Genomic DNA, 52,764 nt, shown 5'->3' with positions numbered 1-52,764 from the left:
GAAGCAGCAGCAGCGTTAGAATTGGCGGTAAAGGCTAGAGGTGATTTTGTCCCAGCTTGGGATTATCTGAGTGTAGTTTATAGGGGATTACAGCAACTGGATAGGGCGCTGGATGCTATCAATCAGGCGATTAAGCTGGAGCCTGGTAATCCTAATTTGTATAATGTGAAGTATTTGGTGTTGTCTGATTTAAAGAGGTATGCAGAGGCTGAGTTGGCGATAAATCAGGCGATTAAACTCAGTCCCCGTGCTGCTTTTTACAACAATCGCGGTATTGTTTACGTTAACCTGCAGAAATGGGATTTAGCATTGGCTGATTTCACCCAGGCTATTGGGATTAATCGTAATGAGGATCTAGCTTACTACAATCGCGGTAATGTTTACGCTGACCTGCAGAAATGGGATTTAGCATTGGCTGATTATAACCAAGCTATTGGGATTAATCCTAATGATGCTGGTGCTTACACCAATCGCGGTGGTGTTTACTATAACCTGCAGAAATGGGATTTAGCTTTGGCTGATTACACCCAAGCTATTGCGATTAATCCTAATGATGCTGATGCTTACTACAATCGCGGTATTGTTTACGCTGACCTGCAGAAATGGGATTTAGCTTTGGCTGATTACACCCAAGCTATTGGGATTAATCCTAATTTAGCTCTAGCTTACACCAATCGCGGTAATGTTTACTATAACCTAGGAGACATCAACAAAGCCAGGGAAAACTTGCAAAGAGCAGCGGAATTATACCTCACTCAAGGTCGTACCGCTGAATATGAACAAGTAATTACGATTATTACGCTTTTAAACTGACTGTAGGTGCAAGATCCCCGACTTCTCACATCATCACAGATAATCTAGGATAATTTAGCTAGAAGTCGGGGATCTGTGTGTCTGTGGGAGGGGATGGTAAGGCGATGTTAAAGGCGATGTTAAATGCGATGTTAAATGCGATCGCCACCAAGGGAAGCGTTACAAACCCCCGTCTCAAAGCCATAGAAAATAAACCTTTGCGTACCTTTGCGTACCTTTGCGCCCCTTTGCGTTTAACAACAGATATAGTCGCCACCTAAAAGGGGTTAAAATTTACGTTTGATGCTACACGGGGAGCCAGGGGTTAAAAACCCCCGTCTCAAAGCTAAAGTCAGATAAATCTGACTAGAAAATCATCTATTTGATTATCTGGACAAGAGGCGATAGCGAAGCGCTGCTACAAGGCGATCGCGTCAGCGCCGTTAAATCACCAATTCCTCAAAAAAATTAACTATCACCAAATTCTTGTTGAAAAATAACCTCAATTTGTTCTTGCAGAAGTGGAACTTTATTTTGCACAATGTCCCAAATTGTTTCATTTTCTAGACTGAAATAAGTATGAGCTAAAATATCTCTTAAGCCTGCTATTTTCCGCCACTCAACCGTAGGATAACGATTTCTAGTTTCCGTTGGTACTTGCTTAATTGCCTCCCCGATAATTTGCAGATTTCGCAGCACAGCATCAAACCTCAACTCATCTTCAAAAAACTGGTTATAGCTGATACCTTCGGTATAACGCAAAACCTTGTAACAACTGTTCAAAATATCCTCAAAATACAGTCTGACACTACGAGACATAGATGGCCTCTGTTTCAATGACATCTCTAATTTGAGGCTTTAACATCTTCTTGCTAACTAGATCTACGGGACATCCCAAACTATCCTCCAGAAAAAACTTTAAGTCCATGTAACAATCAAAGGTCACCTTACCGTCAAACTCCACTAATAAATCAATATCACTTTTAGCCGTGGCCTCATCCCTCGCTACCGAACCAAATAAAGCCAGAGATTTTACACCATAACCCCGAATTTCTGCCCCATGAGCTTTTAAAAAAGCGATTAAATTTTCTCGGTTCATTTTTTTAATCCTCCAGGATTTTTCGCTGATTAGCTCCAATAGATAAAAATATGAGCAATCTAAATCGCCCAAAGGTAGAGAAACCACTTGGCGTTAAACAGTATAATCAATCATGGTCTGCAAAGCATTTTGTAAGTCTTTGGTCAACTGACTGACAGCTTGACGAGTAGCAGGGCGATCGCCTTGAGATTTTTGCCAGCGTTCAGTAACAGAAATTGGTTCACCGACAGTAATCGTCGCTTTCCTTAAACCTAAACTAGGTCTACCGGGGAGAGTAGACTCCTGAATCCGAGAGAGCAGATCAAACATTAATAAAGCTGTTTCCGCTAACCTTTCGGGGGTTGGTTTTTCCTGAATATAATTAGCTGTCACACCTACAAAAGTTTCTACTATCCTCATGTGTTGCATTTTCAAATCTGCTTCACAGGCCACCCAGTCTGCTAACCCACGTTGGAAGGGTGCTAAAGCGTCAATATCTGCTAGATCATCCCGGTAGATATAATTCCAACCCGCTTCTTCTAAACGACGACAGCGATCAATAAAATTACCTTGTGGTGTTACGCCAAAATATTCTTCCGCCACCTGTAAGGCTATATCCATTAAATGATGTAATCTACTAATTATCATCTGGTTACGGGTGGTAGATTGATCCACAGAGTTAGTTTTAGGTATGTCTCGATGATAGAAACGGCGGTAAAACTCTTCCATCTGGGTAATTAAATACTCAGCCAAACAACAAACACGTTGATAGTAAACTTCTAGCTGGTGATTAGTTCCTTGCTCAACTACCCCCAAACCGCTATCAGCTTCTAACTTACTTAATAGCCAATTCAGTCTTGACCAAGGTGGCTGGACGTAGCTATACTGAATAGCTACCGGGACAATAAACACAGTCTGATCACCCTGGGCTTTTTCCAGGTCTTCTACACACCAGAAACCTAATTGGGCTACACCGGGTTCTAAGGGGCTAACAATTCCACTATGACCATTATTACCTCCTTCTGGTGCAACGGCGATGGGCATTTGCCCATGACTAAATAAATCCCGTGCTGTTTGAATGGCTTTTCTATCTAATCGGCGACCACGACGAATGGGGACACCACCCACCCTAGAAAATAACCATCCTAACCAATCCCCAGCCCATATAGTCATACCCCGGTCATAGAGAAAATAGCTATGGAGGGGCGATCGCAGTTGAATATCCTGCTGGCGTGCAACCCGGGGTAAAATGTAGGAAAGTAGATAGAGCATACACAGAGGGTCTTCTACCTCCGGGTGACGAAATGCAATCAAAAAGCGAATTTTCCCAGCCTGGAATTGTTGATAAAGTTTAGCTAAGGTCTCCACATTCTCACCTTCCACTTGCACAATTCCCGCAGGTAACCAAGGTCTAGTACGAAAACGTAGCACAATAGGCAATAACCACCGGAAAATCTGTAGTATAAATGGGTTAAAGTGATGGGGAATGAATTTGAGTGGTGGTTGGGTAGAACGAATTGACTTAGGCAAAGTGACCCTCCAGATTATTATGTAGTTGGTATGTAAAGGATTATGTAAAGGATTAAGTAATTTGAATATGAATACACCCGAAGATGGGCGAAAGTACGCGCCAGCTACACAAAGGAATCGTGAACCTATTCTAGAGGTACTGTTACAGGTGTTACCCCCAACTGGTACTGTTTTAGAAGTCGCTAGTGGCACGGGTGAACACGCTGTATATTTTGCGCCCCGTCTTACCCCCCGCCGATGGTTACCTACTGAACAAAATCCTTTATTACGTGCTAGTATTAAGGCTTGGGCTAAAGAATATCCATCAGATAATCTTTACCCACCCTTAGAACTTGATGCTAGTATGGCGAGTTGGACAGTAGAGAAAGATGCTGCACCAGACTTACCCATTGTAGCTATAGTTAATATTAATATGATTCATATTTCGCCCTGGTCAACTTGTCTAGGACTAATGGCTGGTGCATGTCGCATTTTGCCCCCAGGGGGAATACTCTATTTATATGGACCGTTTAAACAAAATGGAGAGCATACAGCACCTAGTAACGCTGCTTTTGATGAATCTTTGAGGGCGCAGAACCCAGCTTGGGGGGTGCGTAATTTACAGGATGTGATTGCAGCAGCTACCAGGGAAAATATGAACTTAAAAGCAACTTACCAAATGCCGGCTAACAATCTCTCTGTAGTATTTGAACGCTCTTGACCATGGAGATTAGCAGACTCGAACTGCTGACATCCTGCTTGCAAAGCAGGCGCTCTACCAACTGAGCTAAACCCCCATCAACTATAAACAGCTTTGAGAAACAGTTTTTGCTGATTTTTAATTATTATATCATTACTCAATAGATTATGCAAGAAAAAAATCAGGTAGTGGCGGCGCTGTATAAATTTGTCAGCTTACCGGACTTTGCCGAGAAACAAGAACCCCTACTGTCTTACTGCCAATCACAAGGTATTAAGGGGACTATTTTATTAGCAGCAGAGGGCATTAACGGGACTATTGCCGGCTCGCGTCAAGGAGTTGACTCTGTTTTGGCGTTTTTGCGTTCTGACCCTCGTTTAGCAGACTTAGAACACAAAGAGTCATATACTGAAACACAGCCCTTTGAACGCCTGAAGGTGCGGTTAAAGGCGGAAATTGTGACTATGGGTTTACCAGAAGTTGACCCAAATCAGCAGGTGGGTACTTATGTCAGTCCTCAAGAATGGAATGATTTGATTTGTGACCCGGAGGTGATTGTCATTGACACCCGTAATGATTATGAAGTGAATATCGGTACTTTTAAAACAGCACAAAATCCCCAAACTAAATCTTTCCGAGAGTTCCCGGAATATGTGAGTAATAACCTTGACCCCAATCAACACAAGAAAGTCGCTTTGTTTTGTACAGGGGGGATTCGTTGTGAAAAAGCCTCAGCTTTTATGCTCTCCCAAGGTTTTACGGAGGTCTATCACCTCAAGGGTGGTATTCTCAAGTATTTGGAATCAGTACCAGCAGAGGAAAGTTTGTGGGAGGGTGAATGTTTTGTTTTTGATGAACGGGTTGCGGTTCGTCATGGATTGGAGTTAGGTAGTCATGAGTTATGCTTTTGTTGCGGATATCCTATTTCTGAGCAAGATAAGGCTTCTCCTCAATATGAAGAAGGTATTTCTTGTCCTCACTGCTTTGATAGTCTGACTGCGGAAAAAAGGCTGCGTCAACAGGAGAAGTGGAAACAGTATAGATTACAGCACCTTTTTTCTGCATGAGCCATACCAGGGCGGGCTTTCCTGCCCACAGAATGAGATTTATAATATTTGGATTCTTTTATATTCCAACTTTTGCCGAATCAGTTTGAGAATCTCAAGACCCAATATTACAGGCTTTTGCGATCACTCTTGCACAATTTCATCTTCTTGTTGTTTACTTTCCTCCAGAATTTGCTCTAGTCTGGCTTGAATTTCCTTGTGTGTTTGCACACCTTCAAAGGCATAACGATTATAACCATTACGCTCGATGATTTCTTCTAAATAGCGTATCCGGTCTTGAGATGCGGGGTGTGTACTCAAATAGGCGGGGATAGTTCGTCCTTTTTCCTGTTGTTTGATAGTAGCAAAGAAATTGCGTAAACCATCAGCAGCATAACCCGCACCAGCTAATACACGAGTACCAACAACGTCGGCTTGAGTTTCTTGTTGACGGCTATAATCTAGGATTGCTAAGGTAGAGATCAAATTACCAAAAGGGATAATTTGCCCAATATTTCCCAGGAGATTGGCGTTAGTTATCCGATCAAATCCATGAGATAAAACTGCGTGACCAACTTCGTGTCCTAATAGTCCGGCTAATTCTGCTTCTGAATTGAGCGCCATAATCGCCCCGGTATTGACAAATACCTTACCACCGGGTAGAGCAAAGGCATTGAGAGAATCATCTAAGATGACATTAAATTCATAATCAAAATCATTGCGCCCCATTAAGTTGGCAATGTTATTACCAATGCGGCTAACGTATTCTACAATGGTGGGGTCTTCTATCAAGGTTGATTGCTGCTTATAAGCTGCTGCAACCTGCGCCCCCATAGCTGACTCACCTTGCAGGAGCAAAGGAGCTAATTTGACAGCTTGGAGATTGGCATTACCAGTTAAAATCCCAATTGCAGCACCGACAATGCCCTGCGATACCACTTGTTGATTTAGTTGACTACGAAAGCGGTTAAAATTATTTTCAGCAATACTGGTAAATTCCTCGGCTTGGGGATGATCGGGGTAAGTCATCGCAAATTGACGCGCAGTAATAGAGGCTTCTAACCATTGTTCAGCTTCTTGCTGGGTTTTAATCAGGGCTTGATTTAGTTCTGCCGATTGGGGGAAAATACTGATGGCACGCTCTAAAACAGGTAGTATATCTTTCTTATCACCATATTTTTTCGTGGCTTCTGCATAGAGTGTATATGCAGGGGTGAATTCTGGATGTCTTTCTAGAAGCATTTGTAAAGGGACAAAGATTTTACTGGTAAGTCCCTGTTGCATTCCCTCGGTGGCGTTGCGCCAATATACTCTCCCAGCGCCCGAAAGTTGTTCTGGGTCAGTAATTGGCTCAGGAAGCTTACTTGTGGCTGTTTTCTGAGGAAATGGGGTTTTGACTTGGCGGTAAAGTTTTTCGGCTCCTGCGGTATCTCCTGCTAGGTATAATTGATCTGCTTTCACCAGAGTTTGCAAGCGGTTAGCTACATTGGGAGTTTGTGCTGCAGAAATGATGGGTATTGCTAGGTGAAGACATAAGAATAAAACTATACCACAGGCTACCCATAGCAAGGGCATTTTTTTCATGCTTTTTTCCCCGATAATGGTAAACTAACCAAGACAGATGTATTTTAGGCGATCGCACTCGGTTTCTTTTATCTGTGCAACACAGTAATTTCACTATAATATTTTCCCCAAATATTATCCAGGGTTTCTGAAAAGTTTATAAAAATTTATACTAAAATCACTAAAATAGCGATCGCCCCTCCCATAAACCGCTTTTCCCTTGGGTTGAGATATAGTCAAAGTGTAGTCATTGTTTTCAAGCAGGTTGATCAATAGCGATCGCCTTTAGTGGTGACTAAAGGCAATTCAAAACAGGATAATTATTTCTTATGGGCTAAAGTTAAGCCATCGGCGATGGGAAGTAAACTCAAATTAATCCGCTGGTCTTGGTGTAGTTTTTCATTAAGGGCGCGAATGTTGGTAGTGCGATTGTCTTGAATTTCTGGGTCGGCTACACTACCAGACCAAAGTACATTATCAATCAAAATTAATCCCCCTGGTCTGACTAGTTGGAGCGATCGCTCATAATAACCGTCATAATTACTTTTGTCAGCATCAATAAAGGCAAAGTCAAAGGTTTCTGCTGCACCTGCTGCTAATAATTGGTCTAATGTCTCCATTGCTGGGGCAATGTGTAAATCAATTTTATCTGCAACCCCTGCTTTTTGCCAATAACGACGGGCGATCGATGTAAACTCTGCACTCACATCACAGGCTACTACCCGACCATCGGCAGGTAATGCCAAAGACACCACCAGGGAACTATAACCCGTAAATACTCCTATATCTAAGGTTTTTTTTGCCCCGATTAATTGCACCAGCAAGGCCATAAACTGTCCCTGTTCCGGTGCAATCTGCATCACAGCCATCGGATGCTGGGCTGTTTCTGCCCTCAGTTGGGAGAGGATTTCCGGTTCCCGTAAAGATACGGATAATAAGTAGTTATATAGTGATGGTTCTATTCCCAGTGTTTTATTTGCCATACTTCAGTGAAATTAACATCCAGATGATTGATTTTACTTCTTGAGAGTGAGAAAAGCTAATTTGTCTTTCCACCTCAAGAATGATAAATTTCTATATTTTCATAGTTAACTTAAAAGCAGATGAACAGGAGCAATCCTGACATTCCAAGAGAGTTGTGTACTTGTTTTCAGTGGTCAGATTAAGAGCGTGTGTCAGGTGTGAGGATCACAATGTCAGCTAAACCTAGTTTAGCTGACATCCTGGGTAAAACTGCCTGAACTTGAACATTATCAGTTGGGAGCTAAAGCATAAATTTTAACCTTGGATTGAGGTATTAATCCGAGGTTTGCTTTTAGGAATCTGTGAATTGTTTTTTCTTGATTAATTTACACATAAAATTATCCTATGCCAGAAGAAATATTACAACCACCACAGCAACAAAAACCACCCGGTAAAGAGTCAGAAATGAAGCCCCGTCCCAAAGCTGATGATCCGCACTATCAAGAGTCAACGGCTAATTACTTGTAAAAAACAACAACTACAACCTATGACATCCCCAAAACCATTGCTAGGTACAGACTTAGTAGATTGTGCTAGAGCAAATGCCAAGCAAGGAATAGAAATTGCTGCTTATCAATGTGGGTATGGCGATGATATTAATAGTTTTAGCCAGGCCCTGAGAGAATCTTGTCAGACAATGAATTTAAAGGTGAGAGAACTCAATGAATTAATTACTAATCAAGACAAAATTATAGAATTAGGCACTGGGGAAATTGTCGCCCCTGAAACATCCTCACAGTTATAACCCTAAAATTACTCGCGCCAAATTAAAGTAAATCAAAACACCCAGGACATCAACGGCTGTAGTAATAAACGGTGCTGACATCAACGCGGGGTCTAGGCGGAAGGAGCGGAATAAAAATGGCAGTGCAGAACCTGAGACAGAAGCAATCACAGAAATAGCCACCAAACTGCTACCTACAGTAAATGCGACCTCTGGGCGGTCTTGCAAAAAATAAGCCCAGACTGTGGCGATACCACCTAACATTAGTCCCAAAAAAGCCCCGGCGATCGCTTCTCTGCCAATTACCTGCCATGCTCCCAGGGATCTGATTTCATCGGTACTCATGCCGCGAATTACCACTGTAGAAGATTGAGCGCCCACATTACCACCAGTACCTGTGAGCAAAGGGATAAAGGCCGTCAGTATTACCACTTGTTCTAAGATATCTTCCTGGGACTTAATAATTGTGCCAGTGATTGTATTAGTGATGAGTAAGACAAACAACCATAGTACCCGCTTCCGGGCAACTTGTACCAAACTCATTTGAAAATAGTTATCACCATCGGACTGCACACCACCGCCCAGGGCGTAGATATCTTCAGTAGTCTCCTGTTCGAGAATATCAATCACATCATCAACCGTGATAATACCTACTAAACGCTGTTCTTTATCCACCACAGGTAGAGCTAAAAAATCATATCTTTGAATTAATCTAGCGACTTCTTCTTGGTCTGTATCAGTGTAAACAAACACAACTTCACGGGTCATAATTTCGCCAATGGTTTGCTCTGGCTGAGATACTACCAACTCTCGTAAAGAAACAATACCCGTCAAACGCCTGACGCTATCGGTAACGTAAAGGTAGTAAATCGTTTCACTCAGATGAGCCAAACGGCGAATGCGTTCTATGGCTTGAGATACCGTCAGACGTTCTTTGATATAAATTAACTCTGGGGTCATGATCCGCCCAGCTGTACCCGCTTCATAACCTAAGAGTTGGGCTGTAGCTTGACGTTCTGCTGGGCTGAGTTGTTCTAGCAAGCGGTTGACAACTTTGGCTGGTAACTCGTCAAATAATCTGGCGCGGTCATCCGGGGACATTTTATCTACAATGTCACGGACATCCTGGCTTTTAAGTTCCTCAATTAAATGTTCTTGAACACTATAGTCGAGATATTCATACACCTCAATAGCCTCAGTTTTAGGAAGCAAGCGAAAAACCAAAGCTTGCATTGCTTCTGGTAAACCTTCAATGGCCTCAGCAATATCCGCAGGTTGTACGGGTCTGAGAATAGATTTTGCTGCTTGTAAGTCCCCCAATTCTAGGAACATTCGTAGCTCATTTCGCACCAGGTCTTGCAATTCGCTACGGCTGACATTTGGAGTGGTGAAGTTGAAATTATTTGTTTCAGTCAAAATCTACTTTCCTCATGCAGTTGCAACAGGTTTACTACTTTTAGTTTAGGGGAATAATGAGTTTTATTGACGTAAATTTAACTCAGGCACTCTGTGGTACATCGCCGGTCAATTATTAATCTGCTTATGGCTAATTTCCGCCATTCCTACACTTTCCCTGAGAGTTTTTTGGGCAATTTTTGTGATATATACTGTTATGGCAATAGTGGCAAGTAACCCAATTATTTGCATGACCCATTGCCAGATTTGCGCTTGTGGATGACTGGGCTGATTGGGAGTATTGACCATGGCTAAATCACCGGCTAAGGAACCTATATAAACGTACATAACTGTACCGGGAATTATGCCCAAGGAACCTAAGATATAGTCTTTTAGAGAAACTTGTGTAACTCCAAAGGCGTAATTTAACAAGTTGAATGGGAAGATGGGAGATAAACGCGTGAGTAAGACAATTTTCCATCCCTCTTTAGCGACTGCTAAGTTAATGGCTGTAAATTTAGGATATTTATCAAGCTGTCGAGACACCCAATCACGGCATAAATAACGTCCGATCATAAAGGCTACAATTGCTCCGATCACTGCTGCAATTAAGACATATACAGACCCCCAAAACAGACCAAATAAGCAACCACCTTTGATAGTTAAGACAGAACCTGGTATAAATAATATAGTTGCTAAGTTGTAAATTATCATATAAGCTATGGGTGCTAAAATACCAAGACTTTGCACCCCTGAGATGGCATCATTGAAAACTTGTTTAACTGGGAAATATCGCGCCAAAATAATTAGGCTAGCAACTAGAAAACTAATTATTAATAATTTAAGTCTTCTATGTAATTGGTTTTTTGTATCCATAAAATATTTCTTTAATCCTAAGGTACTAAAACACAAAGGGAGTTTAATAAAAGATGAATGGTATCCAAATATTAAGATGTTTAATTTTTGGATATATTAATATAGGATATTTATCAAGTTTTTATCGCCGATACCAGCGGCGAATGCGTTTCGGTGATATACCCAGAAGGTAAGCAGTAATCACTATTTGATTCAGGATTGTAGTGTAAAATACTCCTTTTTGCAACCATCTCCGCGCAGAAGTAATAACTGGTACAGGGATGATGATAATTTTGCCGATGCTTTGTAAACGACGGATGAGTTCAAAATCCTCCATGATAGGTAAATCTGGAAAATGACCAACTTGATCGAATACTTCTGCTGTTAAAAATATTGCCTGGTCACCATAGGGCATTTGACAAAAACGCGATCGCCAATTTACTCCTTTTTCTACCCATCTCAAAGTCCACAGGGTGGCATTAATCTGTAAAGCAAAGGCTCCCGCTACCATCTGCGGCTGTTGTACCGCTGTGCGAATCATACCATCAAATCCAGGGGGTAAGCGTGTATCGGCGTGGAGAAACAGGAGGATGTCCCCACTTGCAGCCATAGCACCTGTATTCATTTGAGTAGCACGACCAGGAGCAGAGGCGATGACCTTGACGTTTAAAGACTCAGCTATGGTAACAGTGTCATCTTGTGAGCCACCATCTACCACGATTAATTCTACATTAGTGCTGGGTTGAGTACAAGCGATCGCCTCTCGAATATTTCCTGCTTCATTATAGGTGGGGATAATAATTGAAATTTTGTTATACACTGCTTTTGTGAAGTCTCACAAGAGGTTATTTTAGAGGATATTTAGAATAATACTTGGAATTGAAATACCCCCTTCCGTGTATGAGAGGAAGAGGGTTAGGGTTATCTTATCTACTTAATTACGAATTACCTTGGCGTAGCGCTTCCGCAGGAAAAAGGAAATATGAGCGATTATTTCAGTATCCGCCTTCTTCTTCGTATTCTGGCTGTCTTTCTTTGATTTTCTTGGGAATATTCACTGGCTTTGGTGCATCCTCCCAAGCATCGCCTTCTACATCATCATCATCGTCGTATTCGTTGGTGTAAGCTTGGGTTTCATATCTAGGTTTAGGTGGCTCTTGATATCTATCCCTAGGAGTAACTTCACTCCAGTTATCTTCCTCGTCTTCTTCGGATGGAATAGATTCGTACTGTTGGGCCCGCATGACTTGACGACGGGGGATTTCTTCTTCCACATAGTCTTGGGTCCATTCCTCCTGTTCCACAGGTTCAGGAGCGCGGACTCTGGTTTTAGGTGGTTGTAATGGTACTCCACTAGGTAGCTGATTTGTTGGTGAAACCGTGCGGGGAATATAGCCATATTCCTCTTCTGCTTCTCTTTCCCAGGGGGCTTTACCGATACCTAAGCGCTCTAGTACGCCCACTGTTAACTGGTTAACTCGCTCTTCGGCTCCTTCAAATACAATCAACCTACTCGGTCCGGTGCTGACGACTTCATCCATCGATAACTCGTAGGTGCTGAGAAATTGGTCAGGAATTTGGGGGACTCCTAAAGAGGCGACGACTATGGAAAGAATCCGACCAGTTTCGCCATTGAACTTGAAACCCCGCACTCTCCCTAATACTTCACCCGTCTCTGTGATTACTTCCCAGTTAATCAGGTTGCTTAAACTCTCAATCTCAATATCTTCGATCGCATCTTCGTTATCAACTAGAATTACATCACCAATTTGGTTGATAGTGTTGAGGTACATATAGCGTGGCAGACCCGAAATAGAGATCAGGCTGTCTCGCAAACCAAGAGCCACAACCTCTCTTTGATCAATATCAACCCAAAGTTGATTGACGATACCGAGCCGTTTGCCGTTATCGCGAGTAATCACCTGGGTGTTTAATATGTCGGAACGCCTAATTATCTGTTCAGAGGTCATTCTATACCGAGTCCTGATCTCGAATCCGGTTTATCTATACACTATTATTAACAAAATCTCAAGCAGATGCATTGGATGATTTTAATTTAATCCCCAATACTTGAGTGTAAGCTCCTCGTGCTTGAGTAACGCCAATAGTCCGTTCGGCCGATTCTATCATCGGACGGCGTAAACTCACAACTATAAATTGGGCTTGTTGGGCTTGTTGTTTAATCATTTTAGCTAATCGCTCGACGTTGGCACCATCTAAAAACATATCTACTTCGTCAAAAGCATAAAATGGGGAGGGGCGGTAACGTTGTAGAGCAAAGATGAAACTTAAGGCTGTGAGGGATTTTTCCCCCCCGGACATGGACGCAAGGCGCTGTACTGGTTTACCTTTGGGGTGGGCGACTAGATTTAGCCCACTGTTAAAAATATCTTCGGGATCTTCTAGTTGCAAATAGCCGTCACCTTCGGAAAGAACGGCAAAAATAGATTGAAAGTTGGTGTTGACCGCATCAAAGGCTTCTTTAAATGCTAGCTGTCGCAATGTGGTAAAGTTTTCAATCCTTAGGAGTAATTCTGTGCGTTCGCCTTCTAGGGTCTGTAGTTTTTCCGTTAGTTCTTCTAGGCGGTTCTGGGTGCGTTCGTATTCCTCTAAGGCCAACATATTCACTGGTTCCATGGCCTGTAAGCGTTTGCTTAGGCTGCGCAGTTCTTTTTGCAGTTCCTCTAAATCTACCTGGTCTGGTACTTCTGGTAAGGGATTGGGCAATTCTGCGCCGGTTTCTCGTAATTGGTTTTGCAATGCTTTCAACTCTTCGATCCGTTTGTGTTGGCTTTCTTGGAGTTTTTCTATTTCCCATTGCAGTTGTTGTTGATGTAAAAGTTGCGATCGCAATTCTTGTTCTATTTTGTCCCGTTTTTGTTTCTCTAAACCTAAATTTTCGCTGATTTGCTGTAAATTGGCCTGGTTTTGATTAATTTCACTGCTGAGGTTAACTGATTGACTATTCAGGGAATTTAGTTGATTTTCTTGGCTGGTTTGTTGTTGCTGATATTGCTGTATTTTAGCTTCAGCTTCTTGGATGCGTTCTTGCGATCGCTGTTGTTGAGTTTGACAATTTTTTAATTTTTCTTCGGCTTCCCTTAATTCTCTCTCTTTTTGTTGTAGTTGTTGCTCTTGGTTTTTAATAGTTATTTGCATTTCTTGCCATTCTCTGGGGGTTTGAGATGCTTCTAATTCCCCTAACTCTTGTCGCAATTGTTGTAACTCATTTTCTTTTATTGGTAATTCCCGATCTAACACTGATAAACGGGATTGGGCGAGGCTGATTTTTTCGGTATTTTGGGTCAGTTGCGATCGCGTCCCATGCAATTGCTCTGTTAAATTCTTGACTTCTTTTTGCAGTTGTTCCCATTGTAACTGCTGTTCTCGCCGGGTTTGTTTTGCTTCTGCGAGTTCCTGGGTATATTGTTTAGTTTGAGCCGATAAAGTAGTTATGGACTCAGTACAACGTAATAAAATTCGCTCAATCTCTCCCAAGCGCCCCTTTAAAGCTATAGCTTCCTCAGATTCCGCTGACTCAGTTTTCCCAAACCGCAATACAGAACGCTGACTATTACTCCCCCCTGTCATAGCGCCGCTAGTTTCTAACAATTCCCCATCTAAGGTGACAATCCGATACAAACCCATATTTTGCCGGGCTGTTTGGATACTCGTAAATACTACTGTATTACCGAATACATAACTAAACACATCTTGATAACGGCGATCGCATTCAATTAAATTCATGGCATAATTGACAAACCCGTGGGCATAACGCAAGGTGGCATCCTGAGTAAATTTACTAGGTTTTACCTTATTTAAAGGTAAAAAAGTTGCCCTTCCTGCCCGTTTTTGCTTGAGTAATTCAATTCCCGCCGCGGCTACGCTGTCATCTTCTACGACAATATGACCCAAACGCCCACCAGCGGCAATTTCCAAGGCTAACTGATAGCGGGGGTCTACCTTACCCAACTGTACCACCAAACCGCACAACCCCGGCAGTCCCGACTGTAAAATTACCTTACTGGCTTGGGTTCCCTGTACCTCCTGTTGGGCTTGGGCTTGGGCTTCAATTTTATCTAACTGGCGTTGTTTTTCCCGTTGTTCTTGTAAAAGTCGCTTTTGGGTTTCCTGTTGGATTTGTAACTCTTGTTCTGTAGCTGCGAGAGTTGCGGTTAAATTGGCTATGGGTTCACCCCCTCCCTGAAACTCCATTTCCCAGCGACTACATTCAGCTTGTTTACCACTTAACTCCGGTTCCCAACTATTAACCAGCTGAGTTTGTTCAGTAATTAGCTGCTGTAACTGCTCATAGCGTTCCCTGAGTTGTGCTTGTTCAGTGCGTTGGGGTTCCAGGATTTGCAGTAAAGATTCAATTTGACGATTAAAAGCTGTTTGTTGCTGTACCCAAGCTTCCGAAGCTGAAGCGATCGCCGCAGCTGCTGACCTGGAAGCATCTAAAACCCCTTGGGCTTGATTTCGTGCTTCCACACAACCCAGAATAGATTCTCTGGCTAAAACCTCAGTTTGGGCTAAACTTGTTAGTGACTGCTGATATTGTGCCACATCCTGGTGAGTTTGGCTCAATTCTTGGGTTGTTTGGGTTATGGCTGCGGTTAATTCCTGTTGTCGGCGCTGGAGTTGTTTAAATTCCGCCTCTTGGGTGGCTAAAGTAGTTTGGAGCGCCAAGAGTTCCTCCTCACCCAAAGCTTTGACATAAGCATTGAGTTGTTCTAGTTCCTCCGTCTGGAGAGTAATGGCAGAATTGAGGTTATTTAACTGAGTAGTAAATTCAATATAACTGCGATCGCCGCCTTGAATTTGCGCCACCAAATTTTCTTGCTGTGCTTGAAGAGAGCGCCAAGATAAAACCGCCTCCCAGGACTGCTTACACTGAAACTCACTGCGGAGTACTTGATACTTTTGCGCCTTAGCACGGGCTTGAGATAGGCGATCGCGCTGTATAGTTAACTCAGTCTGAATAATCCGACAACTATCTTCCTTGTCCTTCACCTCATCCAGAGTTTTCTTAGCTTGGACAATTTTACGGTCAAAAGCCGCCACCCCAGCCAACTCATCAATAATTTCTCGACGTTCCCTAGCATTCATAGAGATAATACTAGTAACATCCCCTTGTAACACCACATTGTAACCCTCTGGATAAATCCGCAGGTTATTCAACTCCTCATGTAGCTCCGTCAGAGTACAAGGTTCACCATTAATATAATAGTTAGAGGTATAACTCCCCTGCTGACTTACCCGCAACCTGCGGGTTACAGTCCACTCAGTGACAGCACCCTCCCCAATCTGGGTTTGTGTCCCCGATACATCCCCCGACAAATCAAAGGTTACCGTCACACTGGCCTCAATTCCAGCGCGTCCTTTAGGCTTTTGAGCATTATTCACCAAATCTGGTAACCTATCCGCTCGCATTCCCTTAGAACTAGAAAGCCCTAAACAAAACAGCAACGCATCCAGGATATTAGATTTACCCGAACCATTCGGCCCAGAAATGACCGTAAACCCCGGTAATAGAGGAACCGAGGTAGTACCACCGAAGGATTTAAAGTTAGTGAGTTCCACGCGCTTGACGTGTACCATAGATGCTGCTTAACTGGGCTAATGTAGCATAAGTGTATCAATTAATTAAGATTTGGCAATAGGGACAAGACCATTTTTTAGCATCCTCTAGGGGAGAACCAGATTTAGGTTAGGTATGAGTTGACATTAAGCTGTTTCAGAGTGGAAATCGTTCAGATATTTAGCAGTCTTAAAATCATCAATTTCACCCTGGTTGTCTCCTAAAAAATAGCGAGCTAACCCCCGGTTGTAGTAAGCTTGAGCATAATTAGGGTCAATCTGAATAGCTTGGGTATAGTCATCAATTGCACTCTGGTAGTCTCCTAAGTTAGAGCGAGCTAACCCCCGGTTGTTGTAAGCATTAGCATAATTAGGGTCAATGTGAATAGCTTGGGTATAGTCATCAATTGCACCCTGGTTGTCTCCTAAGTCAGAGCGATCTACCCCCCGGTTGAAGTAAAATTGAGCATTTTGCACAGTTTCATCAACTGGGGAAACTGTCAAACTTTCTAAATAGCCCCGTAAACCCCCACAATAGAGCAACTCATTGATTTTTACCCTGGCTTTCTCCCCGGTCACAGTGGTCATATTAGTGGGTAAAAACCCTGCTAGGACTAAATGATATTGACTTTGTGCCTCATTGACTTCCTCTTCAATTAAAATACAAACCAAAACAGCATTTTTGTTAATTTCTTCTTGACTAATTGACCATTCAATCTGATTAAATTGACCCTGACGAGCTTTTACCTGAATACCAATAGATGAATCAGCAGTTAGGGTAAAGTCTACACCACCATCACCACCCTGATATTTTTCATAGTCAACATCCGTGAGCAGATGACTTAAACGGGTTTTAACTACCTCCTCCCCTAGCTTTCCCTTCATGTTGTTAACAAACACCTGACGAACAGAACGGGACTGATTTCTATGCCTATCAGCCATGTCCCAGCAAAACCGCCGTAATTGCTGCAAGGAGTCACCGGTGATCACGGTTAACTCACTGTGCTGTCCTGGTTGGTCACACTGGAGTAAATTACCGGATTTCAGTCGGTTGATGAAGTCTGTCTGTTGGGCTTGTAATATAGTTTTCCAGTCCATTAGTAAAAATTCGCCTTCATCTGACAAGGAATATTAACATCTTGAGGAGATATGCAGACGCGGGAAAAATCACAACCATCAAAAACCCAAGGGTGTCCTTGAGGCTTTTGAGCATTATTCACCACATCCGGTAACCTATCCCCTCCCATTCCCTGAGAACTAGAAAGCTCTAAACAAAACAGCAACCCATCGAGAATATGAGATTTTACCGAACCATTGGGGCTAGAAATGACAGTAAACCCCGGTAGTAGAGGAACCGAGGTAGTACCACCGCAGGATTTAAAGTGAGTGAGTTCCACGCGCTTGACGTGTAGCATAGATGCTGCTTAACTGATCTAGTCTAGCACAAGTGTATCAATTAATTAAGCCTTGGCAATAGGGACAAGAGCATTTTTTAGCATCCTCTAGGGGAGAACCAGATTTAGGTTGAGTATGATTTATGACTTTTCATCGCCGTTGCGTGAGAGCAGTTCAATTTTATCTACAGCATATTGATAGCATACTTCATCCCCTACTGTTTGATAGATATATGCAGCAGCTTTCCAGTCATTAATCGCACCCTCCTTATCTCCTAAATCACAGAGGGCTAACCCCCGGTTGAAGTAAGCAGAAGCATAATTAGGATTAATCTTAAGGGCTTGGGTATAATCTGCAATTGCTCCCTGATTGTCGTCTAAGTAATAAAGCGCTGAACCGCGGTTATTATAAGTATCAGCATCATTGGGGTTAATTTTGATAGCTTGGGTATAATCTGCAATTGCTCCCTGTTCATCTCCTAGGTCAGATAGAATATTCCCCCGGTTATTGTAAGCATCAGCATCATTGGGGTTAATTTTGAGGGCTTGGGTATAATCTGCAATTGCTCCTTGGTTATCTCCGGCATCATAACGAGCTAACCCCCGATTGTAGTAAGCTAAAGCGTAATTAGGGTTAAGTTTGATGGCTTGAGTATAATCATTAATTGCGCCCTGGTTATCTCCTATATCGGAGTGAGCTAAACCCCGGTTGTAATAAGCTAAAGCATCATTGTGGTTAAGTTTGATGGCTTGGGTGTAATCTGCAATTGCAGCAATGGTTTCTCCTAAGTGATAGTGAACTAGACCCCGCAAGTAGTAAGCTGTGGCGAAATTAGGGTTAATTTTCAGGGCTTGGGTATAATCTGCAATTGCTCCCTGGTTATGTCCTAAGTAATAACGAGCTTTTCCCCGGTTGTTGTAAGCATAAGCTAAATTAGGGTTAATTTTGATAGCTTGGGTATAATCTGCAATTGCATCGGCGGTTTCGCCTAAGTAATAGCGAGCTACTCCCCGGTTGTTATAAGCATAAGCATCATTGGGGTTAAGTTTCAGCGCTTCGGTATAATCTTTAATTGCTAATTGCCTATTCCCTAATTTACTGTAAGCATTACCCCGGTTGTTATAAGCATAAGCGTCATGGGGATTAATTTTGATGGCTTGGGTATAATCTTCAATGGCTGCGCTGATTTCTCCTAAGTAGTAGCGCGCTTTACCCCGCTGGAAGTAAGCGCCAGCATTGTCTGGTTTTAGTTGTAATGCTTGATTACAATGAGCGATCGCACTCTCATAATCTGTTTTATTAAGGTATTCTTTAGCCATATCAATATACTCCTCAACTTCCACAGATGTCTAAGTTTCTAAATAACTATACAAATCTTAGCATTTTACATCAAGTCACAAAAATTACTCGTCTTTGGAAAATTAGGCTGATGGGGTGATAAAATCAACTGGAACCTCACCTGAACACCCCCGGTTGATTTGACGCGGGTATGTGTGGTATTCTGCAATTTAGTTGCTAGGATTCGTGAAGTGTATCTGTAGGTGATGCCTTAGTTTGGAGTAAGTTCAGTTCTTGGCGTGCGTCACGAAGACTATTTTGATCTCCAGTTTTTTGGAAAAGTTTAATAGCTTGTTGAAAATCGGCGATCGCACTTTGTGTATTTCCCTGTTTTGTGTGATTCACACCCCTGTTATAATAGGCTAACCCATATTGAGGATTAATGGCGATCGCCTGAGAGTAATCTTTATCCGCAGCTTTGTAATTTCCCAATTGTAGGTGAACATTACCACGATTATTGTAAGCCGCTACATCCTGAGAATTGAGTTCAATAGCTTTAGTATGGTCTGCAATTGCACCTTGGTAATTTCCAAAAGAAAGACGATGAATACCTCGGTGATTATAAGCTGCTCCCCACCGGGGATTTAGCTCTAAAGCTTGATCATAATCTTCACCAGCTTTTAATCTATATCCTAACTCGCTGTGCATATCCGCCCGTCGGAGATAGGCGACTGCTTGAGGATAGCGATTAATGGCGTGAGTATACTCCCGAATGGCTGCATATTTTTGATTTTTGCTAGCGTAAATTAAACCTTTTTGATAATAAGGTCTAGCATCACCGGGATTAATCTTAATGATAGCATCAAAATCCTCCATAGCGGTTTGGTAAATTCTCAGACGACGGCGGAGAATACCCCGTTGTAAATAAGCCTCAATATAACTAGGTCGCAGCCTGATGGCCGTGCTAAAATTCTCATTAGCGCTTCTATTGTCATTCATCTGTACTAAGGCTAAACCCCGCCCATAATAAGCATAGGCATGACGAGAATTTAAGGCGATCGCTTTGGTATAATCAGTAATTGCTTCTTGGTATTTACCCAATCCATATAAAGAAAATCCCCTATCATAGTAAGCATCAGCATTTTCTGGGTTTAATTCAATAGCTTTAGTAGCATCTATCTTTGCTTGCTGATAGTTTCCCAACCGGTAAAATGTATTTCCACGGCTCTTATAAGCCTGATAATTGCTTGAGTCTAGTCTAATAGCTTGGGTAAAATTCTCAACTGCAGATTGATAGTTTCCCTCTTGATATTTTCTCAATCCCTCCTGGTATACTTGCTCAAATTTTACTGGAGAAGCAATAGTTATCAGTGATGAAACCAACGTCAATACTGTCACTATCCCTATAAAACCTATTCCCCCTAGGATTAACCAAAGTTTTGGGAGTTGCTTGTGAGTAAATTCATGAGTTTCCACCTGCTCTATATCTTTTAAAACTTCAATTACTGACTGGTATCGCCTCTGATAGTCAAAGCGTACCATTTGATCTAAAATTTTTCCTACCTCCTGACAAATTTGAATATTTTTCCGCCGCCAAATAATTGCCCCTGTTAGCAACCCTTTCTGCTGTTGTAAGGTTGATATTTCCTGCTCTGTTAAACCCATAATTGCCGCAATGACAATTATCCCTAAAGCATATATATCACTATTATATTGAGGTTGACCGCGCAATTGTTCTATAGGTACATATTCAAGATTAGCGACGGTATTGGTTATCAGTTCGGGAATAGCGCCAAAATTAACTAAAACTAATTTTTTATCTGACTCTCGACGGATGATATTTGCGGGGTTAATATTCTGGTGAATCACTCCCCGCTGATGTGCAAATACCAAAACTTCTAATACTTGAGATAAAACACTAATTACCTCTTCCTGTGTTAAAGGTATCCCCTGTAAAATCTCATTGGTTAAGGTATTACCAATAATATATTCTTCAACTAGATAGAATTTTCCATCTTCTTCAAAATAACTCACTAGATTTTGGATTTGGTCATGTTCCTGACTAAGTTGCTGTAACTTGTGTCCCTCATGGAGAAATGACTCTCGCAGCAGATTTAAATCCGGGAGAATATCACCATCAGGATGTAGCTCCTTGACTACCAATTGACGACCGGGAACGATAGCATCTTCAGCCAAATAGGTTTGTACCTTCTCCTCTACATTCAGGACTTCCAGGATGTGATAACGCGTATCTAAAATTCTACTAGTCATAAGTCTATCAGTGATTACACTTATAATAATGCCTATTTCTTCAAAGCAATTGTAGTCATGAATCACTGAAGACCTAGGCAGATATTCAATGAATAATTAGGCGGGAACTACAAACTTTTCGGTACCAGCTAACCCAAAGGCGCTGTGAATAACCTGCAAAGCTTTGACACCATCTTCTTGTGCTACAACACAACTAATTTTGATTTCTGAGGTAGCAATCATTTGGATATTAATTTGGTTTTCGGCTAAAGCGTCAAACATTTTCGCCGCAATACCTGGTTGTCCCACCATCCCTGCACCAACGATACTTACCTTGGCGATCGCATTATCTAAGACAACCTCACCCCATTCTAATTCTCCTGCCACTTGAGTGAGCATTTTTTGTGTACTTTCCCCATCCATCTGCGAGACAGTAAAAGCAATATCCCTTCTAGGAATACCGTCAACTATTCGACACCGTTGAGATTGAATAATCATATCCACACTGACATTATGCTGTGCTAATAGTCCAAATAACCTGGCCGCCATCCCTGGTCGGTCGGGTACTTGACGAATTGCTAGACGTGCTTGGTTCATATCGAGGGCGACACCACGCACTGCGGGAGCAGATAACACAGCAATTGCTTCTGGTTTCTTAATGTCCTGGTCTTCTGCAATTTCAAAAGCTTGACGCAGTGCAGCCACAGCGCGATCGCACTCTGTCGCATCTACTACACAACTAACTTTAACTTCACTAGTAGAAATCATCTGAATATTTACTTGTGCTGCGGCTAAAGTCGCGAACATTTTAGCTGCTACCCCGGGACGCCCAATCATTCCCGCCCCAGCAATACTGACCTTAGCAATATTTTGCTGTACCATCACCTCAGCCTCATCAGAGTTGGGGTGGTTTCTCAATGCTGGGGCGATGGCGGATGCTACCGCTTCCGCGCGTTTTAATATCGGTGCTGTGACGGTGAAAGCAATGTCATTAGTATTACCTTCATGTATAGACTGAATAATCAAATCTACATCTACATCTTGCCGGGATATTTCGCCAAATAACCGCGCTGCTACCCCTGGTTTATCGGGGACGCGCAACAATGCTACCTTGGCTTGGTCTGTATCAAACTCTACATCATCCACAGGGCGGGCAATTTCTAGATTCACTAGCGATCGCCCTTGGGGTTTAGGGGATGTTACCCAAGTACCAGGGTCATCACGCCAACTAGATTTTACCACCAGTGGCACCCCATAATTGCGGGCAATTTCCACAGCGCGGGGATGTAAAACTTTCGCCCCCAGGCTTGCGAGTTCGAGCATTTCATTACAGCTAATCTCCTCCATTAACTGAGCTTCTGCTACCAGGCGGGGGTCTGTAGTCAATATACCAGGGACATCGGTATAAATTTCACAAAAATTCGCCCCTATAGCCGCAGCAATAGCCACAGCGGAGGTGTCCGAACCACCCCGACCCAAAGTAGTAATCTCCATATCTCTGAGACTAGATATACCCTGAAATCCAGCAACTACAACCACTTTCCCTTGAGCAATTTGATGACGCAGCCTTTGGGTTTCAATATGTAAAATTCGCGCACGGGTATGTTCAGCTTCAGTCACAATTCCTACTTGACCACCAGTCATAGAAATTGCTGGCTGTCCAATTTCTTGCAATGCCATACTAACTAGAGCAATAGTGACTTGCTCCCCAGTAGAAAGCAACATATCCATTTCCCTGCGGTTGGGATGGCGAGAAACTTCCTGAGCCATTTTCACCAGTCCATCTGTGGTTTTACCCATCGCCGAAACCACGACGACCACAGAGTTACCCGCCTTAACAGTCTTGTAAACACGCTGTGCAACAGCTTGAATACGTTCTACAGAACCAACAGATGTACCACCGTATTTTTGAACTATGAGCGCCATAAGTTTATATGTAATCAATGCTGCCTACTTTGATCAATGCCCCCCAGGGGAAGCCGAGAAAGTATTGCTGGTTGTTTAGTTTATTAATATCAGAATCAGCGCCGACAAAAAACCGGTAATTTCGCTTTGTTGGTAATACTCAGTCAGCAGCACCATTAACTAATGTACTGTCGCTGTTCTCAGAGGATGTTTGTCAACTCATGATTAGTGTATCAACTATTGTTTCACCCCACCCTAACCCTCCCCCTGTCAGGGGAGGGGACTGGATTTTATTGTTTTGGTGTGTTCGGTGTATTCCCCATTCCCTGTTCGGTGTGTTCCCTGTTCCCTGTTCCCTGTTCCCTAAAATAAAAATTACCTGTTGAAAACTTATTATCAAACATCCTCTCAGACACTGTTGTTACAAATTGGCACATTTGTTTTATAATTCTTAAACATCAGCATAATTTTGTCACTAATCTGTAGAAGTCAACAGCCGGGTGTATAAGAAGCTTTTGCAGGGCTGTAACACAGTAAAATTGAGGGATGCAAAATGTCAGATAGCCCAGGATTATATATTCTACTAGTCAGTGTTCACGGGTTAATTCGCGGTAAAAATCTAGAATTAGGGCGAGATGCTGACACCGGGGGACAAATTAAATATGCGGTAGAACTGGCTCAGGCTTTAGCAGCGAACCCACAAGTAGAACGTGTAGACCTGGTAACTCGTTTAATTAATGATCCAAAAGTTAGTTCCGATTATGCTCAACCGGTAGAAGTTCTGGGTGAGAAAGCCCAAATTATTCGTGTTAATTGCGGGCCCCGGCGCTATCTGCGCAAAGAAGTTCTCTGGCCGCATTTAGATAATTTTGCCGATGAATTACTCAAGCACCTGCGCCAAGTGGGAAAACTACCCGATGTCATTCATAGCCATTACGCCGATGCTGGTTATGTAGGTTGTCGGGTTGCTGGTTGGTTAGGTGTACCCCTTGTGCATACTGGTCACTCCTTAGGACGTGTGAAACAACAACGACTTTTAGACCAGGGTACTAAAAGGGAAACCATTGAAAGTACTTATCACATGAGTACCAGAATTGAGGCTGAGGAAACCACTTTGGCCAGCGCCGCTTTAGTTATCGCTAGTACCCATCAAGAAGTCACCGAGCAGTACGGTATTTATGACCACTATCAGCCTGATAGAATGGTGGTCATTCCGCCGGGGGTAGCACTCAAGGACTTTTACCCGATTCCAGAAAATTGGCAGGAACCAGGAATTTACCAGGATTTAAAACGATTTCTCAATCATCCGGAAAAGCCGATGATTATGGCGCTTTCTCGTCCAGCAATTAAGAAAAATGTCGGTACTCTGGTGAAAGCTTATGGTGAAGATCCACAGTTGCGTCATTTAGCAAATTTAGTCCTGATTTTAGGAAATCGCGATGACATCAGCACCATGGAATCAGACCCACGCCATGTGTTTGCAGAAATTTTTCACTTAATCGATCGCTACGACCTTTACGGGTACGTCGCCTACCCCAAACACCATTCATCTGATGAAGTTCCAGAACTATATCGATTGGTGGCGAAAACACGGGGAGTGTTTATCAATCCCGCATTAACTGAGCCATTTGGTCTCACCTTAATTGAGGCTACAGCCTGCGGTGTGCCAATTATCGCCACATCGGATGGTGGTCCACGAGATATCCTGGAGGTCTGCCACAATGGAATGTTGATTGATCCTCTAGATGTGACCCAGATCCAGGATGCTCTGCGCACAGCCATCACGGATACAGAACAATGGCAAACTTGGTCTGAAAATGGATTACATCGAGTGCGGGATAATTTCTCTTGGTCTAGTCACGTAGAACGTTATCTCGAACAGGTGCAGCAGATATCTCAACGACCAGTGCAATCTCAGCTGAGTCCCCTACCAAGGGCTTTAGCAAGTGACCTCCCTGATTGGAATATCCCTGACCAAAACCGGTTACCGATCGCAGATCGGTTTCTGGTTTGTGAAATTGATAATACCTTGTTAGGCGACCAAGAAGCTTTACACAAACTGATTGAGCGAGTACATCAGGAAGGTCAATCTACCGGCGTGGGTATTGCTACAGGGCGGAATTTGCAAAGTTCTTTGGATATGTTGGAAGAATGGGACTTTCCCAGACTAGATTTGCTGATTGTCTCGGCTGGTACTGAAATCTATTATGGACCCCAGGTAGTCCCAGATAGTAACTGGCAAAGACATATTAGTTACCATTGGAATGCTGAGGCTGTCCGTCAAGCAATGGAGACACTACCGGGTGTTTCTCTGCAACCCCCAGAAGCTCAAGGTCAGTTTAAAGTCAGTTACTTTATTGATGAAGTGAAATGTTTAAGCTTTAAGGAAATTATGCGTCATCTGCGGCGGCATAAGCTCCATGTTAAAGGAGTCTATAGCCATAATATGTATCTTGATTTGTTGCCTATCCGGGCTTCTAAGGGAGATGCTATTCGTTATTGTGCTTTGAAGTGGGGACTACCAATACAACGATTTTTAGTAGCAGGTGCATCTGGTAATGATGAATCAATGCTGTCTGGTAATACTTTGGGTGTGGTTGTGGGTAATTACAGCCGTGAACTGGAAAAGTTACGGGAATATCCACAAATTTACTTTGCTCAAGGAAATTATGCCTGGGGTATTTTGGAAGCACTAGACCGCTATGACTTCTTTGGCAGTCTATCTACAGCACAAATGCAAACTGTAGCAGATAATTAGCTGATTGTCAATGGATTTTCAGAACTACTAATGTCATATCATCGGTGTTTTGCCTTTCACCACCGATAAATTCCAGAACTTGCTCAAACAAATAATCTACAATCTCCTCTGCTCCACTGCAATACCTGCAAGCGGCATTAAAAGCAGCGACAAAATTCTCTTCATCGAAGCGATCGCCACTAGCCGCCGCCGCATCAGTCAACCCGTCTGTATAATAGATGACTGTATCCCCAGGTTCTAACTGTGCCTGGGCATTTTCGTATTGGCTATTGGCATCTAAACCAATCAGCATTCCCAAAGTATCCAAGCGGGTAATAGTTTTCGTGGCTGCGTGCCACCACAACGGAGGATTGTGTGCGGCATTACTATAAGATAAAACCCGATTTACAGGATTATATTCTGAGTAAAACAGAGTCACAAAGCGATGGGAATTTTCCAAATCCGCATACATAACGCGATTCAAATTTTGCAGAATTACACATGGGGAATTACCATGGAACACTTCGCCACGAAGCATTCCCCGCATCATGGTCATAATTAGTCCTGCTGGGACACCTTTACCCATGACATCGCCAATTACCAAACCCCAGCCCCTTGTTTCCTGGGTAGTTTTACCATTTAGCTGTACTTGATTGTGATTGGTGGGGATAAAGTCATAGTAATCTCCACCCACACGATTAGCGGGTTTACAGCGTGCGGCTAGGGTCGCACCGGGAATAATCGGACATTGACGGGGTAGAAGTCGCCGTTGAATTTCTGCCCCAATTTCTAGTTCTTGATCTAAGCGCTCTTTTTTCCTCAATTCTACGGCTAGTTCTTCGTTTTCAATGGCTACAGCTGTTTGATCTGCTACCAGTCTGACTAACTTTTGTCTGGTATCCGTCCAGCTATATTCAGGATCGCGGCTGAGGACGTAAAGCCAACCCCGTTCTGTATGCTTGACGAGAATTGCTGTGCCAAAGATTTGCACATCTGGATCTAAGTAGCGATGGATTTGGTCATCTAACATCCCTGTAGCTGTTGCTAAAGGTCCTGTATGAGATAGAAGTGTGATTTGACTACTAGCTGTTTCTAGAGCTTTGCGGATATTCTTACGCTGGCGGCTATCCTGCCAGTGTAGTTGCTCTAAGCGAATTTGACCATTAGGTTTATGTAGGAATAAAGCACTACCATCTGCATCTGTGACTCGAGTGGCAATCAGTGGTATCAGCTGTAAAAACTGGTTCAAATTATTGAAACTTCTGAGGGCAAATCCTAAAGAACTGAGTAAATCTTGGATTTTATTTTGTTCTCGGCGCAACCGTTCCACAAGTTCTTTGAGTGCCACAACTGGTGTGACATCCGTCTTAGCACTACTATTAGTATCAGTGGGTTGAGAGGGCAGTTGAGACACAGGCAAAGGTATGATTGCACTTAATATAGAGTTTAGGTTACTGAATAAATCAAGTAAATTGCTAGGTTATATTGGGACAAGGTGGATATTTTTAGCAATAGTCACAAGACTTAACATCGAACTAGAGAGAATTATTGTATTTGCTTATGATATCTCTAGCTAAATATTGATGCAATTTCCATCAACAATGAGTAGGTAAAAATCCGCCAATACTCTCATAACATATAAATACCCTAATTTTTCTAGAACTTAATTAGCAAATCATACATCTTTGGAGTCAAAAAAATTTTAATTTTATTATTGCTCACAGGTTTCTCATCCCCAGCAGTAACTTTTATAGGCAATTACTCCTTGCCTTAATTATTGAGTGTTCTGTTTGTATTTGACTCTGGGATGGGCAAAAATCAACACCCTTGAGATTTATCAATCCGTGATGTGGGGAAAACCAACACACCAAGACAGATGTCTGAGGAGATGAAACAATTTTTGCCGACTGAAACACCAGCTAAATGGGGGTCTGTGCCCTCGACTTTGTGAGCATAGCAAATTTTCCATCTAAATATCCCCCACAGGAGATGAATCAGCCAGACCCAGAAGAAATATTAACTAAAAAAATCCCAATTAGCCACTCAAGAGAGCTTCAACAAATTCGTAACTAGAAAAAGGACGCAAATCTTCCATACCTTCACCAGCGCCAATAAAGCGAATGGGCAAACCCAGCTGCTGCACCACGGCTAAGGCAACACCTCCCTTGGCTGTACCATCTAGCTTAGTTAAGACTACGCCCGTGAGTTGGGCGGCTTGGGAGAAAACTTGAGCTTGGCGCAATCCATTTTGACCTAAAGTGGCATCTAAAACCAATAGGGATTCTATTTTGGCATTAGGGGCTTTTTTGTCGATGATCCGGCGGACTTTGCCGAGTTCGTCCATTAAGTTTTTCTTATTTTGCAGTCGCCCGGCGGTGTCTACCAATAGTAACTCCGTTTCTCGTGCTTGGGCGGCGGCGATCGCATCAAAGACCACGGCGGCTGGGTCTGTATTTTTCCCCGGATTAGCAATTACTTCCACACCGCTACGCTGGCCCCACACCTTCACCTGTTCCACTGCTGCGGCCCGAAAGGTATCCGCCGCCCCAATCAAGCATTTATAACCAGATTTTTGGGCTAGGTGGGAGATTTTGCCGATAGTAGTGGTTTTCCCTGCCCCATTCACCCCGGTAATCAACCAAATATTCAAAGTTTCCTTTTCTGGGGCGAAGCTGAAACTTGGGGCTTTTTGTAGTGGCGCGTCTAACATATCGCGCAAAATTTGTTTCAGGTAGGCGATCGCCTGTTCAGGGGGCGTTACCTCTGCTAACAGTTTTTTCTGGAGGGTATTGACAATGTAATCTGTAGCCTCCACACCCACATCAGCTTGGAGAAGTGCGGCTTCTATTTCCGATACAGCCGCTTGATTGAGTGGTCCTTGGCCGACAATTGCCTTAAGTTGGTTAAGAATATTGCGGCGGGTTTTGTCTAAACCTTGCCGGAGTTTTTTCAGCCAGGTAATTTCCTCCACAGAAATATCTTCTGCTCGCCTACCTTGGGCGGCCAATACTTCTGCTGACCAGAGAAAACCTTCATCAAAAGCTAATGCTTCTTGATCTGGGGTAGTTTCTGCGGTGGTAGCTGGGGTTACCACCTCTGGTTTAGCCACTTCAATAGCCCCGGCTATCAGCCTTTCTTGCTTGGCTTGCCGTTCTGCGGCCGCCCGTTCTAAAAAGGATAAATTACTGGGGGCTGTGGGTTCTGGTGTAGCTGCATCTAGACTCAGGGAGTCTATATTGGCAGTTTCCACATCTAACTCTGCTGTAAGGGCAACTTCACTGACTACAGCCGGGGCGGTGTCTAGCACAGTTTCTATTGTTTGTGCTTCCACATCTGCGACTTCTGGTGCTGTTGTTACTGGTGAAGCTTGTTGTTTTTGCTGGATATTTTTATAAGCAGATTTGGCAAAGGCCAATAAATCTTCTGTGGGGTCTACTTGGGGTTCTGTTACTGGAGGAGTTACCTCTTGTTTTTGGGCGGCTGGGGTATCAGAAGAATCCTGATGTTGACGCTGGAACCAATTAAAAGCCATTATATCTATAAGTATTAGTTGATGATTTTAACTAAATATCCTCAAGACCCTTGAGGATATTTGGGGAGCGGGAAAATTTGCGCTTTAATCTACACAGGTGCTTTTTGTTCGGTAAATCGGCGCAGAACACCATTAATAAAACGATGACCCTCATCTCCACTGTAGCGTTTAGCTAGCTCTACAGCTTCATTAATAGCTACTCTGTCAGGCAGATTGAAAAACATCATTTCTGCCACTGCGATCCGCAAAATATCTCGGTCTATTTGGGCTAGGCGAGTCACTTGCCAATCTACTAAAGCTGAGGAAATATGTTCATCGATAATCACTCGGTGTTCGTTGACTATTTTCACCAGTTTAATGGCATATTTGCCAACTTCCTTATCTTGATTTGCTAATTGAATCAATTCTGGGAACTCAACTGCGGCTCCCAGTTGATTGATAGCGGTTTGGGTGTAGTTAATCGCCTCTTTCAGGAGGTTTCTGGCTGTATCGATGTCTGAAGCACGAGTTTGGCTAGTTAAGAGGCGATCATTACTGCGTTGTAGTTCTCCAGTAGCATTATCTAGAGTATCTTGCACTTCTGATCTCAGGGTGCGGACTGTGGCTAGTATTAATTTTGGTAGATGCTCTTCTGTTAATTTTTTGGGGTTAATTGGCAACTGGCTGAGACTTAAAAGTGCCAATTCACGGGCAATTTGCTGGGGTTTTCGTTCTTGCATGGAAGTATGTGCTTAAGCACTAATGAGAAAGGTGAGTATGGCCGCAATGGTGGCAAAGTCAAATAATCATACTATCTATTGACTGGAAACTTTGCCGTTTTCAGGGTTGTGTTTCTATATTGCGCTCCTGAGGTATAACTAGGGGGGGTAGAGTCTTATTCTCAGCGATAATCCCTCCAGAGACTAATACTTTAAAAGCATCTTCTATGGGGATAGATAGAGTTACTACCTCATCTTCTGGAACTATGGCATACCAGCCGGTGGTAGGATTGGGGGTACTGGGAATAAACACACTCAACATGGGACGGGGCATATGAGCTTGAATATCGGTACTGATATTACCGGTAACGAAGCCGATCGCCCATATTCCTTTTCGGGGATACTCTACTAGAATTACCCGGCGAAACTTGTCGCTGGAATCTTTGACCAGGGTTGCTAACAGCTGTTTGAGAGTTTTGTATACCTGCCCTGCTAGGGGAATTGCCTGCAATAGGCGCTCTCCCAAATCCAATAACCAACGCCCAGCAATGTTCCTAGCCATCAACCCTATTAAAAGAATACTTAGTAAAGGGACTGCCAGCCCCACTGCTAAATTCAGTATATTTACTACTATAGGTTGGAGTCCGTCAAAGGGATTGAGTTGTTTAGGAATTTTAGTCAGGAAGTTGATTACCCAATTAGCAATGGTAATAGTTAGCCAAATAGTTGTTGCTAAAGGAATAACTACTAATAAACCGGCAATTAGGTCATTTTTTAAGTCTTGTTTTAGCTGATTAATTCCCCAGTCTCTATGCTCCTGTTTGAGATTACTAGAATTTTTGTGATTGCTATTCATACCAGCACACTTATCAAATTCTCAAGAGTTAATTGTAATATTTCATACTTTAGCTAGAGGGTAAAGATTGCTAGCATCTGGAATAATGCTGTAAAAATATACACTTGCTGCTCAGGAAACAGCATTTTTCTAGTCGGGTGCATATAGAGATTGACTAAGGAAGAACATGGGGGATGGGATGTGTGAGACTTGTAAACCATTATTGCAAGTCTCTAATATACTACTGATCCTATCGCGCTGAGTGAAAAGCTGCTGAAAATTCTGTAAGTCTTAGATTACAGCTAAAGAAGGATCTTAATTTGTCACTGAGCGGGGGTTTTTTTTGTGAAAATTAAGTTAATAATATTTATCTTCACCAGTGACCGAGATATGTTTCATCCTTCTTAAACCTGTCCAACCAATAATGATATATCCCAGGGATAAGAGCAAACTACTCACACCAATTCGCAGTCCAGACTTCCAAGCGTTTCCTCTGGCTTGTTTTTCAGCTTCTTCGCGACGTTGGCGAATTTCGGTTAATCTTTGATTTGCTTGTGCTTGGGGGTCTGTTTGCTGGGCGATAAAAGTCTCGAGTTCTGAGGGATTGGCTTTAAATTTCTTGAGTAATTCTTTCTGTTGTGCGGGAAGTTGAGGGTTATTGAGTGCTTGTTGGTATGTTTGGTCATTTTTGAGCAGCTCGGTAAACTGACTTCTCACTTGGTTGCGCAGTTGTTCTAATTGAGCTTTTCCTTGCTCATTGTTGATTTGGGCTTGGAATTGGGATAACCGATTGTTAACTTCATTTTCTGCTTGTTGAGCTTCTTGGCGGATTTGGCCGAGACTGTTGGCGCTCGCTTGTCGGACATTATTCAAGTGTAAGGGGAAAATTAAGAGGAAAATTAACCCTAAAATACTGGAGAGTATCAAGATAGGAAGTCTGATATCTATAGGTTTGGGGCCATCGCTATGATGAACAGTATCAGCCCAATAACTGGCGAATAGCATTCCTATACCCACTAAAGGTACAATACCTCTGTCAACTAATGAGGTAGCTAAATTGATTTGCCATCCCGGATCGGTGGGTTGGAAGGGTAAAATCACAATTAAAAACTCTAGGAAGAAGGACAAAAGTAAAATTATCCCCACTACCTTGAGTGTCAAAGCAGCATTCCCCGCAGCAAGACGATTAGTCATAATTATTTTTCGTGTATGAAAGTAATTTTCCTATTTAAAGTTACCTGAATATTGTTGCCAAATCGCTAAATCCTCTGGAAGATCCACATCACCTAAAGGAGGTAGGAAAGAAACAGATATTTTCAGGTTTTCAGCAATATTCATTGTTTGTTGTAAGACTTGAGAAGTTCCCCAATCGATATTAAAGAATAATTCTGGGAAGGGACGACACAAGCCAATCAAGTAATAACCGCCGTCAATGGCCGGACCCAATACCAGGTCATGAGTGTGTAGCTGCTCAAAGGCTTGGGTGAGAATGTGAGCATTGATTCCGGGACAATCTACACCAATAATAATTACTTTTTGAGCGCCAGATTGCCAGGACTGAGTTAGCGATCGCCCCATGCGGGAGCCTAGATCTCCTTGTCCTTGGGTATGGTAGAGTAAATCATCCCCTAGCCAATCTGCCATCAGTTGCAAGTTACCACCGGTGAAACGTACTTCCCAGGATATAGGAATAGTTTTTTGTAGTGCTTGCACCTGAAGTATTGTATGTTCTGTCATCTGCCGTTGTAAATTGGCAGCACCCACAGCACCCAAAGCAGGTATAAGTCGGGTTTTGGTCTTACCTGGTTCTGGGTAGCGAGTAAAAATAATTAAGTGCTGTTGCTGAATATCTAAAAATTTTAGCACATTATATATTAAGTAATTATTCGTTGATTAGCTTGATAATTTAGCGATTGTCCCAAATTGAAAAAACCCCCACTTGGGGGGTATAAGTATTCTCTCTCAGGTAAATAGTAAAAATTAAATCTTGTACTTGATACCTTTTTTCACAGCTTAGTAATGATTAAGATTAATTCCGGCTTCTTTAGCCATGGCTTCTAAGCCTTTGGTTTCTAGGGTTTTGATGGCTTTGGTGGAGAGCTTCATTTTTACCCAGCGATTACCACCGTCCCACCAAACACGCTTATTTTGTAGATTTGCGTGTTGTAGGCGTTTGGTACGGCGGTGAGAGTGAGAAATGTCAAAGGCATTGTTAGCTTTTTTACCAGTTAATTCGCAGCGACGAGACATAGCAACTATCTCCAAGTTTCTATTTGAATACAACCTTTCTATTGTAGTCCCCAAAAGGGCGTGTGTTTCTATTTGCTGGCTTGTTCTGTCAGCTTAGTCAGCACTTCATTGGAGCGTTCAACAAAGGATTTCATTCCTTGGGGGTCAAATCCTTTTTGAGTCATGAGGGCTAAATCATAGACGTGTTGACAAATCATGGTAACTAATGGCTCTGTAGATGATTGACCATCTCCCTGAATAATACTACCTTGGTTGAGATTTGCTAGGTTTTGAATCAGAGGATGAGCGGTATTCACCAATAAAATATGGTCTTCGGGGAATTCTACATTTTGTTGTTGCATCATGGCGCTCATTTCCCGCATACGACGCAGAATTTCTGGTAAGAGTACCATTGCGGGTGGTGTTCCTTGGGGGTCTTCTGATTTTAAGGCTTCGGTGCGGATGTTAACCTTGGGTTTGTTGAGGGATTTTTCAAAGAGTTCTTTAATGGTCTCGCTCTTGGTTTTGTTGGTTTTGGGGTCAACTATTTCCCCGGTTTTGTCTTGGTCTAGCAGGGTATTATCTAGGTCGGAGTCTACCCGGGTAAATTTCACATCGGAATATTCCCGCTCTAGGAAGTTAATAAAGTGGGTGTCGATGAATGAGTCCATAAATAGGACTTCTAACCCTTGGTTTTTGTGAAGTTCTATATATGCGGATTGACTGGTTTCATCGGTGCTGTAGAATACGCGGTTTTTATGGCGTTCTTCGTTACGTTCCAGGTATTCTTTCAGGGTTGTGTATGGTAGCGCAGATGAGTTTGAGGTGGTAGTTTCCCACGCATCCCCTTCTGATGTGGGGGTTTCGGCTTTTTCTTCCAGTTTGGCTGTGGTGCGGAAGATGATGATGTCTTCGATTTGTTTTTTAAATTTCTCGTCGTTGAGAACACCGAATTTTACAAAGGTGCCGAGGTCTTTCCAAGCGTTGATGTATTGGTCGCGGTGGTCGCGGTATAATTCTTTGAGGCGATCGCCTACTTTCTTGGCTATATAGTCGCCGATTTTGCGCACTGTGCGATCGCCTTGTAATGCACTGCGGGAGACATTCAAAGGAATATCTGTACTATCAATTACACCCCGCATGGGCATAAGAAACTGGGGTATAATTTCTTCACAGTTATCGCTGACAAAAACTTGATTACAGAACAGCTTAATTTGTCCTTTAGTCACATCCACATCGGGGCGCATTTTAGGGAAATACAAAATCCCGTTAATAATAAAGGGGTAATCAGTATTTAAATGCACCCATAACAGCGGTTCCTCCTGAAAGGGGTACAAGTAGCGATAAAATTCTAAATAATCTTCCTGAGTGAGGTTATGAGCAGACTCCCGCCAAGGTGCCTTTTGCCTATTCAAAACTTCACCTTCCAGTTTAATCGGTACTGGCATGAAGTCGCAATAAGTCTTGACAAGATTCCTAATTCGTGCTGCTTCTAAAAATTCTTCTTCCTCTCCTTGGAGGGTGAGAGTAATAGTAGTACCGCGTGTGCTGCGGGTGGACTCATCTAAAGTAAAAGCTGGGGAACCGTCACAGGTCCAGTGAACAGCTTGGGCTCCTTCTTTATAGGACAGTGTATCAATTTCTACTTTTTGCGCCACCATAAAGGAGGAGTAAAAACCCAAACCAAAGTGACCAATTATCGGTTGGTCTGATTTACCTTCATACTTGTGAATAAATTCTTCAGCACTGGAGAAAGCCACCTGATTGATATATTTCTTCACTTCTTCGGCGGTCATACCAATGCCATTATCACTGATGGCTAGGGTTTTTTTACCTTTATCGATGGTAATTTGAATTTCTGGTTCACCGATATCGCCGCTAAATTCCCCAGCACGGGATACCATATTCAGCTTTTGGATGGCGTCAACGGCGTTAGATACTAATTCCCGGAAGAAGATTTGATGGTCTGAGTACAGGGACTTTTTGATAATGGGAAAAATATTTTCAGTATGAATACTGATTGTGCCTTGTTCGAGCATGACTGGTAAATTTGATGTTAATATCTGATTTTAGCTGTCAGCAGGATTTAGAGATTCCTACCTATAGAATTTTAAAGGTATAGTCCCGGCTATTGCACCGTAATTTGGGCATTGTTTCCCCCCCATGGTATGATTCGGATTTCCGTATCTTGGCTGAGATACTTAGGTCTACCCTAGGGGAGAACAGAGCTTTTTACTGGGTTTTTGACTCTAATACTGTGAGGGTTGATGGTGAAATAGTCACTTTGAGGGGGACTGTTTTACTAAAGCTTAAACCCTGGTCTTGTTTATCGATGTAAATAGTGTCTCCAGGGATGAAGGTATTTTCTAGTAATTTGGTAGCTAGGGGGTTTTCTACTTCTCGCTGAATTGCTCTTTTTAAAGGACGTGCGCCGTAAATTGGGTCATAGCCTACTTCTACTAAATAATCACAGGCGGCGGCGGATATGTCAAAGGAGATTTTCTGCTCTTGTAAGAGGTTTTCTACCCTTTTTAGTTGGATGCGGATGATGTCGCGCATTTCTGCACGGCTCAGGGGGTGGAAGAGGATGATATCATCTACCCGGTTGAGAAATTCTGGGCGGAAGTGCGATCGCAGTGCATCTGTGACCCGTTTTTGCATCATTTCATACTTACTCTCATCCCCAGACACATCTAAAATATATTCGCTACCGATGTTACTAGTCATGACTATGACGGTATTCCGAAAATCTACGACTCTACCCTGAGAGTCAGTAATTCTCCCATCATCTAAAACTTGCAGCAATATATTAAATACATCGGGGTGGGCTTTTTCGACTTCATCTAGTAGCACCACGGAATAGGGGTGACGGCGCACAGCTTCGGAAAGTTGACCCCCTTCCTCATAACCCACATATCCTGGAGGCGCACCCACCAGGCGAGATACAGAGTGTTTTTCCATATACTCGGACATATCCAAACGCACCAAAGCATCATCGGAATCAAAGAGAAACTGCGCTAAAGCCCTCGCTAGTTCAGTTTTACCTACCCCTGTGGGTCCCATAAACAGGAATGAACCAATGGGACGGCCGGGGTCTTTCATTCCCGCACGGGCGCGACGAATGGCTGCGGATACGGCGGTCACTGCTTCCTGCTGTCCAATTACCCGTTGATGTAAATGTTGTTCGAGTTTTAGGAGTTTTTGGCGTTCCGAGGCTAAGAGGCGATTCACCGGTATACCAGTCCACTTAGCGACAATTTCGGCGATGTCAGCTTCGGTGACTTGTTCGCGCAATAATGTAGAGCCTTGGCTTTGAATTTTTAATAGTTGGGCTTCTTTAGCTTCGCGATCGCGTTGCACCCCTTCGAGTTTACCATACTTTAACTGGGCTGCCTTATTCAAATCATAGGCTCTTTCTGCCTGTTCAATTTGCACCCGCAAAGCGTCCTCTTCTTTTTTTAAGCTACTAATAGCCTCTAATAACTGTTTTTCCCCTTGCCATTGTTCATTAAACTCTTGCTGTTTTACCGTCAAAGTGGCAATTTCTTGTTCAATGCGCTCAAAGCGCTCCCTAGCTGGGGCGGTTTCCTTTTCTTCCCCCGCCAAAGATAGCTTTTCCATTTCCAACTGCATCAAGCGGCGGTCAATGGCTTCTAATTCCGCTGGTTTAGAGGTAATTTCCATTTTCAATTGAGCCGCGGCTTCATCTACCAAGTCTATGGCCTTATCTGGTAAAAAGCGGTCAGCAATATAACGGGCGGACAAAGTAGCAGCGGCGACTAAAGCTGAGTCAGAAATTTTGACATTGTGGTGAACTTCGTACCGTTCCTTTAACCCCCGGAGAATAGAAATGGTATTTTCTACACTGGGTTGACCGACGACAACCTGCTGAAAACGGCGTTCTAGAGCTGCGTCTTTTTCAATAAATTTCCTGTATTCATCTAAGGTGGTCGCTCCAATACAGCGTAATTCTCCCCGAGCTAACATGGGTTTGAGTAAGTTACCCGCGTCCATAGCTCCTTGTTGATTGGAACCAGTACCGACAACGGTGTGTAGTTCATCGATAAATAGGACAATTTGACCGTTAGACTCGGTGACTTCCTTGAGAACTGTTTTCAGGCGTTCTTCAAATTCCCCCCGCAATTTCGCCCCGGCGATTAAACTACCAATATCTAAGGAAATCAATTGACGATTTTTTAGAGATTCCGGGACATCGCCATTAACCATACGCTGTGCTAGAGCTTCGGCGATCGCAGTTTTACCCACCCCTGGTTCCCCAATCAGCACGGGGTTATTCTTACTACGGCGAGATAATACCTGAATTACCCGGCGAATTTCGTCATCTCTCCCAATTACCGGGTCTAATTTTCCTGCTTTTGCTTGTTCAGTTAAATCTCTGCCAAATTTTTGTAGTGCTTCATAGCGAGATTCTGGGTTTTGGTCTGTTACCTTTTGGGTACCGCGAACACTTTTAATGTGAGTTGCTAACTTAGCGCTATCTGTGTCAAAACTTTTGAGAATCCGTTTTCCAATCCGTTCATCATCGGCAAAAGCCAAAATGATGTGTTCTACTGAGATATAACCATCCTCCATTCTTAGCCTGGTTTCTTCTGCCTTATCTAGTAAGATATCTAGAGAGCGCCCCAGATAAAGCTGATCATTTTTCCCAACTTTGGGTTGACGCTTGGTAAAAGCTTCTAACTGCTGTTGTAACCGCAGGGGATCAACCTCAGCGCGGGTGAATATCCGCACAGCTAAACTGGTAGGTTCTTGTAAAAGGGCTATAATTAAATGTTCTACTTCTAATTGTTGTTGTTGATATCCACGCACTATATCCTGAGATTTGACAATCGCTTCCCAGGCTGTATCAGTAAATTTATTGGGATCTGTAGGCTGCATCTTTAAGGATTTGAGATTGGGTTGGTTCAGAAAAGTTTTAATCTATGAGTTTTGGGTGACGGTCGGGCGCAGGTTTCTGACGCTCTGGCCGTCTCCTCTGTAATTAGCCTAGGATGAAAATCTTGTTTAGTCATCCTCAATTATTTTAATGATTTTGCCAGTCACCACTTCCCATACAGTTAGGATAAAACTCTTGTCATGGGGTGAAGATTGGGAGGAATTTCCTGAGCAATTGTAGCCGATGAGTGTCAGACCCAAAGCCGCCCATCCCTGACAGACTATCTTATCTAGGTGCTGACCCTTCCCATCTGAATTAGTTCAATTTTATATCCATCTGGGTCTTCTACAAAAGCAATAACTGTAGAACCGTGTTTCATCGGTCCTGGTTCCCGGGTTACCTTACCGCCCCGTTGTTTAATTGCCTCACAAGTGGTATAAATATCATCTACACCCAAGGCGATGTGACCATAGGCGTTACCTAAGTCGTACTTTTCTACTCCCCAATTATAAGTTAATTCTATCACGGTGTTTTGGCTTTCATCGCCGTAGCCGATAAACGCCAAGGTAAATTCCCCACCGGGGTAGTCTTTTTGGCGTAACAATTTCATCCCCAGGAGTTCGCAGTAAAATTTCAAAGACTCTTCTAGGTTACCTACTCTGAGCATTGTGTGTAGTAATCGCATATTCACCTTACTGTTAATTCTGACTTGTATTTTATTCTTCTATTCTAAAGCCAGACTGCTGTAGGCGATCTGCTTGCAGCAGCGCTTCGCGATCGCCCCTCCCAGTCTCTTAGTAGGACACTGAGGAATTTTCCATCAACCGGGGACAGCAAATACCCATGGTATGAGCAAATATGATCACCCACACCAAAACATTTACAACCTCTTCATCTTACTTTTAAAATAGTCAAGGTAAAATCAATTCTCACATTATGCCTAGTGAAATTACCTTAACTCTTACACAGGGCAAACTACAAGGGCAACAATATACTTTCACAGAGCGCACCACCTGTATTATAGGTAGAAGCTCTGAGTGTAACATTCAGTTGCCAAGTGACACAGAACACATTACTGTATCTCGATATCATTGTTTATTAGACATTAATCCTCCCCATGTGAGAATTAGGGATTTTGGCAGTTTAAATGGTACTTATGTTAACGGATCAAAGATTGGTCAAAGGTCACCAGATCACACGCCAGAACAGGGGACAAAATTAAACTTTCCCGAATACGACCTACAAAATCAAGACAAAATCAAACTGGGAAATACGGTATTTCATGTCAGCATTCAATACCCATCAGCCCAAATAGATATATCCGTTGATTCCGATTCTACTAACCTAAATCCCCCCGATGCACCACCGGTTAACTTCCGAGAAATTATTAAAGAGTGGTTAGGATTAGCTGCTAAGGAACAACAACCAGAATTACTACCGCTCAAGGGATATAGAGATATTAAACTACTAGGTAAAGGAGGATTTGGAGAAGTTTATAAAGCAAAAGATGAAAATACCGGGGAACCTATAGCCATCAAGGTGATGTTACCAGCCCACATGGGGAATCAAAAAGCCATCCAGAATTTTTCACGGGAAGCAGAGAATATGATGGCTTTATCACATCCCCATGTAGTGAAATTTAAAACCTATGGGTATTTTCAAGAAATTTTATTTTTAACGATGGAATATTGTAATGCAGGCAGTGTTGCCGATTTAATGGAGAAATATGGTGGTAAACTGCCCATTAATATTGCTGTTCCCATCATCCTGCAAATTCTGGATGGACTGGTATATACCCATAGTGCGGAAATCCCCAATGTCAGATTAAGGGATGGTAGAATTGGCAAGGGTAAGGGATTAGTCCATAGAGACTTAAAACCTGCGAATATGTTACTCACTCGTCAGGGTAATCAAGTTACAGCTAAAATTGCTGACTATGGTTTAGCCAAAGCCTTTGATTTAGCTGGGTTAAGTGGACATTCCCTGACAGGGACAAAAGCGGGAAGCGCAGGTTTTATGTGTCGTCAACAGCTGTTAAACTTCAAGTATGTACAGCCAGAAGCAGATGTGTGGGCAGTAGCAGCATCCTTGTATAATATGCTCACAGGTAGTTATGCCAGAAATTTTACCAAGGATCCCCTGTTATCAATCTTAGAAAATAAGCCTATACCAATTCTAGAAAGGGATGCAAATATTCCCAAGAAATTAGCTGAGGTGATTGATTTAGGACTGGTAGAAAAACCACAGATTCACTTTAAAAACGCCGCAGCATTCAAAAGAGCTTTAGAATTTGTTTATACACCAGAATAGCTGAGATTGGGGAGTAAAATACAGGCGATCGCCTGATTTACCGCACCCTCACCCCATTTTAAATAATAATTGGTGACAATATCAGCGATCGCATCGCCCGTGTAAATTCGATACTATGTGATAATGCGATCTGCTTGCAGCAGCGCTTCGCGATCGCCTAGGGTAAGTTGTAGCCATCGCCCGTGTAAATTTCGTAATAGATGAGAAATAGCAATTAGAATATGAACAGAGGCATCAAACAGCAGACTAACAATAATTAATGTATTGATATGCAAATTACCATTGAACTGCCAGAAGATATCGGCAACCAGTTACAAAAAAGCTGGCAAGATTTACCTCAGAAAATTTTAGAAGCCATAGCATTAGAAGCCTATAGAGGTGGGATTATGACTTCTGCACAAGTTCAAGAATTACTCAAGTTTGCTGACCGCTGGGAAACAGAACAGTTTCTTCAAGAATCTGATGCTGTTCTTGATTATACAGAAGAAGATTTAGAACAAGATATCCAAAATATAAATCAGGTTTTATCTCAATGATTGTTATTGCAGATACGTCGCCAATTTGTTATTTAGTTATTATTGGAAAAATTGAACTTCTTCCCCAGCTATTTGGTAAAATTTTAGTTCCCTGTTCTGTTTATAAAGAATTAACTGCAAAAGGCTCACCTACAGAAGTACAAAGTTGGATGAATACACCACCAAAATGGTTGGAAATTTGCTCAGTTACTATGTTGGATGATCCAATGTTAAAGCATCTTCATCCCGGTGAAAAAGAGGCTATTATGTTAGCGGAACAATTACGGGCAGATTTAATTATTTTGGATGAAAAAGCTGCTCGTAAAGCAGCACAACAAAAGAAATTAAAAGTCACTGGTTTATTGGGTATTTTAGATGTAGCAGCTAGTCTAAATTTAGTAGAAATTTCATCAGCAATTCAGGCTTTGCAGAAAACTAACTTTCGGGCAGAATCTAAATTATTAACATTTGTGTTAAATCGTCATCAAAGGTCAGATTAAATAGGTTAAGTGTTGAGCAATAACTAATGATTGATGACTGTGTAATACTTCTGACTTGTCAACGGATCACTATTAAACGTTAACCAAAGACAATATGTTCTAATAACTACCATAACAAAAAGCAATCGCCAGTGCAAATTCGATACTATACAATGGATTTGCTCAGTACAGCAGCCCTAGTGCGATCTGGTTGCAGCAGCGCTTCGCTATCGCTGCCAATTTTCAGATCCCCGGAATTTATCAAAGAAATTCCGTGATCTAATGTTATAATCATGTCAAAATTGACCGGACTGATATGATTATCTGGCAACCAGGGCAGCTAATTAATAACGGTAGATTGACCATTGAGCAGGTATTGGGGAGTGGTGGCTTTGGTATTACCTATAAGGCTAAGGATACCAGAAGCGGGGAAATATTTGCCATTAAAACCCTCAACCCGACAATGCAGTTACGGAGTGATTTTTCAGATCAGCAGATCAAGTTTATTAACGAAGCAGTAACTGTTAGTCGTTTCAATCATCCCCATGTGGTGAAAGTTTATGAAGTGATTCAGGAAGGGCAACTTTTTGGCGTAGTCATGGAGTATATAGATGGGGTGTCACTATCCAAATATGTGGAAACCAAGGGACAACTAACAGAAAAAGACGCTTTAATTTATATTAACCAAATCGGACAGGCATTAGAGTATATTCATCAACAGGATTATTTACATCGGGATGTGAAGCCAGATAACATCCTGTTAAGGAAAAATCAGCAAGAAGCAGTTTTAATAGATTTTGGATTGGCGAGAATGATAGCTACTGGGAGTATGAGTAGTTCTCTGACTCAAGGTTATGCACCCATAGAACAATATCAAACCAGAGGTAACTTTGGACACCATACGGATGTATACGCCCTAGCAGCCACATTATATTATCTGTTAACCGCCGATGGATTGCAAAAGCAGGGAAGAACATCACCAGTACCAGCATTAAATCGTAAATACGAAAGGGAACCACTCCCAGCACCTAAGAGTTACAATCCCCAAATTAATCAAAGCGTGAATGATGCCATATTAAAAGGAATGGCTTTAGAACCAAGGGACAGAACAAAGAATGTATCAGAGTTTATCAAAGAACTAAAACGGGACGGAAACAATCCACCAATATCACTAAAAATGCTAGTATTAGCAGTGGGACGATTTATATTTATAGTGGCTGCAGTGTTACTTGTGCATGAAGTAATAAATATTTTAATTCCTCCTCCTATTGACCCAATACCAAATTCCCCAGATGTACCTCCTCAATATGCCAACCTGGAACAACTCCTAGCAGTAGGTAAGTGGAAAGAGGCGGATATAGAAACACTTCAGGTAATGTTAGCAGTGGCGAATCGGGAAAAGGAAGGATGGTTAGATTTAAAAAGCGTTGAGAATTTTTCCTGTAAGGATTTTCGTATCATCGACGACTTGTGGTTAAAACATAGCGAAAGACATTTTGGTTTTTCCGTACAGAACGATATTCATGAGAGATTAGTCGAGGAAAAGGAAAACGAGGTTGGTACTGGGGAGTATAATCAAGAAGTCTGGAAAGCCTTTGGAGATAGAGTGGGCTGGAGAAGGGGAGGTACTTGGTTATGGCCTACACAAGTTAGGGAAAAGGCCGAGACGGGTACGGGCGGAGTACTCAAATTTGGTTATCGGCAGGGGCAACTTCCTGGTAGATCAGGATGGGGAGGGGGGGCTGGTCCTTGGGGGTATAATGTAAGAAGGAATTTCTTCAAAACTTGTAAACAGTAACCCATAAAGGAAACACCCTAGGGTTTGGGTAAAAACAATTACCTTTGACCAAGATTCATAACTGATTACCCGGTGATCGAATGATTCAATCCTTCGCTTGCAAACAGACCCGCTTACTGTTTGAGGGGGGAGATCCACCTAAATTCCGTGCATTCAAGGACATCGCCATCCGTAAGTTAACCCAACTGGATGCGGCTCAGACCATTGATTTCTTGAGTTCTCCGCCGGGAAATCAACTAGAAGCTTTGAAAGGCGATCGTAAGGGTCAGTACAGTATTCGCATTAATCGACAGTTTCGCCTTTGTTTTCGCTGGACATAATGGGGCTCCGTTGATGTGGAGATTATTGACTATCACTAAAAGGGACGTAATCAACCTATGAATAGACCAATTAATAAAATGCGACCCGTGCATCCCGGTGAAATTCTCCGGGAAGACTTTCTCAAACCCCTGGAGATGGGTGCAGAAGCCCTTGGTGTAGCCTTGCACCTTCCCCCATCGCAAATTCAAGAGATTTTGGACGAACAACGATCAATCACTGCGGATACCGCCGAACGCCTCGCCCGCTACTTTGGTGGTGATGCTAATTCTTGGCTGGTCCTCCAGGCTACCTATGACCTCAAAACCCTCGATACCCTTGAACCACCCAAGGTTAATAGTTGATTTCACTAATACAAAAGTAAAAATTATCCCTTCCATAATATGCGATCTGCTTGCAGCAGCGCTTCGCGATCGCTGCCAATTTTAAGATCACCGGACTTTCTAGCAGATTTTGACGTACCCAAGGTTAATAGTAGATTTCCACTAATACAAAAGTAAAAATAATCGCTTCCATAATGTGCGATCGCTGATTCACATTAATCGGCAGTTTCGCGGTTGTTTTCGCTTTTTGCCATCGCCTATTCAGCATTTAAGCTTTTAAGAATTTTCTGAGCTAACAATTCCTTAATTTCTGTATGTCTTGGTACAGCTTCAATGACTCCGGTTTCAGGGTTAATCCACAGAGAATGAGAAGCACCGTAACTTTTGTTCTAATTCCTTACGTTTCATGGAATTGAAATAGTCTCTTCTATTGATTCCTCTGTTAGTCCCCTGCGGATATCTGCGACACGATCTTCAAAAATCATTTGAATAGCAAGTTTTAAGTTTTCTTTGGCTTCTTCTATGCTTTCACCTTGTCCATTAGCACCGGGAATTTCTGGACAAATTGCCCAGTATCCTCCTTCCGTTGCTTTTTCAATGATGGCAGTTAATTCTGCTTTCATATCACTTTTTTTAGAACTCTACTATATTTTAAATGATAATTCGTGACAAGATCAGCGATCGCATCGCCGGTGTAAATTCGATACTATAGTCATCCTATTTGAGTTGAGAAATTATCAGTGAGGAAAGGGAACACACCGAACAGGGAACAGGGAACAGAAATTGTTCAGAAATCGAATAGGAGTCCTATATGTGACAATGGGATCTGCTCAGGGAGCCGGGGGTTAGAAACCCCCGTCTAAAAGCGGAAGTCGGATGAATCCGACTGAATAAGTGTTAAATATAACATTATAAATCGGGTTATGGGTTACACAGAGTATCCTATGTAACCTAATAGTCCACTTTTAGTGGACTTTGGCTATCAGACGCTTAATTTATTCCCCGTCTGCTGGGTGCCGCAGCCCTAGTGCGATCGCCCCTTTTGCGCTCTGTGCGATCTGCAAGTTTATTAATCCATAGTTATTTTGATCCTGTAAATCTTTGCACAATAAAATTTACCCCCACCGATTTTTACTATATTCTACAGCTTCTTTGGTTGAAAGTTTAACGCTGGAGTTATTACTGCGAAGGTAAAATACCTCTTCTTCTCTACCGCTATTATCTTTAACTTTTACATATACAGGTTTGGGTGAAGGTTTAACAATTACTCGACATACATCCTGTCCACTTACTTGATGAAAGGTAATTTGGAATAGTGTACCACTATCTTTACCTATTTCTCTTAACAGTAAATCATTATTTAAAAACAGCATATAGCCGTCGTTATTTTGTTTTCTCAATGTTTGATAGTCATTTGTTAAGCCCAAGGGTTCGCCGTCGTCATTTACTCCAATTAATAATGTTCCCCCATCTGCATTTAAAAATGCCGCAACAGTTTTAACGATTTCATGTTCCATTACTTTATCTTGTTTATTATCGCGTAAATTCCAACGGGCTGTTGATTTGAACTCGATTTTTGCCCCTTCTCCCTGTTGAATTAATTCGATAATTTCTGCATCTCCAGTCAGGGGTGCAAAGGTGCGGTAAGCTGCTAATGCTGCTTGTTTGACTGGTTCGGGAACAATGGGGAATGTGGTGAGAATATAACTAAATTCTGCTTCTGTTAAACCGTAAACATGGGCTATGATTCCATCTAGTTCTGCACGCAGTTGGGCGCGTTCTGTTTCGTTGGTTACGCCATTTTTATGAGATTCTAGTCCTACTTCTTGGGCGAGTTCGTCAAATTCTGGTGTGGTACAAATAAGTTTAGCTGTACGTTGTACTATGTCGTTAAAGTATTTATCTCCTTCTGTTAAGCGTGGTACTGGTAGTTGGTATACATAAAACATATTACAATGTGCAGTTACTTTTTGGCGAATCATAAAATCACAAGTAAAGCTATTGAATATGGCACAGATAAAAATTAACTCATTTAGATTTCTTAATGGCTGTGAAATAATTAGTGTATTACCCACAAAAATATGAGGCGGGATAATCCCTGATATCATTGTACGAATATCTGTATTTCGAGCAACATCCCTAAATCCTAAACGATAACTTTGATAATCTAAATCTTGACCGTCATCAATCCCATTCTTGCCTAATAACGCTTTTCTCCCTTTCTGTTCATCTACCCAATACCTGGGTTGAGCATAAAGGTGAATAAACTGATGAATCATTTTCCCTTCGTAAAGTGGTAATTTCCCCTTCCCTGGTTGCTGCTGAAATAACTTGCTATCATTTGTCATATCAAATTCACGAGTTAACCGCAAATTCCACTTACCGTTTATCTTTTCACCAAGTAAAGGAAACTTGAGCATTTTTTCAGCAATATTAATATCTACCTCTTTCTTAAACTCCATCACAGAAAGAGAATCAGGTGATAATTTCCGCACTAAATCAACAGTAATCTTTAAACTATCATTACCAGGAAATATTGTTAACTCCTGAACATCATGACGCATAAAAGCAGCAGGGAATTCTTGGGTTATTCCACCTTTTTCAAAGGTAAGTACAACAAACTTAAAACTACGATGAACTCCTTCAAAAATCTCTTTGCGATTCTCAAAGCAGAATAGTCCAGTAACTTGAGTATGATTAAACAACATTTCTCGTAGTTGTTTAGTTCCTAAGTCAGTGTAAATACCGCTAGGAATCACAATGCCACATTCACCACCAGAACGTAAAAGGTTGAAGCATTGTTCTACAAATAATTTATATAAATTAATATCTGTACCAGACTTTTTACCATTCACAACAGAAATCTGATTTTTATACTGTTCTGCTGAACGATAGTAAGCACTGACATGGGGAAATTCACTCTGATATTCTAACCAAGCTGTAGCAATTTTTTCATCTTTTAAAAGCTGCTTTTGTTCTTTTTCAAAAGATTTAATATCCATTTTGTTTTTCGTTACCAGTTCACTATGCTGGGCGAAAAATTCCTTTGCTTGGGGCTTAAATATTTCCCAAGGTGGGTTAGTAATAATTGCATCAAAACCACCTCTTGCTAAAACCTTATCAAAATGATAACCCCAGTGAAAAGGCTTTAATTCTTCAATATCTTGAATGTTCAAAACACGCTTCTTAGACTTCCCAGTTAATTGGACTTCCTCATATTTAATACCCAACCGCTTACTAAACTCATCCAACAATAAATTATTTAACTTCCCTTGGGATTCTTGATTAAGTTTTTCGATATGTTGTCGCAAATTTAACAACCGTATATCTTGATGTGTTCCCTTCTCTCCCCCGGGAAGATTTTCTTCCCCTGGAATAAAAGCGTGTTTTTTGTAAAGTTCAATTGATTTATTTTTATCTTCTAAAATAACCTGATAATGAGTCGCAACTAAAGTTTGTAAAACATTTCCTTGCTGTGTGTTTCCCACGGCATCAAAAGCAGTTTTATCAACACGAATTAAACCAATTAAAGAATTACCTGCCATAATATTAAAATCAATATTAGGTAATGGTTCTAATTCATCCACAGTATGAGCAGAAGCAACCAATTCTAAAAATAACCGCAGTTTGGCAATTTCTACCGCTTCCGGCATGATGTCAACGCCGTAAAGATTATTAGTGATAATTTGCTTTTTAATATAATATTGTAGAGAAATATGTGCGGCTCTGTCTTTATCTAGACGCTGTTTAAGACTCGGATCTTTAATTCTAATTTCAATCGTGGCAATTACACTAGAATAAATATAAATCAGCGTTTGCAGTGCCGCAATCAAAAATGCACCAGAACCACAAGCCGGATCTAATAAAGAAAGATTTGGTAAAATATCATAAAGTAACCGTTGACATAAATTACTATCTAGTTTGGTAATTAAATCATTAATACTGTCAAACTTGCGGGGTGCTGCTAATTGGTTTACCTGGTCGAGAATGAGTTTATTGATAGTTCTGTCGCATAAATAAGAGGTAATTTCCGGACGGGTATAGTAAGCACCGAAAGCTTTTTGGTTAATATACTTTTCAAAAATATAACCTAATACATAGGGATTAATTTCATTATCATTACCTCCTGGTGTATCATCCAAATTCCAAGAGAATTTAGCAAATAGATTCAATACATTTTCAAAAGCCGAATCCGGGATAGAAATATTATTGTATTCTTGCTCAATTTTATGCTTTAAAAATAATCCACCATTCAAATATTTAACATCACCAATTAATGCTTTAGCGGGTTCAAGACGTTGTTCTTCAGGTTTCGCAAACCCTTCAAAGAACAAAGCGTTTAAAAATTCTTGAAAAAATAAATTTTCACCTCTTGCTTGACTTTTTTGTAATTGATTTTGCAAATAGAGAGTATTATCAACATCATCTGCAAACCCCTTAATAAATCCCTTGCGTTGGAGAAAATAGACAAGCATTAAGCGATTCAGTAAAACAGAAGTATACCAACGCCTATCTGCTTCATTATCAATCCCCTTAATTAAACTTAAAAAAGTAGTATGTTGTTGTTGAAATTCATTGAAAAATTTCTTGGTTACTCGTTCAACATCGAAACCTATTTGTAAGCGTTCTGCAATATCAATAACTGTAATATTTTCTAATTCCTCGATAGGAACTCGCAAAGCACTAATTTTACCTAAGAGTAAATCACCGGCTTGACTTTTAGTATAAACATGGTTGCGGGGATAAATTTTATTTCCTTCTCTCTTCACCCAATACCATAATGATTGAGTGCGCTCACTATCAATAAAAATTAACAAATTTTCTAAATGTAATTCAGCGATTTCTCTATAAATTGCCTCAATGGTCTTACTATTAGGTATTTGACCAGAATCAGAGGTAATTTGCAATACAACTGCCCCCGCTAATTCTGCTATTTTACTACGGGTGTAATTTTCGCCATCAACTTCCATCACCACAGGTTTTTCTCGTCCTGGAGACTCCCACCCTAGTTGTTGGATGAATAAGTCCTGAAAATTAAAATTTTGCAGCAGTTCGCGGCTTGAGGTGAAGTCAATGGACATATTATTTAAGATAAAGAAACTGCATAAACCAGCCATAGTCCCCAAATACTTTGATGGTGACTAGCATCATTAGTTTTTAATTATACGCAATAGGTGTAATATATGTCATGTTAAAAAAAAGTGAAGATTAGTTTACGCCTGTTACGCTTGAAACAATCCCAATGAACAAATAATTTGGGGTTCTCGCTTCTCTACTTCTTCACTGACAATACACAAGCGTTCGTCCATTCGCAGTGCTACCACTAAGTCCGCCAACTGCTGATTACTGATACCGCTTCGTAGTTGCCGATTGAGAGTATCAATTGCTGACTGTCGCAAGGGATAACGGTAAATATCATCAATAGCTTTCAGCAGTTCATCTGTGACAAAAAGTGTACCTTTCATCTCCTGTGCATAACTTTTGAGTCGTTCATAGGTACGGAATCTTGCACCAGAAGGTCTTCCCAACTGACCACCAGCATTTTTTTCTTCTTGGGCAATTAATTCCGCACCCTTTTTCACTAATTCATGGTGCTGCTGATTTTTAGGTATAGCTGGTGTAGATTCTGCACAGGCCGCCGCCCTCAGCACTCCCAATTGGGATTGAGTAACGCTGTTACCTTCCCTGTCAACATAAATTAAGGAATCATTACCATCGGTGGTTTTCATGTACAGTAGTACGCCTTCTGGTTGCACAGGTTGGGGAGTATGAGCGCGGGTGGAATAAACCACACTTGGCATTTCTTCAATTATCTTTTTCAAAGCTGGGTTATTATCAGTGGCTTTTTTCCAAATTTGAAATGCTTCTGAGGTTAAATCTACTTCTGCATCTTCTTCCCCATCTAAAATTCCCGATTTTTCATTATATAAATCAAGAATTACTTGAGTATCGTCATCTTCAAAAAATGCTTCATCTGTTCCTACAACTTCGGCATTTTCTTGTAATCTTTGGCGAAGTCTCCCCCGTAAATTAATAATCCGTTCTACTCCTTCTGCTGGTAAAAAGGAATAACAGAGAATTTTTTCGGCATTTTGTCCAATTCTGTCTACCCGTCCTGCCCTTTGAATTAAACGGATAATTGCCCAAGGTAAATCCCAATTGACAATAATTGCACAATCTTGTAAGTTATGACCTTCGCTGAGAATATCAGTGGCAATTAAAACGCGCAGTTCTTGTTTTGATGATATCTGTTCTCGTTTACCATTACTCACAGGACTAAATCTGCTGGTAATTTCTGTTGGATGTTTAGATTGTCCTGTTACTCCAGCCACATTAGTAATATTCCAAGTTGGCAAATTCTCAGTTAGATAATGAACTGTATCTGCAAATTGTGTGAAGATTAGAACTTTTTCATGAGGGTGAGTTTTGGTTAAAAGGTTAACTAGGGCTGCAAGTTTTGTATCTGTCTGAAGTTGCCATTGTCCAAGTTCCTGTAATATTTTTATTAAAGATTTGGCATCTGCTAATAAATCTCGTTTCAATCTTTTAACGTCAAATAATGTAGAACGTAGCCACTTAAATCGCTTTTTATATTTGGATGTATATTCTTGGTAAATTGATTCTGCTTTTTGAGAAAAACTCTTTTCTGTTACAGTTGTATTTTCCTGTTCTTCTTGTGGAATCTCGTTACTAGAATCATCATCTTCTGTTTCGGTATCAAATAAAGTTGCTGCAACTGAATCTGTATCTTCATCGTTATTCCTAGTATCTAATAGTTCAGCATCCTGAGTACCAATAGGAATATCTAACCCCTGTTCTATTGCATATAAATAAATAAAGTTACGTAAAATATGGCGTTCAATTGATTGAACAAAAGCAATACCGCTACTTTCTAAGCGTTTAAATAAGTTGGTACGGGAAAAACCCATCAACCTTCTCCCACCGCGAAATAAACTATTTAGTTGGCGTTGTTCTGATTCTGTCGGTGGTTGTTTATGTTTGGAATTAATGTAATTACCCAGTCCATAGCGGGGTAGATTAAGTTGATTAATTACTTCGACTATTGATGCGGAATAAAGTTGAGAGTATGGGTCAGAATTGGCATTTTCTAAGGTGAATTTAATGGTACGAGGTATGCGGTCTGGGAAAAAAGAACGACTGCCATCTGCAAATTTTAAATATTTACGTCCAGCTTCGTCAACATGGGCATAATTTTCTTTAATAAATGAACGAGTCCGACGTACCATGTAGCGTTTCATCAATTCTCGCCAATCATCAGGATGTTCGCTTTTTTCAAATGCTGCTAAGGAACGTACAGAACATTGATGCTTTTTAATAAACTCTAATTCTCCTCTAGTTCCGCCTCCTAGTTCATTAATTAAAGCTTCTGGTCTAAATCCCAAATTTTCGTCTTCTGGGACAAATAGCCGCAATTGGGAAGAAAGGTCTAAATAAGTTTTATTGTAGGGAGTAGCAGATAAGAGAATACATTTACTTTCATTAGCAGCGATATATTCGGCAATTGCTCGATAACGTTTTCCTTCCCGGTTACGTAAATTATGACTTTCATCAATTAATACAACGCGGTATCGGCGTAGTTCTGGTAATTGATTCTGGACTTTACTAATTGGCATTACCTTAGCATACAGCCGATATTTATCTACATATTCTTGCCACATTTCTACTAAGTTTTTAGGACAAATAATCAGCGTCTCTAAATAACAATCTTCTTGTAATATTTTCCCTAGGGCAGTTCCTACTAAGGTTTTCCCTAAACCAACTACATCCCCAACCAGTACACCCCCACGTCTGGTAACATGACGTGCTGCTAATTGTACTGCTGCTTTTTGGAATTCAAACAAGTTATTAAATTCACGGGGAATGCGAAATTCGGAAATTCCGGCGATAGCTTCATGGGACAGATGATAAGCAATCTTGAGGTAGATATGATAAGGAGGAATTAATTCTGATCTTGCCCAACTTTCATCAATAATTTGCCCTAATTCTTGGGAGATATCTATACAACCGTAATCTTTCCAACGGTCGTCAAACCATTTTTGGAGTTTATTACAAGCATCATGATCTAAAATGTCAACGTTTAATTCTCCTTGCTTTGCCAAACCAGGAAGTGTGAGGTTACTGCTACCTAAAAATCCTACTGTGGGTGTGTTCGGGTCTTGGCGATGGACAAGATATAGTTTGGCGTGGAGAGGGTGGCGCAAAAACAGTTTAATAATTAATTTTTTTGTTTTCAGTTGGTGACTTAATCGCCTTAACCCTGTTTCATCTTCATTGGTAGGCGCACCAATAGTTAACTGTTGGCGAAATTCAGAGGCCATGCGTTTTTTGAAGCGAACAATAGCACTATTATCAATTTTTCCTTCACCAGTACCAAGGGTAAATGCAGCATGGAATTCATCACTGGGTAAAGCTTGCATTCCTATTAGTAACCGACAACAAGCGCGTTCTCCACCAATATATTGTTCAATTAAATCATCTATTTTTCGCCAACCTCTCAGATTAAAATAGCCCACACAAAAATCTGCTCTATAGGAGACTTTAAGTGTATCTCTTAATATGGGCAATAATTGTAATTCTATGTTGTCAAATATGCGCGGCATAATTTATTTTTATCAATTATTAAATTGACCTAATTTTTGCTACTAAAATCTTTTTTACCTTTTGTTTGACTTAGATTAACTCAGATAAATATTATTATTTATTTTAACAAAAAAACGATTTTATGTAGTTATTTTTATATAAGTTTTTAATATAAAAATAAGTTATTAATAGGACTGACGCAACTGGCACAGGCGATCTGCAAGCAGATCGCTAAATGAAAGTACATTAGTATTGGGTTTTATAGCAACGGACATATTGGTTAGGACATCATCATTATGGTTTTAAGGGAACAGGGAACAGGGAACAGGGAACAGGGAATAGTGAGTAGGGAATAGTGAGTAGGGAATAGGGAATAGGGGATAGGGGATAGGGAATAGT

At 41.6% G+C, this 52,764-nt stretch carries 42 protein-coding genes, 1 tRNA gene and 1 pseudogene; 13 read left to right on the top strand and 31 right to left on the bottom strand.

The features are described from left to right. A partial coding sequence (locus NWP21_RS04170; protein ID WP_280791725.1) for a tetratricopeptide repeat protein occupies positions 1-813 on the top strand: 813 nt, incomplete at its 5' end. Positions 814-890: 77 nt separating this feature from the next. Then, complete coding sequence (locus tag NWP21_RS04165; protein ID WP_280791724.1) at positions 891-1,073, top strand: hypothetical protein; 183 nt, start codon at positions 891-893, stop codon at positions 1,071-1,073. A gap of 187 nt (positions 1,074-1,260) precedes the next feature. Here NWP21_RS04165 and NWP21_RS04160 read toward each other — a convergent pair whose 3' ends face one another. The 3 genes from NWP21_RS04160 to NWP21_RS04150 all read right to left on the bottom strand — a co-directional run bounded on the left by NWP21_RS04160 (position 1,261) and on the right by NWP21_RS04150 (position 3,400). Continuing rightward, positions 1,261-1,611, bottom strand: coding sequence for a DUF86 domain-containing protein (locus NWP21_RS04160; RefSeq protein ID WP_280791723.1), 351 nt, complete (start codon positions 1,609-1,611; stop codon positions 1,261-1,263). Then, a complete protein-coding gene (locus NWP21_RS04155) occupies positions 1,601-1,891 on the bottom strand; it encodes a nucleotidyltransferase family protein (protein WP_200989234.1) in 291 nt (96 codons plus the stop codon). Before NWP21_RS04155 ends, NWP21_RS04160 begins: the two co-directional genes overlap by 11 nt. A 93-nt stretch (positions 1,892-1,984) precedes the next feature. Continuing rightward, positions 1,985-3,400 (bottom strand): 1-acyl-sn-glycerol-3-phosphate acyltransferase, encoded by a 1,416-nt coding sequence (locus tag NWP21_RS04150; protein WP_280791722.1) that lies wholly within the window; start codon positions 3,398-3,400, stop codon positions 1,985-1,987. Positions 3,401-3,467: 67 nt separating this feature from the next. On the opposite strand from NWP21_RS04150, the gene NWP21_RS04145 reads away from it, so the two are divergent. Next, complete coding sequence (locus NWP21_RS04145; protein ID WP_280791721.1) at positions 3,468-4,100, top strand: DUF938 domain-containing protein; 633 nt, start codon at positions 3,468-3,470, stop codon at positions 4,098-4,100. 3 nt (positions 4,101-4,103) lie between these two features. Here the strand turns inward: NWP21_RS04145 and NWP21_RS04140 are convergent. Then, positions 4,104-4,176 (bottom strand) — tRNA-Ala (locus NWP21_RS04140). 70 nt (positions 4,177-4,246) lie between these two features. On the opposite strand from NWP21_RS04140, the gene NWP21_RS04135 reads away from it, so the two are divergent. Further along, entirely contained in the window at positions 4,247-5,146 is a 900-nt protein-coding gene (locus NWP21_RS04135; protein ID WP_280791720.1) for a rhodanese-related sulfurtransferase, read from the top strand. Positions 5,147-5,269: 123 nt separating this feature from the next. Here the strand turns inward: NWP21_RS04135 and NWP21_RS04130 are convergent, their stop codons facing one another. Together NWP21_RS04130 and NWP21_RS04125 are read right to left on the bottom strand one after the other, a co-directional pair. Continuing rightward, positions 5,270-6,709: a M48 family metallopeptidase gene (locus NWP21_RS04130; protein ID WP_280791719.1), complete on the bottom strand. Its 1,440-nt coding sequence runs from the start codon at positions 6,707-6,709 to the stop codon at positions 5,270-5,272. A gap of 299 nt (positions 6,710-7,008) precedes the next feature. Beyond that, positions 7,009-7,671, bottom strand: coding sequence for a class I SAM-dependent methyltransferase (locus NWP21_RS04125; RefSeq protein WP_280791718.1), 663 nt, complete (start codon positions 7,669-7,671; stop codon positions 7,009-7,011). A 385-nt stretch (positions 7,672-8,056) separates the two neighbouring features. Here NWP21_RS04125 and NWP21_RS04120 point away from each other — a divergent pair. Together NWP21_RS04120 and NWP21_RS04115 are read left to right on the top strand one after the other, a co-directional pair. Further along, a pseudogene (locus NWP21_RS04120) lies at positions 8,057-8,161 on the top strand (NAD(P)-dependent oxidoreductase); the annotation flags it as partial. 37 nt (positions 8,162-8,198) lie between these two features. Continuing rightward, positions 8,199-8,456, top strand: a complete 258-nt coding sequence (locus tag NWP21_RS04115; protein ID WP_271730962.1) for a hypothetical protein — start codon at positions 8,199-8,201, stop codon at positions 8,454-8,456. Here NWP21_RS04115 and mgtE read toward each other — a convergent pair. From mgtE to NWP21_RS04065, 10 genes are all read right to left on the bottom strand, one after another. Further along, positions 8,451-9,851 carry a magnesium transporter gene (gene mgtE, locus NWP21_RS04110; protein ID WP_280791717.1) on the bottom strand — a complete coding sequence of 467 codons (1,401 nt, stop codon included), beginning with the start codon at positions 9,849-9,851 and terminating at the stop codon, positions 8,451-8,453. The two genes, NWP21_RS04115 and mgtE, sit on opposite strands and share 6 nt — an antisense overlap. A gap of 108 nt (positions 9,852-9,959) precedes the next feature. Continuing rightward, the gene (locus NWP21_RS04105) at positions 9,960-10,706 is read right to left on the bottom strand and encodes a TVP38/TMEM64 family protein (protein ID WP_280791716.1); all 747 of its coding nucleotides are present in this window, start codon (positions 10,704-10,706) and stop codon (positions 9,960-9,962) included. A gap of 121 nt (positions 10,707-10,827) precedes the next feature. After that, positions 10,828-11,505: a TIGR04283 family arsenosugar biosynthesis glycosyltransferase gene (locus NWP21_RS04100; RefSeq protein ID WP_271730959.1), complete on the bottom strand. Its 678-nt coding sequence runs from the start codon at positions 11,503-11,505 to the stop codon at positions 10,828-10,830. 175 nt (positions 11,506-11,680) lie between these two features. Then, entirely contained in the window at positions 11,681-12,655 is a 975-nt protein-coding gene (locus tag NWP21_RS04095) for a PRC-barrel domain-containing protein (RefSeq protein WP_280791715.1), read from the bottom strand. Positions 12,656-12,713: 58 nt separating this feature from the next. Continuing rightward, positions 12,714-16,286, bottom strand: coding sequence for a chromosome segregation protein SMC (gene smc / locus NWP21_RS04090; protein WP_280791714.1), 3,573 nt, complete (start codon positions 16,284-16,286; stop codon positions 12,714-12,716). A 126-nt stretch (positions 16,287-16,412) separates the two neighbouring features. Continuing rightward, positions 16,413-17,363, bottom strand: a complete 951-nt coding sequence (locus NWP21_RS04085; protein WP_280791713.1) for a tetratricopeptide repeat protein — start codon at positions 17,361-17,363, stop codon at positions 16,413-16,415. After that, positions 17,363-17,680: a hypothetical protein gene (locus NWP21_RS04080; protein WP_271730953.1), complete on the bottom strand. Its 318-nt coding sequence runs from the start codon at positions 17,678-17,680 to the stop codon at positions 17,363-17,365. The genes NWP21_RS04085 and NWP21_RS04080 overlap by 1 nt, the downstream gene beginning before the upstream one ends. A 120-nt stretch (positions 17,681-17,800) precedes the next feature. After that, positions 17,801-18,979: a tetratricopeptide repeat protein gene (locus NWP21_RS04075; protein WP_280791712.1), complete on the bottom strand. Its 1,179-nt coding sequence runs from the start codon at positions 18,977-18,979 to the stop codon at positions 17,801-17,803. A 196-nt stretch (positions 18,980-19,175) separates the two neighbouring features. Continuing rightward, the gene (locus NWP21_RS04070; RefSeq protein ID WP_280791711.1) at positions 19,176-21,209 is read right to left on the bottom strand and encodes a serine/threonine-protein kinase; all 2,034 of its coding nucleotides are present in this window, start codon (positions 21,207-21,209) and stop codon (positions 19,176-19,178) included. A gap of 96 nt (positions 21,210-21,305) precedes the next feature. Beyond that, the gene (locus tag NWP21_RS04065) at positions 21,306-23,114 is read right to left on the bottom strand and encodes an aspartate kinase (RefSeq protein ID WP_271730946.1); all 1,809 of its coding nucleotides are present in this window, start codon (positions 23,112-23,114) and stop codon (positions 21,306-21,308) included. A gap of 532 nt (positions 23,115-23,646) precedes the next feature. Between NWP21_RS04065 and NWP21_RS04060 the strand changes: the two genes are divergently transcribed. Then, entirely contained in the window at positions 23,647-25,851 is a 2,205-nt protein-coding gene (locus NWP21_RS04060; protein WP_280791710.1) for an HAD family hydrolase, read from the top strand. Between the two features lie 7 nt (positions 25,852-25,858). On the opposite strand, the gene NWP21_RS04055 is transcribed toward NWP21_RS04060, so the two are convergent. The 10 genes from NWP21_RS04055 to gloA all read right to left on the bottom strand — a co-directional run bounded on the left by NWP21_RS04055 (position 25,859) and on the right by gloA (position 38,706). Beyond that, positions 25,859-27,250 carry a PP2C family protein-serine/threonine phosphatase gene (locus tag NWP21_RS04055; RefSeq protein ID WP_280791709.1) on the bottom strand — a complete coding sequence of 464 codons (1,392 nt, stop codon included), beginning with the start codon at positions 27,248-27,250 and terminating at the stop codon, positions 25,859-25,861. Positions 27,251-27,865: 615 nt separating this feature from the next. Beyond that, complete coding sequence (gene ftsY, locus NWP21_RS04050) at positions 27,866-29,362, bottom strand: signal recognition particle-docking protein FtsY (protein WP_280791708.1); 1,497 nt, start codon at positions 29,360-29,362, stop codon at positions 27,866-27,868. An 89-nt stretch (positions 29,363-29,451) separates the two neighbouring features. Continuing rightward, positions 29,452-30,081 (bottom strand): transcription antitermination factor NusB, encoded by a 630-nt coding sequence (nusB, locus tag NWP21_RS04045; protein WP_271730939.1) that lies wholly within the window; start codon positions 30,079-30,081, stop codon positions 29,452-29,454. A 100-nt stretch (positions 30,082-30,181) separates the two neighbouring features. Next, positions 30,182-30,916 (bottom strand): DUF502 domain-containing protein, encoded by a 735-nt coding sequence (locus tag NWP21_RS04040; RefSeq protein WP_280791707.1) that lies wholly within the window; start codon positions 30,914-30,916, stop codon positions 30,182-30,184. A gap of 336 nt (positions 30,917-31,252) precedes the next feature. Beyond that, positions 31,253-32,089 carry an HpsJ family protein gene (locus NWP21_RS04035; RefSeq protein ID WP_280791706.1) on the bottom strand — a complete coding sequence of 279 codons (837 nt, stop codon included), beginning with the start codon at positions 32,087-32,089 and terminating at the stop codon, positions 31,253-31,255. Positions 32,090-32,119: 30 nt separating this feature from the next. After that, entirely contained in the window at positions 32,120-32,761 is a 642-nt protein-coding gene (locus tag NWP21_RS04030; RefSeq protein ID WP_280791705.1) for a TIGR04282 family arsenosugar biosynthesis glycosyltransferase, read from the bottom strand. Between the two features lie 147 nt (positions 32,762-32,908). Continuing rightward, a complete protein-coding gene (rpmB, locus tag NWP21_RS04025; RefSeq protein WP_280791704.1) occupies positions 32,909-33,145 on the bottom strand; it encodes a 50S ribosomal protein L28 in 237 nt (78 codons plus the stop codon). A gap of 68 nt (positions 33,146-33,213) precedes the next feature. After that, positions 33,214-35,163: a molecular chaperone HtpG gene (gene htpG / locus NWP21_RS04020; RefSeq protein WP_280791703.1), complete on the bottom strand. Its 1,950-nt coding sequence runs from the start codon at positions 35,161-35,163 to the stop codon at positions 33,214-33,216. 193 nt (positions 35,164-35,356) lie between these two features. Then, complete coding sequence (gene clpB / locus NWP21_RS04015) at positions 35,357-38,023, bottom strand: ATP-dependent chaperone ClpB (RefSeq protein WP_280791702.1); 2,667 nt, start codon at positions 38,021-38,023, stop codon at positions 35,357-35,359. 287 nt (positions 38,024-38,310) lie between these two features. Continuing rightward, the gene (gloA, locus tag NWP21_RS04010) at positions 38,311-38,706 is read right to left on the bottom strand and encodes a lactoylglutathione lyase (RefSeq protein ID WP_271762409.1); all 396 of its coding nucleotides are present in this window, start codon (positions 38,704-38,706) and stop codon (positions 38,311-38,313) included. Between the two features lie 251 nt (positions 38,707-38,957). Between gloA and NWP21_RS04005 the strand changes: the two genes are divergently transcribed. Then, positions 38,958-40,331 (top strand): protein kinase, encoded by a 1,374-nt coding sequence (locus tag NWP21_RS04005; protein ID WP_280791701.1) that lies wholly within the window; start codon positions 38,958-38,960, stop codon positions 40,329-40,331. Between the two features lie 113 nt (positions 40,332-40,444). Here NWP21_RS04005 and NWP21_RS04000 read toward each other — a convergent pair whose 3' ends face one another. Beyond that, on the bottom strand, positions 40,445-40,606 hold the full coding sequence (locus tag NWP21_RS04000; protein WP_280791700.1) for a hypothetical protein: 162 nt from the start codon (positions 40,604-40,606) through the stop codon (positions 40,445-40,447). Here NWP21_RS04000 and NWP21_RS03995 point away from each other — a divergent pair. From NWP21_RS03995 to NWP21_RS03975, 5 genes are all read left to right on the top strand, one after another. Then, positions 40,601-40,867 carry a UPF0175 family protein gene (locus tag NWP21_RS03995; RefSeq protein WP_280791699.1) on the top strand — a complete coding sequence of 89 codons (267 nt, stop codon included), beginning with the start codon at positions 40,601-40,603 and terminating at the stop codon, positions 40,865-40,867. The two genes, NWP21_RS04000 and NWP21_RS03995, sit on opposite strands and share 6 nt — an antisense overlap. Further along, entirely contained in the window at positions 40,864-41,346 is a 483-nt protein-coding gene (locus NWP21_RS03990) for a DUF3368 domain-containing protein (RefSeq protein WP_280791698.1), read from the top strand. Before NWP21_RS03995 ends, NWP21_RS03990 begins: the two co-directional genes overlap by 4 nt. A 295-nt stretch (positions 41,347-41,641) precedes the next feature. Beyond that, positions 41,642-43,123, top strand: coding sequence for a serine/threonine-protein kinase (locus tag NWP21_RS03985; protein ID WP_280791697.1), 1,482 nt, complete (start codon positions 41,642-41,644; stop codon positions 43,121-43,123). An 80-nt stretch (positions 43,124-43,203) separates the two neighbouring features. After that, on the top strand, positions 43,204-43,443 hold the full coding sequence (locus NWP21_RS03980; RefSeq protein WP_280791696.1) for a type II toxin-antitoxin system RelE/ParE family toxin: 240 nt from the start codon (positions 43,204-43,206) through the stop codon (positions 43,441-43,443). A gap of 57 nt (positions 43,444-43,500) precedes the next feature. Beyond that, positions 43,501-43,785 (top strand): HigA family addiction module antitoxin, encoded by a 285-nt coding sequence (locus NWP21_RS03975; protein WP_280791695.1) that lies wholly within the window; start codon positions 43,501-43,503, stop codon positions 43,783-43,785. 124 nt (positions 43,786-43,909) lie between these two features. On the opposite strand, the gene NWP21_RS03970 is transcribed toward NWP21_RS03975, so the two are convergent. From NWP21_RS03970 to NWP21_RS03955, 4 genes are all read right to left on the bottom strand, one after another. Next, a complete protein-coding gene (locus NWP21_RS03970; RefSeq protein ID WP_280791694.1) occupies positions 43,910-44,032 on the bottom strand; it encodes a hypothetical protein in 123 nt (40 codons plus the stop codon). A gap of 136 nt (positions 44,033-44,168) precedes the next feature. Next, the gene (locus tag NWP21_RS03965; protein ID WP_280791693.1) at positions 44,169-44,387 is read right to left on the bottom strand and encodes a type II toxin-antitoxin system HicB family antitoxin; all 219 of its coding nucleotides are present in this window, start codon (positions 44,385-44,387) and stop codon (positions 44,169-44,171) included. 492 nt (positions 44,388-44,879) lie between these two features. Continuing rightward, positions 44,880-48,845, bottom strand: coding sequence for an RNA-binding domain-containing protein (locus tag NWP21_RS03960; protein WP_280791692.1), 3,966 nt, complete (start codon positions 48,843-48,845; stop codon positions 44,880-44,882). 141 nt (positions 48,846-48,986) lie between these two features. After that, positions 48,987-52,385, bottom strand: coding sequence for a helicase-related protein (locus NWP21_RS03955; RefSeq protein ID WP_280791691.1), 3,399 nt, complete (start codon positions 52,383-52,385; stop codon positions 48,987-48,989). Positions 52,386-52,764: the final 379 nt, after the last annotated feature.

It is taken from the genome of Anabaenopsis sp. FSS-46, assembly GCF_029891665.1.
GTDB lineage: Bacteria > Cyanobacteriota > Cyanobacteriia > Cyanobacteriales > Nostocaceae > Anabaenopsis > Anabaenopsis arnoldii.
The sequence above is the reverse complement of the archived record's forward strand: the minus strand, read 5'-3'. Positions and strand labels throughout refer to the sequence as shown.

Coding starts and splice junctions, on each gene's coding strand:
- NWP21_RS04160 (WP_280791723.1), bottom strand. CDS start 1,611: ATGTCTCGTAGTGTCAGACTGTATTTTGAGGATATTTTGAACAGTTGT.
- NWP21_RS04155 (WP_200989234.1), bottom strand. CDS start 1,891: ATGAACCGAGAAAATTTAATCGCTTTTTTAAAAGCTCATGGGGCAGAA.
- NWP21_RS04145 (WP_280791721.1), top strand. CDS start 3,468: ATGAATACACCCGAAGATGGGCGAAAGTACGCGCCAGCTACACAAAGG.
- NWP21_RS04135 (WP_280791720.1), top strand. CDS start 4,247: ATGCAAGAAAAAAATCAGGTAGTGGCGGCGCTGTATAAATTTGTCAGC.
- NWP21_RS04130 (WP_280791719.1), bottom strand. CDS start 6,709: ATGAAAAAAATGCCCTTGCTATGGGTAGCCTGTGGTATAGTTTTATTC.
- NWP21_RS04125 (WP_280791718.1), bottom strand. CDS start 7,671: ATGGCAAATAAAACACTGGGAATAGAACCATCACTATATAACTACTTA.
- NWP21_RS04115 (WP_271730962.1), top strand. CDS start 8,199: ATGACATCCCCAAAACCATTGCTAGGTACAGACTTAGTAGATTGTGCT.
- NWP21_RS04105 (WP_280791716.1), bottom strand. CDS start 10,706: ATGGATACAAAAAACCAATTACATAGAAGACTTAAATTATTAATAATT.
- NWP21_RS04095 (WP_280791715.1), bottom strand. CDS start 12,655: ATGACCTCTGAACAGATAATTAGGCGTTCCGACATATTAAACACCCAG.
- smc (WP_280791714.1), bottom strand. CDS start 16,286: ATGGTACACGTCAAGCGCGTGGAACTCACTAACTTTAAATCCTTCGGT.
- NWP21_RS04085 (WP_280791713.1), bottom strand. CDS start 17,363: ATGGACTGGAAAACTATATTACAAGCCCAACAGACAGACTTCATCAAC.
- NWP21_RS04080 (WP_271730953.1), bottom strand. CDS start 17,680: ATGCTACACGTCAAGCGCGTGGAACTCACTCACTTTAAATCCTGCGGT.
- NWP21_RS04075 (WP_280791712.1), bottom strand. CDS start 18,979: ATGGCTAAAGAATACCTTAATAAAACAGATTATGAGAGTGCGATCGCT.
- NWP21_RS04070 (WP_280791711.1), bottom strand. CDS start 21,209: ATGACTAGTAGAATTTTAGATACGCGTTATCACATCCTGGAAGTCCTG.
- NWP21_RS04065 (WP_271730946.1), bottom strand. CDS start 23,114: ATGGCGCTCATAGTTCAAAAATACGGTGGTACATCTGTTGGTTCTGTA.
- NWP21_RS04060 (WP_280791710.1), top strand. CDS start 23,647: ATGTCAGATAGCCCAGGATTATATATTCTACTAGTCAGTGTTCACGGG.
- ftsY (WP_280791708.1), bottom strand. CDS start 29,362: ATGGCTTTTAATTGGTTCCAGCGTCAACATCAGGATTCTTCTGATACC.
- nusB (WP_271730939.1), bottom strand. CDS start 30,081: ATGCAAGAACGAAAACCCCAGCAAATTGCCCGTGAATTGGCACTTTTA.
- NWP21_RS04040 (WP_280791707.1), bottom strand. CDS start 30,916: ATGAATAGCAATCACAAAAATTCTAGTAATCTCAAACAGGAGCATAGA.
- NWP21_RS04035 (WP_280791706.1), bottom strand. CDS start 32,089: ATGACTAATCGTCTTGCTGCGGGGAATGCTGCTTTGACACTCAAGGTA.
- rpmB (WP_280791704.1), bottom strand. CDS start 33,145: ATGTCTCGTCGCTGCGAATTAACTGGTAAAAAAGCTAACAATGCCTTT.
- htpG (WP_280791703.1), bottom strand. CDS start 35,163: ATGCTCGAACAAGGCACAATCAGTATTCATACTGAAAATATTTTTCCC.
- clpB (WP_280791702.1), bottom strand. CDS start 38,023: ATGCAGCCTACAGATCCCAATAAATTTACTGATACAGCCTGGGAAGCG.
- gloA (WP_271762409.1), bottom strand. CDS start 38,706: ATGCGATTACTACACACAATGCTCAGAGTAGGTAACCTAGAAGAGTCT.
- NWP21_RS04005 (WP_280791701.1), top strand. CDS start 38,958: ATGCCTAGTGAAATTACCTTAACTCTTACACAGGGCAAACTACAAGGG.
- NWP21_RS03995 (WP_280791699.1), top strand. CDS start 40,601: ATGCAAATTACCATTGAACTGCCAGAAGATATCGGCAACCAGTTACAA.
- NWP21_RS03990 (WP_280791698.1), top strand. CDS start 40,864: ATGATTGTTATTGCAGATACGTCGCCAATTTGTTATTTAGTTATTATT.
- NWP21_RS03985 (WP_280791697.1), top strand. CDS start 41,642: ATGATTATCTGGCAACCAGGGCAGCTAATTAATAACGGTAGATTGACC.
- NWP21_RS03980 (WP_280791696.1), top strand. CDS start 43,204: ATGATTCAATCCTTCGCTTGCAAACAGACCCGCTTACTGTTTGAGGGG.
- NWP21_RS03975 (WP_280791695.1), top strand. CDS start 43,501: ATGAATAGACCAATTAATAAAATGCGACCCGTGCATCCCGGTGAAATT.
- NWP21_RS03970 (WP_280791694.1), bottom strand. CDS start 44,032: ATGCTGAATAGGCGATGGCAAAAAGCGAAAACAACCGCGAAACTGCCG.
- NWP21_RS03965 (WP_280791693.1), bottom strand. CDS start 44,387: ATGAAAGCAGAATTAACTGCCATCATTGAAAAAGCAACGGAAGGAGGA.
- NWP21_RS03960 (WP_280791692.1), bottom strand. CDS start 48,845: ATGTCCATTGACTTCACCTCAAGCCGCGAACTGCTGCAAAATTTTAAT.
- NWP21_RS03955 (WP_280791691.1), bottom strand. CDS start 52,385: ATGCCGCGCATATTTGACAACATAGAATTACAATTATTGCCCATATTA.